The organism is Paenibacillus sp. Soil724D2 (assembly GCF_001427935.1).
Classification (GTDB): domain Bacteria; phylum Bacillota; class Bacilli; order Paenibacillales; family NBRC-103111; genus Paenibacillus_E.
The window spans coordinates 1-57671 of sequence record NZ_LMRY01000007.1 but is presented as its reverse complement, the minus strand read 5'-3'; the positions used below and the strand labels follow the sequence as shown (position 1 = coordinate 57671).

At 43.6% G+C, this 57671-nt stretch carries 44 protein-coding genes and 2 pseudogenes (1 of these 46 running past the window's edge); 42 read left to right on the top strand and 4 right to left on the bottom strand.

Features of this window, described 5'->3' with window-relative positions:
• The 12 genes from ASG85_RS09425 to ASG85_RS37725 form a co-directional block, all read left to right on the top strand.
• On the top strand, window positions 1-5349 hold the 3' portion of the coding sequence (locus ASG85_RS09425; protein ID WP_060646060.1) for a glycoside hydrolase family 2. The gene continues 2484 nt to the left of window position 1, outside the view; only the last 5349 of its 7833 coding nucleotides appear in the window; the start codon falls outside the window, past its left edge; the stop codon is at window positions 5347-5349.
• Window positions 5350-5529: 180 nt separating this feature from the next.
• Window positions 5530-7821: a helix-turn-helix domain-containing protein gene (locus tag ASG85_RS09420; RefSeq protein WP_060646059.1), complete on the top strand. Its 2292-nt coding sequence runs from the start codon at window positions 5530-5532 to the stop codon at window positions 7819-7821.
• 179 nt (window positions 7822-8000) lie between these two features.
• Window positions 8001-8558 (top strand): Hcp family type VI secretion system effector, encoded by a 558-nt coding sequence (locus ASG85_RS09415; RefSeq protein ID WP_060646058.1) that lies wholly within the window; start codon window positions 8001-8003, stop codon window positions 8556-8558.
• A gap of 91 nt (window positions 8559-8649) precedes the next feature.
• Complete coding sequence (locus ASG85_RS09410) at window positions 8650-9306, top strand: YheC/YheD family protein (RefSeq protein ID WP_060646057.1); 657 nt, start codon at window positions 8650-8652, stop codon at window positions 9304-9306.
• Between the two features lie 194 nt (window positions 9307-9500).
• Window positions 9501-12662 carry an alpha-mannosidase gene (locus ASG85_RS09405; protein ID WP_060646056.1) on the top strand — a complete coding sequence of 1054 codons (3162 nt, stop codon included), beginning with the start codon at window positions 9501-9503 and terminating at the stop codon, window positions 12660-12662.
• Window positions 12663-12903: 241 nt separating this feature from the next.
• Window positions 12904-14826 (top strand): alginate lyase family protein, encoded by a 1923-nt coding sequence (locus ASG85_RS09400; RefSeq protein ID WP_060646055.1) that lies wholly within the window; start codon window positions 12904-12906, stop codon window positions 14824-14826.
• Between the two features lie 304 nt (window positions 14827-15130).
• Complete coding sequence (locus ASG85_RS09395) at window positions 15131-16024, top strand: carbohydrate ABC transporter permease (RefSeq protein WP_060646145.1); 894 nt, start codon at window positions 15131-15133, stop codon at window positions 16022-16024.
• 22 nt (window positions 16025-16046) lie between these two features.
• A complete protein-coding gene (locus ASG85_RS09390) occupies window positions 16047-16913 on the top strand; it encodes a carbohydrate ABC transporter permease (protein ID WP_057305535.1) in 867 nt (288 codons plus the stop codon).
• A gap of 160 nt (window positions 16914-17073) precedes the next feature.
• Window positions 17074-18483 carry an ABC transporter substrate-binding protein gene (locus ASG85_RS09385; RefSeq protein WP_060646054.1) on the top strand — a complete coding sequence of 470 codons (1410 nt, stop codon included), beginning with the start codon at window positions 17074-17076 and terminating at the stop codon, window positions 18481-18483.
• A 96-nt stretch (window positions 18484-18579) separates the two neighbouring features.
• On the top strand, window positions 18580-20355 hold the full coding sequence (locus tag ASG85_RS09380; protein WP_057305533.1) for a sensor histidine kinase: 1776 nt from the start codon (window positions 18580-18582) through the stop codon (window positions 20353-20355).
• Window positions 20339-21964 carry a response regulator gene (locus ASG85_RS09375; RefSeq protein ID WP_060646053.1) on the top strand — a complete coding sequence of 542 codons (1626 nt, stop codon included), beginning with the start codon at window positions 20339-20341 and terminating at the stop codon, window positions 21962-21964. Before ASG85_RS09380 ends, ASG85_RS09375 begins: the two co-directional genes overlap by 17 nt.
• A gap of 183 nt (window positions 21965-22147) precedes the next feature.
• Window positions 22148-22321 carry a hypothetical protein gene (locus ASG85_RS37725; protein WP_162257246.1) on the top strand — a complete coding sequence of 58 codons (174 nt, stop codon included), beginning with the start codon at window positions 22148-22150 and terminating at the stop codon, window positions 22319-22321.
• Window positions 22322-22342: 21 nt separating this feature from the next.
• Here ASG85_RS37725 and ASG85_RS37720 read toward each other — a convergent pair whose 3' ends face one another.
• Window positions 22343-22546, bottom strand: a complete 204-nt coding sequence (locus ASG85_RS37720; RefSeq protein WP_156396501.1) for a hypothetical protein — start codon at window positions 22544-22546, stop codon at window positions 22343-22345.
• A 286-nt stretch (window positions 22547-22832) separates the two neighbouring features.
• On the opposite strand from ASG85_RS37720, the gene ASG85_RS09365 reads away from it, so the two are divergent.
• The 7 genes and pseudogenes from ASG85_RS09365 (at window position 22833) to ASG85_RS09335 (ending at window position 30260) form a co-directional block, all read left to right on the top strand.
• The gene (locus tag ASG85_RS09365) at window positions 22833-24425 is read left to right on the top strand and encodes a spore germination protein (protein ID WP_060646051.1); all 1593 of its coding nucleotides are present in this window, start codon (window positions 22833-22835) and stop codon (window positions 24423-24425) included.
• A 51-nt stretch (window positions 24426-24476) separates the two neighbouring features.
• Window positions 24477-25691 carry a Ger(x)C family spore germination protein gene (locus tag ASG85_RS09360; protein ID WP_060646050.1) on the top strand — a complete coding sequence of 405 codons (1215 nt, stop codon included), beginning with the start codon at window positions 24477-24479 and terminating at the stop codon, window positions 25689-25691.
• A 15-nt stretch (window positions 25692-25706) separates the two neighbouring features.
• The gene (locus ASG85_RS09355; RefSeq protein WP_060646049.1) at window positions 25707-26801 is read left to right on the top strand and encodes a GerAB/ArcD/ProY family transporter; all 1095 of its coding nucleotides are present in this window, start codon (window positions 25707-25709) and stop codon (window positions 26799-26801) included.
• A gap of 464 nt (window positions 26802-27265) precedes the next feature.
• A complete protein-coding gene (gene cobA, locus ASG85_RS09350; protein WP_060646048.1) occupies window positions 27266-28033 on the top strand; it encodes a uroporphyrinogen-III C-methyltransferase in 768 nt (255 codons plus the stop codon).
• A gap of 222 nt (window positions 28034-28255) precedes the next feature.
• Complete coding sequence (locus ASG85_RS09345) at window positions 28256-28915, top strand: type 1 glutamine amidotransferase domain-containing protein (protein ID WP_060646047.1); 660 nt, start codon at window positions 28256-28258, stop codon at window positions 28913-28915.
• Window positions 28916-29017: 102 nt separating this feature from the next.
• Window positions 29018-29179 (top strand): annotated as a pseudogene (locus ASG85_RS09340) (SDR family oxidoreductase); the annotation flags it as partial.
• A gap of 193 nt (window positions 29180-29372) precedes the next feature.
• On the top strand, window positions 29373-30260 hold the full coding sequence (locus ASG85_RS09335) for a LysR family transcriptional regulator (RefSeq protein ID WP_060646045.1): 888 nt from the start codon (window positions 29373-29375) through the stop codon (window positions 30258-30260).
• 29 nt (window positions 30261-30289) lie between these two features.
• Here the strand turns inward: ASG85_RS09335 and ASG85_RS09330 are convergent, their stop codons facing one another.
• The 3 genes from ASG85_RS09330 to ASG85_RS09320 all read right to left on the bottom strand — a co-directional run bounded on the left by ASG85_RS09330 (window position 30290) and on the right by ASG85_RS09320 (window position 33390).
• On the bottom strand, window positions 30290-31129 hold the full coding sequence (locus ASG85_RS09330) for an aldo/keto reductase (RefSeq protein ID WP_060646044.1): 840 nt from the start codon (window positions 31127-31129) through the stop codon (window positions 30290-30292).
• Between the two features lie 66 nt (window positions 31130-31195).
• Window positions 31196-32164, bottom strand: coding sequence for a TIGR03571 family LLM class oxidoreductase (locus ASG85_RS09325; protein WP_060646043.1), 969 nt, complete (start codon window positions 32162-32164; stop codon window positions 31196-31198).
• Between the two features lie 14 nt (window positions 32165-32178).
• The gene (locus ASG85_RS09320; protein WP_060646042.1) at window positions 32179-33390 is read right to left on the bottom strand and encodes an MFS transporter; all 1212 of its coding nucleotides are present in this window, start codon (window positions 33388-33390) and stop codon (window positions 32179-32181) included.
• A 466-nt stretch (window positions 33391-33856) separates the two neighbouring features.
• Between ASG85_RS09320 and ASG85_RS09315 the strand changes: the two genes are divergently transcribed.
• The 23 genes and pseudogenes from ASG85_RS09315 (at window position 33857) to ASG85_RS09210 (ending at window position 57275) form a co-directional block, all read left to right on the top strand.
• Window positions 33857-34336, top strand: a complete 480-nt coding sequence (locus ASG85_RS09315) for a helix-turn-helix domain-containing protein (RefSeq protein WP_060646041.1) — start codon at window positions 33857-33859, stop codon at window positions 34334-34336.
• 78 nt (window positions 34337-34414) lie between these two features.
• Window positions 34415-35584 carry an ABC transporter substrate-binding protein gene (locus tag ASG85_RS09310; protein ID WP_060646040.1) on the top strand — a complete coding sequence of 390 codons (1170 nt, stop codon included), beginning with the start codon at window positions 34415-34417 and terminating at the stop codon, window positions 35582-35584.
• A 29-nt stretch (window positions 35585-35613) separates the two neighbouring features.
• Window positions 35614-36498 carry a branched-chain amino acid ABC transporter permease gene (locus ASG85_RS09305; RefSeq protein WP_060646039.1) on the top strand — a complete coding sequence of 295 codons (885 nt, stop codon included), beginning with the start codon at window positions 35614-35616 and terminating at the stop codon, window positions 36496-36498.
• Between the two features lie 10 nt (window positions 36499-36508).
• A complete protein-coding gene (locus tag ASG85_RS09300; protein ID WP_060646038.1) occupies window positions 36509-37453 on the top strand; it encodes a branched-chain amino acid ABC transporter permease in 945 nt (314 codons plus the stop codon).
• Window positions 37446-37980 (top strand): annotated as a pseudogene (locus ASG85_RS09295) (ABC transporter ATP-binding protein); the annotation flags it as partial. The gene ASG85_RS09300 and the pseudogene ASG85_RS09295, both read left to right, overlap by 8 nt.
• Before the next feature lie 2 nt (window positions 37981-37982).
• On the top strand, window positions 37983-38249 hold the full coding sequence (locus ASG85_RS39835; RefSeq protein ID WP_414858701.1) for a hypothetical protein: 267 nt from the start codon (window positions 37983-37985) through the stop codon (window positions 38247-38249).
• A complete protein-coding gene (locus ASG85_RS09290; RefSeq protein WP_060646036.1) occupies window positions 38233-38937 on the top strand; it encodes an ABC transporter ATP-binding protein in 705 nt (234 codons plus the stop codon). The genes ASG85_RS39835 and ASG85_RS09290 overlap by 17 nt, the downstream gene beginning before the upstream one ends.
• 165 nt (window positions 38938-39102) lie before the next feature.
• Window positions 39103-39771 (top strand): discoidin domain-containing protein, encoded by a 669-nt coding sequence (locus ASG85_RS09285; protein WP_060646035.1) that lies wholly within the window; start codon window positions 39103-39105, stop codon window positions 39769-39771.
• 18 nt (window positions 39772-39789) lie between these two features.
• Complete coding sequence (locus tag ASG85_RS09280) at window positions 39790-41076, top strand: ABC transporter substrate-binding protein (RefSeq protein ID WP_060646034.1); 1287 nt, start codon at window positions 39790-39792, stop codon at window positions 41074-41076.
• Between the two features lie 13 nt (window positions 41077-41089).
• Complete coding sequence (locus ASG85_RS09275) at window positions 41090-42898, top strand: HAMP domain-containing histidine kinase (protein WP_060646033.1); 1809 nt, start codon at window positions 41090-41092, stop codon at window positions 42896-42898.
• Window positions 42895-43341 (top strand): response regulator, encoded by a 447-nt coding sequence (locus tag ASG85_RS09270; protein WP_200961667.1) that lies wholly within the window; start codon window positions 42895-42897, stop codon window positions 43339-43341. Before ASG85_RS09275 ends, ASG85_RS09270 begins: the two co-directional genes overlap by 4 nt.
• 5 nt (window positions 43342-43346) lie before the next feature.
• The gene (locus tag ASG85_RS09265) at window positions 43347-44243 is read left to right on the top strand and encodes a GGDEF domain-containing protein (protein WP_060646032.1); all 897 of its coding nucleotides are present in this window, start codon (window positions 43347-43349) and stop codon (window positions 44241-44243) included.
• Window positions 44244-45224: 981 nt separating this feature from the next.
• Window positions 45225-47189, top strand: a complete 1965-nt coding sequence (locus ASG85_RS09260; protein ID WP_235549356.1) for an ABC transporter substrate-binding protein — start codon at window positions 45225-45227, stop codon at window positions 47187-47189.
• An 88-nt stretch (window positions 47190-47277) separates the two neighbouring features.
• Window positions 47278-48276 carry an ABC transporter permease gene (locus ASG85_RS09255; RefSeq protein WP_060646031.1) on the top strand — a complete coding sequence of 333 codons (999 nt, stop codon included), beginning with the start codon at window positions 47278-47280 and terminating at the stop codon, window positions 48274-48276.
• A 3-nt stretch (window positions 48277-48279) separates the two neighbouring features.
• Complete coding sequence (locus ASG85_RS09250) at window positions 48280-49425, top strand: ABC transporter permease (protein ID WP_057305511.1); 1146 nt, start codon at window positions 48280-48282, stop codon at window positions 49423-49425.
• 28 nt (window positions 49426-49453) lie between these two features.
• Window positions 49454-50497, top strand: a complete 1044-nt coding sequence (locus ASG85_RS09245) for an ABC transporter ATP-binding protein (protein ID WP_057305510.1) — start codon at window positions 49454-49456, stop codon at window positions 50495-50497.
• 2 nt (window positions 50498-50499) lie between these two features.
• Complete coding sequence (locus tag ASG85_RS09240) at window positions 50500-51519, top strand: ABC transporter ATP-binding protein (RefSeq protein WP_060646030.1); 1020 nt, start codon at window positions 50500-50502, stop codon at window positions 51517-51519.
• Window positions 51509-52078, top strand: coding sequence for an HAD family hydrolase (locus ASG85_RS09235; protein WP_060646029.1), 570 nt, complete (start codon window positions 51509-51511; stop codon window positions 52076-52078). The genes ASG85_RS09240 and ASG85_RS09235 overlap by 11 nt, the downstream gene beginning before the upstream one ends.
• A 33-nt stretch (window positions 52079-52111) precedes the next feature.
• On the top strand, window positions 52112-53140 hold the full coding sequence (locus ASG85_RS09230) for a LacI family DNA-binding transcriptional regulator (protein WP_060646028.1): 1029 nt from the start codon (window positions 52112-52114) through the stop codon (window positions 53138-53140).
• A gap of 32 nt (window positions 53141-53172) precedes the next feature.
• Entirely contained in the window at window positions 53173-54231 is a 1059-nt protein-coding gene (locus ASG85_RS09225) for a Gfo/Idh/MocA family protein (RefSeq protein WP_060646027.1), read from the top strand.
• A 33-nt stretch (window positions 54232-54264) separates the two neighbouring features.
• Window positions 54265-54984: a ThuA domain-containing protein gene (locus ASG85_RS09220; RefSeq protein ID WP_060646026.1), complete on the top strand. Its 720-nt coding sequence runs from the start codon at window positions 54265-54267 to the stop codon at window positions 54982-54984.
• A gap of 149 nt (window positions 54985-55133) precedes the next feature.
• Window positions 55134-56339 carry an ATP-binding protein gene (locus tag ASG85_RS09215; protein WP_060646025.1) on the top strand — a complete coding sequence of 402 codons (1206 nt, stop codon included), beginning with the start codon at window positions 55134-55136 and terminating at the stop codon, window positions 56337-56339.
• A gap of 45 nt (window positions 56340-56384) precedes the next feature.
• Window positions 56385-57275 carry a glycoside hydrolase family 43 protein gene (locus tag ASG85_RS09210; protein WP_235550100.1) on the top strand — a complete coding sequence of 297 codons (891 nt, stop codon included), beginning with the start codon at window positions 56385-56387 and terminating at the stop codon, window positions 57273-57275.
• The last annotated feature ends 396 nt before the right edge of the window (window positions 57276-57671 follow it).

Sequence of the window (57671 nt, the reverse complement as noted above, 5' to 3'; positions counted from 1 at the left end):
ATAGCAGCGAATGCGGTGGATGGAAAGCTGGAAACGGCTTGGTCGGCAAAGGATACAGGCAAAGGGCACTGGCTGCAAGTGGATTTGGGCAAGGATTACGAATTGACGGGCACGGAGGTGACCTGGAAGGAAGCGGGGAAAAACTATAAATATAAAATTGAAGTTTCCTCGGATGCAATGAACTGGTATCCAGCAGTTGATAACAGCAATCAAATCGAACGAAAATCAGTGAATACGGATCGTTTTCTGGATGCGGCCAGAAGATATGTACGGGTAACTGTTACCGATTTTGAGCTGGGCAGCAAAGCAGGGATTGCGGAATTGAAAGTGCTCGGTTATGCGAGTAACCCGATGCCAATTGTGCCTGTAGGACCAGATACCAATGGCTGGCCAAGACCTGTCATTGCCCCGTTGCCCGATTCGGTCAAAGGTGTACAGAATCCGATCATCGACTTGAGCGGAACTTGGAAATTCATGCAAACCCCTGTCCAAGGATTCTGGAAAAATAGCGCAGAGCCATCAGGATGGTCTGAAGCCAAAGTTCCGGCTAACTTAGAAGTGCTAGGATTTGACATTCGCGGCAAGCAGGGAGGCGATTGGTTCCCGGATCGAAATATAGAGAATGTGTATAAAAAATCGATTTCGATTCCGCAGGATTATCAAGGGAAGAAAGTGCTGCTTCGCTTTGAAGCTGCCTTTGACGTCGCTAGAATTTGGGTAAACGGACACTTGGTCCGTACGCACCGAGGCGGCTTTACAACCTTTGATTGCGACATTACGGACTACGTGACGCCAGGTGAAGACGCGTGGGTTACGGTAGGGATTACCGCTGAGAAAAACTTCGTTGAATACCAGCATGTCAGAGGTCTGGTAGGCGAAGTAAAGCTTGTTGCTTTACCCGTTGATTATTTGTCAAGATTGCAGACCGAGACCACGTTTGATGCAACGTATACGGATGCAACCTTGAAGCTTACTGCGGGTATGATTTTAGGCAGCACAGCCACATCCAATGCCACCTTGGAGTTCAGCCTTAAAGATCCAGACGGCAAAACCGTCTTGATTGAACCAGGCAGTATGCCGCTATCTGCACAAAGTTTAGAGCAAACCCTTCATATCCCTGTTAAGAGTCCTCTGAAATGGGACGCGGAGCACCCCAACTTGTATAAGTTGACGGCAAGCGTCAAGGTGAATGGGGAAATCGTACAAACGGTTATTCGTAAAATCGGTTTCAGAGAGATTAAAATCTCGGGCAACAAAATGCTAGTCAACGGGAAAGAGATCAAACTCCATGGCGTGAATTGGCACCAATCCTCTCCCTTTGTCGGGGTCGCAGTAGATCGGCAGCACGATCTGGAATCATTGTCCAAATTGAAAGATGGCAACATCAATTACATTCGAACTTCCCATTGGCCGCAGTACGAATATGTACTGGATTATGCGGATGAAATAGGCTTATATGTGGAGCAGGAAAATTCGGTAATGTTCGTAAGCGACTGGCGCTTAAACGACGCTAATTATCTGAGCTATTTTATAGGTCAATTTTCGGAAACGATTGAAAAAGACCGTAGTCACCCAAGTATTGTCATTTGGTCGCTGGAAAATGAGAGCGGGTGGGGATCCAATATCGCCGCTATTCATGACTACGTAAAAAAAATCGATCCAACAAGGCCAGTGAAATCGAGCTTTGGTTATAATGCTCCTAGCAGCTATAATGATCTGTTCAGTGTGCATTATGTCGGCAACGGACAGAAGCTCGGAGGTCGTGACAAACCGGAAATTGACGACGAGTACGCGCATTTATATGTCTACTATGAAGATTGGTTTAATAATGACCCGGCCTTTGAGGACTTTTACGGGGAAGCTATTAAACGTTATTGGGATGAGATTTATGCTTCCGAAGGCGCCTTAGGCGGGGCGATCTGGCACTCGCGGGATTTGAACACGTATTGCAAGGACGAGATATGCGGATTCCGTGTAAAGTGGGGGATTTTGGATTCATGGAACAGGGAAAAACCGGAATATTGGAACGTCAAGAAGGCCTACTCACCGATACGAATTAATGCCAATTCTTTACCGAATCCGGGCGCGGGCAATCCCTTGGCGATTCCGATAGAGAATCGTTATAATCATACGAACCTGAATGAAATCAAGGTTGAATGGAGTCTTGGAGGGAAGACGGAAAGCTTGACGGGGCCTTCCATCGAGCCGATGCATGCAGGAGAACTGGCAATCCCAGCAAACAACTGGAAACTGGGGGATATCGTTCACCTCAAGTTTTATCAAAGTGACCGGTTTCAACCCTCTCGTTTGGTGGATGAGTACAGTCTGATGATCGGGGAGAAGACCGTACACTTTTCTGGATCGCAAGGCAAGGCCCCTTCGATAAAGAAAGATGATGCGCAAATCACCCTTTCAGGCCAAGATTTTAAAATCGTTTTCGACAAAGCAACAGGCTTGATTAAAGAAGGGATTTATAAAGGAGAAACGATTCTTACAGGAGGCCCTTACTTAAATTTGGGTTTCACTTCCAAGCTAGATCCGTGGAAATTTTCCAGTATTAACAGCTCGAGTACGGATAGCGAGGCGATTGTCAACATAGCTGGAAATTACGGGACAACAGGCGTCATTTTCACCGTCCATGTTGACGGTACAGGGCTTATTTCAACGACTTACACTGTAAAGGACCTTCCGACTGGCTATGATGCGATCGGTGTTGCCTTTGACGTCACTTCGAAAGCAGACAGAATGACATGGGACCGCAATGGTCTCTGGTCGTACTATCCTGGCGATCAAGTTGGAAGGAACACTGGAATTGCCTTCAAAAGCAGAAGTGAAGGAGATGAAGTATACGGGGTAAAACCAACTTGGGCATGGTCGCAAGACGAGAAGGATTTTCACAAGTATGGCAAAAATGATAAAGGACAACGAGGGACCTCCGATTTCGTGGCCTCCAAGAACAATTACAACTTCGCCTCTTTAATCGTCGGGGCATCTGGGAAAAGGCTTACCGCTGAAGGAGACGGAAATGGCTCCGTGAAAAGCTCAGTGAATGGAGATGGGTCGATACGCTTCCAAATCAACAATATTTGGTCGCATCCTGCGGCATTTCCAGGTTGGCTGGAAGCGAATTCGATTAGTAAACCTATAACGCTAGCATCTACATACACAAATACGGTGAATATGAGACTCGCTGACGGAGACCATTATCCCGTTAGTTATTCAGATGTTCCAACCTATTTGAGTGATCTGCCTTGGGTTTCCGCAACAACAGGGTGGGGCATGGTGAGAAAGGATTCCAGCGCTCAAGATAATGTATTGACCCTATTTGACGGTATGGGCAGCAAATCGTATAACAAAGGAATCGGCACACACGCCCACTCTGAGGTTATCTACGATATTGCTGATAAAGGATACGAAAAATTCGAAGCCTATGTCGGTGTAGATCAGGAAAGTACAGAAGGCAGAGTAACATTCCAAGCGTGGGCAGATGGTGTGAAGCTGTTTGACAGCGATAAAATGGGAATCCGAACAGCCGCTAAAAAGGTTAGCGTCAGCATTGCCGGCAAACGCCAATTAAAACTAATCGTCACTGATGGAGCAAATGGCAACAGCAGCGATCATGCGGATTGGGCGGATGCTAAGTTAATAAAGCTTGCAGATGTTGTGCTTCCAAGCTCAGATGCGACATTAAGTAAGATTGAAGTGAACGGTAAAGCCCTGCCTTCATTTGACAAGAATACATTGACCTATGATGTGGTCTTACCAGCTGACACGAGTGCAGCCCCGGTGGTAACAGCATCCGCCACGGATGCCAAATCTGTTATCAAACTGACTCAGGCAGCAGCTTTGCCGGGAACAGCTGTGATTCAAGTGACGGCGGAAGATGGTAAATCCGTGAGAATGTACAAGATTAATTTCACAGTTGATGTGGTGCCAAGCTCAGATGCGACATTAAGTAAGATTGCAGTGAACGGTAAAGACCTGCCTTCATTTGACAAGAGTAAATTGAACTATGATGTGGTCTTGCCAGCTGGCACGAGTGCAGCCCCGGTGGTTACGGCATCCGCCACAGATGTCAAATCTGTTATCAAACTGACCCAAGCAGCAGCTTTGCCGGGAACAGCTGTGATTCAAGTGACGGCGGAAGACGGTAAAACCGTGATCACGTACAAGATTAATTTCACAGTTGATGCGGGGCAATCGAATCTTAACTCTGGATCGCCCGTGTATAGCGTACCTGAAGAGCCATTAGCTAAGGAGAAACAAATAGTCAAAGAGTTAAATGTCACTAACGGGAATGCAGTTGTGGCCGTAAATCCAGGTGTCACGGAAGTACTTGTCCCTCTTCAAGATAAGGCGATTCATGATATTGGCAAACTTATCTTCCAGCGAGACGACCTAAGCCTAGAAATTCCAAGCGGTTTAATTGCTGAGTGGGCTGCATTACTCAACGACTCGAACGCAGCGTATTTATCTTTCAAATTTAAGAAAGTGGATAAACCGGAAGTCGAGAAGGTCTTAAACCATGCGGCGAACGAAGCTCATGCTAAGATTACATTAGCAGGAGAGGTATTTGAGCTATCTCTACAAGTAAGTAACAGTGATGGGACGAAGGTGAAGACGATAACCTCATTTTCGCAGCCATTAACCTTGAAGCTGAAAGTCGATCAAAGCGCAAGTAAGGAAATGACCGGCATCTATTTTTTCCAGGATCATGGAGGACTTGAGTTCGTGGGCGGGCATCAAATGAACGGGGTGATTGAAGCGCCGATCTATCATTTCAGCCAATACGGAGTGCTAACCTATGACAAGATGTTTAACGATGTTCCGGCATCTCACTGGGCATCTCAAGTCATTAAAAGGATGGCTGCGCAAGGAATCGTCTCAGGAGTAAGCGATGTAGAATTTGCGCCGCAAAACAAAGTGACTCGAGCGGAATTCGTCACCATGTTGGCTCGGGCTCTCGGGTTGAAATCCACTGGTACTACCACATTTAGCGATGTGAAAAATGACGATCCGTTCAATTGGGCAATCGTAGCGGCGTATCGTGCAGGGATCGTAACGGGAAGAAGCCAAACCCAGTTTGCTCCAGAGGATACGATCACACGTGAAGAAATGGCGGTCATGATGATTCGTGCCTATGAAGTTAAATCAGGCAAGAAGGTCGTCTCACAAGAGCAAGGGCATTACGCAGATGATATCCTGATTCATGATTGGGCCAAAAGTGTCGTGTACGCTTCCCTTGAATTAGGACTTCTTCACGGACGAGCGGAGAACGAGTTTGCGCCGCAGGGCGTCACAACTCGAGCTGAAAGTGCTCAGGTTATTGCCAATTTGTTAGAGAAATAACTAAATATGATGAAATCTAAAGCACCTGGCCTCATGAAACTTGCGAAGACCAGGTGCTGATAGATTTCAGTTGTTGACGTGATTCAACAAACAGCAGTATATTCTTCATAGGCAGTTTCTATAATTTTACTTTTATCATTTTGTGAAAACGTTCTCAATATGGGTAATGGGGATGATTCAATGTTGGGGCTTTTCAAGTCAAGAGGAAGTTTTCTTAGTCGAATAATTGTTGCCATCGTAACCGTTTTTGTATTTTCAATTATTTTGATATCGATCATAACCTATTACTATAATTCTAAAATCAACGATAAGCACACGTCGGATACCTATCAAAAATTACTTTCACAGACGAATTACAATATCGAAACGTTATATGAGAGAGTCTTTCAGATTGGGGAACAACTTCTTAATGATAGTGAGATCATCAGGGGGCTTTATTCGAATGAACTTAATCCCGTAGATTCAATGAAGGTTGAAAGTCGAATCGACGAAGTGGTGAGTGCGAACTCTTATATTAATTCCGTTTATCTGTACAACGGAGATACCGGAAGGTACATTCACACAATTAACAAAGACGTTGACATTCCTACCATCGATAAACAAGTTACGGAATTAATCGATGTCAGAAAAAATATGAAAAAAATGCTTTTCCTTCCTCATCTGCAAAGTTACGTCTACGATTCCAAATCCTACAATAATCATATTCTTTCACTCATTTTTACCTATTCAGGCACCAAGAATGCTATTTTCATTAATTTAGAATTGAGCGCCGTACTTGATCTATTCAACAAAATGGGGAACTCGGCTTATTCGAACTTTATGATTGTCGATAAAAAAGGTTTGAATATTATTAATAGTAAACAACCGGATTTATTTATGCATGATAGCAGCGATCAGGAGTTTATTAGCAAAGTGATACAGTCCGAAGGCAATTCCAATCATTTTATCGATACCATTGATGGTAAGAAGTATCTGATCACCTATGTATACAATGAGAAACTTGAATGGTATTTAATAAATACGACTAGTTACGAATATCTTTCAAAAGATAGTTTTATTTTTCTGAGAAATATCATTCTTATTTCCTTAATTGTTTTGCTGGTTAGCATTGCGGCGACTGTCCTGTTGATCAATAAGATCTATATGCCCTTCGGCAAAGTCGTTAAGATGATTAAATTTAGTCGACCTTTTGATACAGCTTCTGAACATTACGATGATGTCGAATATGTCAGTGATGTATTTAAAGGACTGATTCATAAAGTGACATCGCTGGAAGATTTGGCCGTGAAAGATCGCAATAAATTGAAGGAAGGCTTTCTCAAAGAGTTATTGAATCAGGAGGTCAGCAGCGGCGATTATGACATTGCAGCTAATTTCCATAAGCTAGAGATACAATTAAACACTTCTAATTTACGCGTATTCGTGCTTATTATGGAGGGGGAATATGTTAACGTATCCAACCAAATAGACATTCGAATGTCTCTAGTTAAGAATGCTGTATATGAGCTTGCCCTCCGTATATTTGCTGATAATGAAGGGATTGAAAAAATTGAAACGGGAAGTCATTCGATGGTTTTGATTATGAATAGCATGGAAGGAAGCGGCTTAGACGATAAATTAAACAGTTTCTTACATCAAGTTGAGAAAATCATGAGCATTCAATTGAAAATTGGTGTTGGCGAGCGAGCAGAAACGGCACAGGGACTATGGCATTCTTATGAGACTGCCAAAGAGGCGCTGCATTATGCGTTCTTGAACGACAATGAAAGTGTATATGATTATGACAAAATCCAAAGCAATGTAAGAAGTAAGTTTAGTTATCCAGTAAAGCTCGAAAGCACGCTGCTTAACCATCTTAAACTTAATGACTGCAGTGCAGCGCTTGAGGATATTAATGACTTGTTTGAGGAGATTAAAGACTGCTCCATCAAGGATATTCAGGCAACTCTAAAACAAATTGGCTCCGTCATCGATAAAGAATTTAATAGTATCGTAGACTTATCTCCTATGTATGAGGGTTATCAGCATGCTTCTTTAACAAATGTCATTTCTAGCTTTACTAAAGTCGATAGTCTAAAACAATATTATCATGAACTGGTTCATTTTATCATCCAGGAGTTAAAGGGAAATAGGTTTCGGGATAGTAAAGAAATCGTCAAGCAAGCGTGTGAATATATTCATCTGAATTACCGGAAAGGAGAGCTATCCGCTGATTCAGTTGCCACAACTCTGAATATATCGATTCCTTATTTCAGTAAATTATTCAATGAGAATATGAGGGTATCGTTCTCAACCTATGTAACGAATTTGCGGTTAGCCGAAGCTGAAGGATTATTGTTAAATACGACACTTCGAGTAAAGGAAATTGGCGAACAAATTGGCTTCTTTAATAGTACTTATTTTATTACTGTTTTTAAGAAAAAACATGGTCTTTCGCCAAATCAGTACAGACAATTGAAAAAAGCGAACTGAGGATTTAATTGGAGGAGTAGCTGGTAGCAGGGATTGAGGTACGACTCGATTTGTGCCTCATCCCATTGGTTTTAAGTCGCCCCAAGGTTGACTAAAGCCTCATTTACAAAAGAAAAATTATCGGATATATTTAGGTCAATTGATACATATTGTATCAAATGAGAAGAGGAGTGATATGTTTGAGAAAGTTCAGAAATTCGATAGTCTTCTTCACCATTTGCTTGTTTGTGCTAGCTTTCGGCGTTGTTCCCGCAGCTGCGGAAAGTAGTGATTTCGATGTTTATCTGAAATTAGACGGAATTTCGGGTGAATCGGTTACGAAAGGATATGAAAAGTGGATACAGCTTCAAGATGTTTCATTTGAATTCGAAAATAGTCCTACATTAAACAGCAGTTCAACCGCCGGACCTGGTGCAGGGAAAGCGGTACGGAAACCGATGGCGTTCAGTAAAAGTTTTGATCTTTCTTCCGTACCTTTGTTTATGGATATGGTCATGGGAAAAACCATTGAGAAAGGCCAACTTGTCTTCGTTAAGACTGGTGAACAAAGGATGCCGATCGTAACTATCGAATTAGAAAAGATTAGCGTTAGTAAATATAACTTAAATAATTTAGATGAATACATTGAGTTGAATTATGGAGCAATTAACTTTAAATACACAGCCGTAGGACCAGATGGGAAGACCACGAATACGAATACGGGCGGCTGGGATTTTATCAAGAATGTGAAAAAATAAGTTATTCACTTCATTGATTGTCCCAATCCCTTCTGACGGAAGTGGAATACTCTAGTTTAGAGGAAGCCTTGTACGGAAGGAGGAATCCCTTATGCGATTGGTTGCTAATAAATGGTCGAAGTTCTCCGTTTTGTTGGGGCATGCCGGTGTTGCCAAGCATATTCCTACCATGCGCCGTTTTAGCGCTTCGAACCTGCAGGCCATGCTGCAACAATATGTATTTGTTGTGGCAAAGCCGATCATTGGAACCGGAGGAAGCAGCGTAGTAAAAATCAAAAAAACGGGTAACGGTTATTTGCTGCACAACAGCGGAACGAAACGAACATTTCGTACTTGGAACGAGCTATTCTCCACGTTAAACCAGATTCGCAAAAACCGCCCTTTTATGCTGCAGCAGGGCATTGATTTAGCAACAATTGACAGTAGGCCGCTAGATTATCGCGTCAAACTGAAAAAAACAGGTCGGTCTTGGGTCATTCGAGCCGTTGTCGGCCGATTGGCGCGCCCAGGACTCTTCGTCACTAACATTTGCCAAGGTGGCACGTTACTTAAAGGTACTCATGCACTGCGGCGGACTTTCCCTCCAAGGCTAGTCAAATCCAAAATTGACACGATGTGCGGAGTGGCCCGAGCATGCACGATACTGCTTGAGTCTCGCTATCCTGGCATTGGAATGCTTGGATACGATTTTGGCATCGACAAGCGTGGAAACGTATGGATTTTTGAAGTGAATACGAAACCTCATTAAAGCTTAAAATCAAAGGGCTGCCTGATGGCAGTCTTTTGATTTTAAGCATTTTTCGCTTCTTTCGTCTAACTTGGATCCAATAAGAATATATTTAATGATTTTACCCCCTCAGTATCATCAGATTATCTATCACATAAGGAGTTTTGCATCCATTACAATAGACATACTAGTAAGAATAAGGAGGAGAAAATTGGATGTTTTGGACAGTGGAGAAATTACAAGCACGTATAAATGAGTTGGAGTCATACCGCTATCGCGATGAACGGCGCTTAGATAAGTTTCGAATCAAACTGGATGAGGCCGGCATCATTGGAGCGTATCCGTCGGAAGACGGCGAGTGGACGGACATACGTATAGGTGACCGTTGGAATGGCCGCGATGTATATTACTGGCTGGCTGCAGATGTGATGATTCCCGCTGAGTGGGAAGGAAGAAAGGTGCTTGGCCGGTTCTGCCTTGGACAAACTGGAGGTGGAACGAACAGCGGATTTGAATCGCTGCTATTTCTGAACGGAGAGCCGTATCAAGGAGTAGACTCGAACCATGAGGAAGTTTTTATGCCTGAAGCTGTGATCGGTCAAACCGTTCAGCTGCGCTTTCGCTTATGGTCAGGGCTAGGGGGATATCAGAGCAACCGCGAGATGGAAAGCCGGCTGGAGCTGGCTTCTGTATGTTGGTTAGATGAATACGCGGATGATTTATACTATACAGCCAAAGCGCTGCTGGAAACGGTCCGTATACTAGACGAAAATCGTCCGGAGCGGCACCAGTTGTTATCGATGCTGGATGAGGCTTTCCTGGGGCTCGACTGGTCGAGGCCTGGGAGTGAAGGCTTTTACAACTCAGTCGAAAAGGCGCGCGAACAGCTCCGGCAGGCTTTGTCGCTGATGCCTAAGCTTCACTCGGTTGTGGTACAGTGTATCGGACATACACACATAGATGTTGCTTGGTTATGGCAGCTGAAGCATACGAGGGAAAAGGCAGCGAGATCGTTTTCAACCGTACTGCGTTTGATGGAGCAGTATCCGGAGTATATCTTTTTACAAACACAGCCACAGCTGTATGAATATATCAAGTCCGATTATCCGCAAATTTACGAGCGTATGAAGGAACGCATCAAGGAAGGCCGCTGGGAAGCCGGTGGAGCGATGTGGCTGGAGGCGGATTGCAACTTAGCTTCTGGGGAGTCTCTGGTGCGGCAGCTGTTGTACGGGACCCGATTTTTCCGTGAGGAATTCGGTGTGGAATGCAAGTATTTATGGCTGCCTGACGTGTTTGGCTACAGCTGGGCGCTGCCGCAAATTTTACGCAAATCTGGCATCGAATCGTTTATGACGACCAAAATCAGCTGGAACCAATATAACCGGATGCCTCATGACACTTTTAAATGGCGGGGCATAGACGGGACAGAAGTACTGACCCATTTTATTACGACGCCGGATCCCGGTTCGAGCGAAGGGGCCTTTTATTATACGTATAACGGGCAAGTTACGCCCTCATCGGTACAAGGGATTTGGGAAAGCTACCGTGATAAGACGCTCAATACGAATTTGCTGCTTGCTTACGGGTTCGGTGACGGCGGCGGAGGCGTCAATCGTGAAATGCTAGAGATGCGGCGCAGGCTGGACGATATACCAGGTATTCCCCATGTGAAGACGGGGCGTGCTGACGAGTATTTTAACGAATTGCAGACGAGCATCAGCAACACCAATTCCTACGTGCACACGTGGGATGGCGAGTTGTATTTGGAGCTTCACCGCGGTACTTATACAAGTCAGGCTTACAACAAACGGATGAATCGCAAGCTGGAGCTACTGTATCGGGAAACGGAATGGATGCAGGTCATGAGCTGTATGTTGAATATACAAGGCCAAGCGACGGATGCCGAAACTTCTCTTGCCCTGTACGAAGGGTGGAAAATTATTTTGCGCAACCAATTCCACGATATTATCCCTGGATCGTCGATTCGCGAGGTGTATGAGGACAGCAGAGCTGAATACGAAGAGGCGTTAGCTATTGGTCAAAAGGTATGGGATCAGTCAGCATTGCTTTTGACAGCAGGCAGGGAAAAGAGAAGCGAAGTGACGGTGTTCAACAGTTCTCCTTGGGAGAGAACGGACCTCGTTTGCATTTCCGAAGAGCAAACGGAGGAAGCCGGAGTAGGTTGGCACGATGCTTCGGATCGACCACTGGAGGCTCAGCTTGTAGGTGGAAACTGGTGGGTAAACGTAGAACGAATCTCTCCGATGGGATTCGCTGTCATTCATCGTAAGGAATCGGTCGATCAACCCGTACAGGCTATTGCAGAGAATAAATTCAAAAAGTTGGATCATGGATTTATAACGCCTTATTATGAAATAGAATGGAATGACTATGGTCAGTTTATCCGTCTTTACGATCGAATTGAGCGCCGAGAAATACTCGCTGCAGGAGAAACCGGGAATCGTTTCGAAGTGTTCGAAGATAAGCCGAAAGGTCGGCACGAAGCGTGGGATATTGACATCTTTTACACGGAGAAAAAGCAGGAAGTTAATCTTCTGACCCGGGTCGAAGTGACGAATAACGGTCCTTTGGCTGCGGTTGTCCGCTTCGAGTGGGCATACATGGATTCAACCGTGGTGCAAGATATGGTGCTCTATGCTTACAACCGAAGAATCGATTTCCAGACTCACGTGAATTGGAACGAGCAGCGCAAACTGCTGAAAGTAGCCTTTCCGCTGCGAATAAGAGCAACGGAGGCGACTTACGATATTCAATTTGGCAACGTGAAGCGTCCGACCCATTGGAATACAAGCTGGGACTATGCCCGGTTTGAGACGGTGGGCCATCAGTGGGCCGATTTATCCGAACGCGGATACGGCGTCAGTCTCATGAACGATTGTAAATACGGCTATGATGTAAAGGACCATGTGATGCGTCTTACCCTGATCAAGTCCGCTATGGTTCCAGACCCTACAGCCGATCAAGGAGAACATGAATTTACGTATTCGCTCTTCCCTCATGCTAGCGACTGGTATGACGGTGGAACAGTGCAGTCCGCTTGGTCGCTGAATAATCCGCTATCATTTGCGCCTGGCAAGCCTGCGGAAGACTCATTCAGCTTGTTCCGTCTATCGAGCGAGCATGTTATGATTGACTCGGTAAAAAAAGCGGAGGATCATGACGCGATTATTTTACGCATTCACGAGTTTGCTGGTATTAGCGGCCAAACGAAAATTTCAAGTGATGCGCGGTTTAAGTCCTGGCAGGAATGTGACCTGCTCGAAAGGCCGCTTGGTGATTGTCAGTACGAATCATTGATTGATGTTCTGCTAAATCCGTACGAGATCAGAACGTTTATCATTCATATTCACTAGCTTACATTATCATTGTTAACTTACCCAAAGCGCGATTCGATCATTGAATGATTCACTGAATTAACAAGCTTCTTTTGAGGAAAAAAGTATCATACTCCCCTTAGGAAAGTTGAAACGCCTATCTCATGCGATTCGCATGCTCTATTATAATGTGCATATTCAGAGAAAGTGGAGGCGAAGAATCAGATGTGCCGAAGGAATTCGATGCACTATTCTTACTCCTAAGAGGAGGAAGACAGAAATGAATTATTATTTAACAAATCAGGAATTGATGGATGCTGGGAAGCATTATCTTCAAGAATATCCAGAGCTTGCAAAGGCAGCCATTGAGAATGCGGAGCAAGCCTGTAAGAATACGTTTCGAGTTCCGTATACAATGGACATGGATCATTGGGTTTATATGGGGGAACCAATAGATTGGCTGTATAATCCTTCTAAGGATCTCGAATTCACGTGGGTAATCAATCGGCATTGGTACATGTTGGATTTAGGCAGAGCTTATTTGATAACGCAAAAAGAGGAGTACGTCCATACTTTTATCAAGCACCTGCGAGGCTGGTGGCAGCAGAATCCTGTTCCGAAGTATCTTTCTTACGAGAAAGCAACTTTTTTTCAACAACCGGGGCCTTGGCGCTTATTGGAGGTGGGCCTTCGTGTTCAATCATGGATATCCGCCTTTAAATACATGGAAGAAAGTCCGGTTATTTCTGATATTTTCCGAGAAGAGTTTCTATTGGCATTAGTTGAACATGCGAATTATTTGACAAGTTATTTGGGGAGCACGGAAATAAATCATGCCATCATGCATATGCAGGGCTTATTTATGATAAGCGTTTTTTATCATGACCATCCTAGAGCCTCGTTTTGGCGTCAGTTTGCAATCGAGCGACTGGAGTTGTGCATGGTCCATCAGATTGGTCCTGACGGTGTACAATGCGAGTTAACGACGCATTATCATAATGGAAGTATTGAGATGTTTGGTGCTCCTTATTTACTAGGGAAGCTATCCGGCTATCCGATGTCGGAATGGTATGCGAATAACCTTCGCAGAATGGGAGCATTCACGCATGCGATGATTAGACCCGATCACGGGTCTACAGCTGCAGGTGATTCCGATCTATTAAGTTCCGGTACAGAGCGTCTTGCCTTACTGGGTGCGATCCTAGAAGACGAGCAATTTATCTCAATGGGCGAAATTAGCGCTGAAATTCTCTGGATGTTTGGCAGTGAAAGGTATGAAACGTTCAAAAAACAACAGCAGTCCTTTAATACGCAGCTTCCTACTACGGTATCTTTCCCTCAAACGGGGTTTTATATCATGAAGGATGAACAGCATTATGTATTTTTTGATGCCGCCTCCATGGGGGGGGCCCATGGGCATGCTGATGCGCTAAATTTGGAATGGATGTGGAAGCGTAACTTGCTCTTTCTCGATCCAGGAAGGTATACCTATGAAGAAGGGGAATGGCGCCGTTATTTCAAGAGCACACGGGCGCACAATACCGTTACAGTGGATGGACTGGATCAGACAGCTTATGTTTCTTCACAGGAATGGGGAACCCCACTTGCGGAATGTGTGACGAACCGGTGGATCACGGGGGAGGAGTATGATTTTATCGATGCCTCCCATAATGGTTACATGAGACTTGATACCCCGGTTCTGCATCGCCGATGGCTGCTGCTTTGGAAAAAGAGGAGTCTGATGATCATCGTGGATTGGCTGGAAGGCGAAGGGATGCATGACATTGAACAGAGGTTTCAACTTCCTCCCTCCACGAAGGTTCGAATCGTTGATGGAGGCAATGAAGATATGCTGAAGACAACTGTTGACTATGCCTCAGCCATTCAGCTGCAGATGCATTGGATGACGAGCAGCGATCATTCAGGTAATTTTACTGTTGTCAGCGAGACAGGGTGGGTATCTGAAATATATGGCGTCAAAAAGGAAACATCGACAATTGTCGGAAAAGGAACAATGACAGGTAAAATGGGCATAGTGACCGTCTGCACGCCGATTGACTTAAAGGAAGATACGGTACAGCCATTAATAACTCGACTGGACATTGATCATAGGCGGCAAGAAGTATCGATCTCATATACAGATAAGGCGGGTAATCTGGAAATTCATCTCGATGGTAATGAAATCAACTGGACTCGCAGGTAAACACAGCGTGGGAGAACGTGAGCGAAAGTGTTCAGCTGCCGTCTGGAGCTAGACATGCTGCTGCCCTGAAGCTTAAAGCAAACCTTATGCCTTCCCTTCTGTTGAAATAATTTGATATTCTTGGAAACAAGCCGCAGAGATATCTTTGTGGCTTGTTTCCGTTTGCTGAAGATGAAAGGTATCCGATTTCATCTTTTATAAAACAGTTGATTTGTCCTACGGACACAGTTGAATTGCCGCTCCCGTACGATTACGAGGTTGTACTATGCTTGTAGTACAAAAACCTAAAAGGAGCAGATGTATGATGCGAAAAAGGATTACTCTTTTCAATTCCTATGTATTCATTTTTCCCAGTCTATTTTTAACTTTGGCGCTAGGAATCTATCCGATTGCTTGGGCGCTTCGCTATATGTTCTACGATTATCAGGGGTATGGGCAGGAGAAATTTATTGGACTTGACAATTTTTCGAGATTGCTGCGCGATCAGGAGTTTTGGCACTCTGTGTATAACACCTTCATCTACGCAAGCGGTAAAATTATCATCGTTTTGCCGATTTCACTTTTACTCGCCGTCATACTTAATCGGGGGCTGAAAGCCAAGGGCCTGTTACGTGCCATTTATTTTATGCCGACCATTATCAGTACATCGGTCATGTCGATCGTTTTCTTTACCATTTTCAATTCGTATAACGGTTTGCTCAATCAATTTTTAATCAAATATGGATTGATTTCTAAAGCGATTGAGTGGCTAGGACCGAATTATGCCATGCTGACCATAATTATTACGGCTATCTGGGGGGCGATCGGTAACTATATGTTGCTTTTCATTGCTGGTCTGCAAGGTATTCCCGAAGATTTGTATGAGAGCGCATCGATTGATGGAGCGAATTCAGCACACAAATTTTGGTACATTACGATTCCGATGCTGGGTCCTGTTCTACAAATGATCATTATGCTAGCCATCATCACTGCCTTAAAGGGCTATGAAAGCATTATGGTTCTGACCGAGGGCGGACCGTTCGGCAAAACCGATGTCATGTACCTCTACGTTTATAAACTGTTTTTCCCGGTTTCCGCATCGGCTTCAACCGTACAGCAGATCGGCTACGGCAGCGCAGTCGGGTTTGTAACAGCACTGATTGTCGGTTTGATCACAGTCCTTTATTTCTATATGTCCAAACGATTGAATCGGGAATAATGAAAGCGGGGAGCTACCAACAATGACGAATACACAAACGAAATCGAGCGTCCTTAGAAGCGGACATGTCGCGGGACATATTTTGAAATGGATATTTTTGTTGGCCATAGCCTTATTCACGTTATTTCCCATGGCTATGGCGATTCTGGGATCATTCAAAACAAATGCAGAATTGACAACGGGAGCGACTCTGTTGCCTTCAATCTGGAAGTTTTCCAACTACGCGACTGCATGGAAACAAGCGAATTTCTCACGCTTTACTTGGAACAGCTTATTTGTCAGCACGGCAGTTACGATAGGCACATTACTCGTTGCTTCAATGTCCGCCTATGCTGTGGACCGTACGCGGTTCCCAGGCAAACGCCTATATGTGATTTTGCAAGCGAGCACGATGTTCATCTCAATAGGAGCCGTTGTTCTTAGGCCGCAATTCGATCTAATGGTAAAGCTTGGGCTAAATAAGTCGCTGTGGGGTGTCGTTCTTATCTTAATTAGCGCGCATGCCACAGTCTATTTTATGCTGATCGGTTTTTTCAAAGCGATACCCAAAGATCTGGATGAAGCCGCTTATCTTGATGGCTGCAATTTCTACACGGTTTATTGGCGGATCATTCTTCCACTGCTGCGTCCTGCGCTCGGCGTCACCGCTTTGTTCACCTTCCGAGGCGCATGGAACGAGTACATCTTGCCGCTTGTTTTCACGATGACGAATCCGAAGCTGCAAACGCTAACGGTGGGGCTGGCCAATTTGCGTTACGGAATCGGCGCAGCCGCAGAGATACATCTTATGATGGCAGGAGCATGCCTATCCTTCCTTCCGATTCTGGTCGTGTACATCATTGCGAACAAATCATTCGTTCAGGTGACAGCGGGCAGCTTGAAAGGTTAAATGTGGGTCGCCTAACTAAAAAAGTGTTTTATCCCCTCTTCGAAAGTTGATTTGCCCTTCACGGTTCAGCTTGATGAGCGATTATATTATGAAAGCAGTTACATTTTGTGACGAAGCATTTTGTTTTGAGGTAAAATAAAAATTAGGAGGGTTTCATAACATGAAGAAGAAACAACTTGTCATGAACACGCTGCTCGGTGTTACTTTGGTCGCTTCACTCGCGGCTTGCAGCTCGCAACCTGAACAGCCTAAAGCTACTGGCACTTCCATTACTACGGGCACCCCTGCACCTGCAGGAGTTAAAACAAAGCTGTCTTACTGGACTGTTGACCGTCACGATGCCGATTACATGAAAGATGCCATCAAAAAGTTCAACGAAACAAACAAGGATAACATTGAAGTTGAAATGACGGTGCTTGCCGATAATTATAATCAGTCGGTTGATATCGCCTTTGCCAGCAATCAAGCGCCGGATGTGTTCCGGACAAACGATTTCCCCAACTATGTGAAAAAAGGATATTTGCTGCCGATCAACGATTTGATGACCGACGATATGAAGAAGCGCTTCGGCAACCTGCAAGTTGAAGAAATGAATACGATCGACGGTAAAATTTATTCGCTGCCGAATACGGGGCAATACTGGAGATTGATTTATAACGTCGATCTATTCCAAAAGGCCGGTATTAAAGAACCACCGAAAACGGTTAAGGAAATGGTCGAGGATGCCAAGAAGATTACGGAAGCCGGCAAAGATATCGGTGCATACGGCTTTGCGGAAAATTTCAAAAACGCCAATTCCGCCTTCAGCAGAATCGTCAATCCAATCGGAACGCTGAGTGGAACCGGCGAGGTGGACGGCTACAATTACAAGACGGGACAGTACGATTTCTCAGTGTACAAGCCCGTAGTAGAAGCACTGCGCCAGATGAAGCAGGACGGCAGCATGCTGCCGGGCGTCGAATCGCTTGATATCGATCCACTGCGCGCGCAGTTCGCGGCAGGAAAGATCGGCATGTACTTGAACCATTCCGGCGAGCCGGCCGTATATCAATCGCAATTCCCGACCAAAGTAAACTGGGCCGCTGCTTTGCCTCCTACGATCGACGGCAACCAGAAAGGGACTGTCTCGGTAATTGCAGGTAACTACATTGGAATTAACAAAAACACGCAGCACAAAGACGCGGCATGGAAGTTTATGCAGTATTTGTATACGCTGGACTTCCAGAAGGAATACCATGAGAAAGGCTTTGGAATCTCCATCGTTACGGATGTCAACGCAGCTGCGAAAAAACCGACCATGCCGGGGATCGACGGCTTCCTGCCAAGTAAATTCGACGGTCTGTATGCTCCGGCACCGACCGGTGTTACAGAGGCTAAGGTGGAAGGAATGAAGACAGGCGACTCCGTCGTTAAATATATGCTGAGTGGCGGAGATGTGGACAAACTTTTGAGCGATTTGACAACCCGTTATAATGCGGCATTGGAGAAAGCGCGGGCGGCTGGTGACACGAAGATGAAAGCGAATCCGGACTTTGATCCGAATAAGCTGCAGGGCAGCCTCGCCAAGTAGGCGGGCAGTCGAACTTGAGGATGTTTCGCATACGGGAAGGGGCGCGCTGCTGAATGCGGCGCGTCTCTTCTCTTCTTTAGAAAGGAGGGAGCACCCTTGAAAAAATGGTATTACCGGCTATCTTTGCGCCGCCGATTATGGATCTCGTTCCTGATGTTGACCGTCCTTTCCATCGCGCTAACGGGCTTAATGTCCTATTGGATTGCCTTTCGATCGACAGAACAGGAGGCTTTCATTTCCAGCCAGAATACGCTCAATAAATCCGCGCGCGTGCTGGATGAGAAGCTGCGTCACATCATTGTGACGGCCTCAACTATGATGCTTAGCGATGCGTTCAAATCGGCTATGGAGGACGTGTACTCTCATTCTTCGGGATCCTACTACACAAGGTTGTCTTCGATGCAAATCCCTCTTGGGCAAATGAAACTGATCGAGCCTTCGATCCAATCCGTTTTGATTTATACGCCTGCAGGAGAGTTTTATGCGACAACCGATCATCGTAACAGTCAAACTAGCTTCAAGGATACGTTGTTTTCACGTTATTTGGATAGCACCGATCGCGTCATCTGGGTGGAAGACCATGAGGATCCCCTGTTTTTGGGGAATCAGCGGGTCATCTCCCTGATCATGAAGCCGATCACGGATTTGAATGTCCATGACGCTTATGTCGTAGTCAATGTAAAGGAAGATGCGATTCTGAGTGCCATCACCGACGATCTGCTCGTTCCTGCAGACCATTATTTTCTTGTAACCGGCAGTGGTGAAGCTGTGCTTCCGCTTGGATCACGTTTCTCTTCATTCCAGCGGGACCCGGAGTTCATGAAGCTCTTGCAGAGGCAGCAGCGAGGCTTTTTCAAATATAACATGGGCGGAAGTCCGTATTTGGTCAATTATTCGCGGCTAACGCTGGCGGGCAACTGGACGCTTGTCAGTGTGCAAATACAATCGGATTTACTCCGTCAGGTGAACCGTATCAAAACGGCCACATTATGGATCATGTTGTGCTGCGCCACATTGGCTTTCGTTCTGTCCAATGTCATTTCGAGCTTATTGCTGAAGCCTTTGCACAAACTGCAGGGGCTTATGAAGAAGGTTGAGCAAAACAATCTCGATGTACGGTTTACCAGCAAATACGAAGACGAGGTTACGCAGGTCGGATTGAAGTTTAACCGTATGCTGGAGGAAATTTCTTCTCTCATTGAGGACGTTAAGGAAGCCGAGTATGAGAAACGTAAAATGGAGGTCAAAGCACTGCAGGCTCAAATTGATCCGCATTTTTTGTATAATACATTAAACACAATCATTTGGAAGTCGGAATCGTCTCAAAACCGAGATGTCACGGAGATGATCACCTCACTTTCGTTACTGTTCCAGCTAGGTCTTAACGGCGGAAACGAGATGACGACACTGGCCAAGGAAATTGATCATGTTAGCCAGTATTTAAATCTACAGCAAAAATGCTATGAAGGTCTGTTCGATTACACGATTGAGCTTGAAGATGATTCGTTGCTGGAGAAGCCGATATTGAAAATTATCTTGCAGCCCTTGGTGGAAAACTCCATTCTGCACGGATTTCAAGAAATGGAGGGAATGGGGATAATTCGGATTTCGATTACATGTCTGAGCGATAGTCTGCGGCTGCGTGTGGAGGATAACGGTGCTGGGATGGACGTCCAAACCGTCAAGGCTGACATGCGGCTAGAACAAACTTTCAAAAAAAGCTATGCCCTCCGTAACGTTTATGGACGATTGCGGCTGCATTACGGAAGTGAAGCTGATATCGACCTGAGCAGCGAACCGCATATATCTACCTCGGTCACACTAACAATACCACTAGCAGGTGAGGGATATAACGATGACGACAGAACTTAGGATGTGCGTAATTGATGATATCAAGACCGTGGTGCAAGGGATCTCGAACCAAATTAATTGGGAGACTCATGGCATTCGCATTGTAGGAACAGCGAGCAACGGTGAGAAAGGGATTGAACTCATCTACGAAACTGAGCCCCACATTGTACTGACCGATATTCGGATGCCGAAAATAAACGGTTTGGAGATGACCAAGCAGGTATTGAAAAAGTTTCCACGTACGAGAATTGTTTTTTTAAGCGGTTATACCGATTTTGAATATGCGCAGCAGGCCGTTCAGCTCGGTGCATTCGATTATATTGTCAAACCATATACGCCGCAAAAAATTATTGAAGTGGTCTTAAAAGCAAGAAAGTCGATTGAAGATGAAATGGGGGAAAATCAGCGCTATCATGAGATGGAAAGAAAGCTGCGGGAAAGCTTGCCGTATTTAAGGCAGGAGTATTTTCAACTTCTGCTGCAATTTCGAACGACCCCCGAACAAGCGGCCAGACGTTGGAACTTCTTGAACATCGGATTGGAGCGGGAGCGCTTTGTAGTCATGCTTACGGAAATCGATCAATTCGCTGAACAAACCGAGACTTTGCCTGTGCAAGAGGTAGAGTTGATCAGATTTACCGTGCAAAACATTTTAGAAGAAAGTTTAAGGCGGTTCACCAAAGGATTTGTTTTCCGTGATAACACGAACCGGTTTGTAGTCATATTCAATCCGCCGGATTCCCTAAGCGTGGAAGCCATTTCGGAGCAGTGCCGTGAAAATGTTGAAAAGTATTCCCGATATACCATATCCCTTGGTATTGGGGAAGAAGTAAAGGCGATACATCAAATATCGTACTCCTATTCGCAGGCGCTTGCTGCCCTTTCTTATAGTTTTTATACGGGCGGCAACACCGTGTACAGCTATCGAAATATGAGCCCGGTCCACCAAACTGCGCCGCGATACTCTCCAGAAAAGGAAAAGGAGCTGTTTTATTGCCTGCGGTCTGGAAACTTGCATAAAGCAAGTGCCATTGTGGACGAGCTATTCGAGGAAACAGTTACTGCATCCGTGCCTCCAGCTCCCGAGGTGGTTAAGGGGTTCTGTGATGAGCTGGCTTTTCTGATCAATCGTGTTTTCTCGGAGAAACTAACTCATGAAGAAATGAAACAGGTCGAACGTCATTTTTTGTACATTAAAAATCTTTCATCCTATAAGCTGAAGGAGCTCCAAGGAAACATCAAGGAACTGTGCAGAATGGGTTGTGAGTTGATTCAGAAACGTCATGTGGAAGATGCGAACCAAGTCGTGGAACAAGTTATTGAGCACATACGTCGAAATGTTGCCTCAAATATGACTGTTAATGATTATGCCAAGCTTGTATATTTGAGCGGCAGTTATTTTGCCAATTTGTTTAAGAAGGTAACGGGTATGACCGTTGTACAGTTTGTGACAACTGAGCGGATGGAGCAGGCCAAGATTATGCTGGTTGAAGGAAAACAAGTTCAAGAAATCGCCCAAGCACTCGGATACGAAGACAGGCCGCATTTCAGTGAACTGTTTAAAAAACATACAGGCATGACACCATCTGAGTTCAAACAACTGTATAGCGCTAAAGGAGCGGGAACATGATGGTTTGTGAGAATAAGATTTGGGAGAACAATTATTGTGCATAAACAAAAAGGAATAGCATATGTAGAGGGAGATTGCTAAGGCACCTGGGCATATTCGCTCGTAAACCTAATTAGTTCAGCAGCAGCTGAAATGATTAGGTTTGTTTACGTTTCACCCCTCATAAGGATGTTTTTCATCCTTATGGTGGGGTTGCTCGAACGTGGGCGCGAGATAGCGATGTTTTTCATCGCTATGGCTCATGATTCGCGGCCACGCGAGGTTTTCACCCTGCATAAGGATGTTTTTCATCCTTATGGCGGGGTTACTCGGCTTTGGGCGCGAGATAGCGATGTTTTTCATCGCTATGGATCATGATTCGCGCCCCGCGCGTGGTTTTCACCCCKCATAAGGATGTTTTTCATCCTTATGGCGGGGTTGCTCGGCCGTGGGCGCGAGATAGCGATGTTTTTCATCGCTATGGCTCAAGATTCGCGCCCCACGCGTGTTTTTTACCCCACCATAAGGATGTTTTTCATCCTTATGGTGGGGTTGCTCGGCCGTGGGCGCGAGATAGCGATGTTTTTCATCGCTATGGCTCATGATTCGCGCGCCRCGYGTKGYTTTCMCCCCGCATAAGGATGTTTTTCMTCCTTATGGTGGGGTTGCTCGGCCGTGGGCGCGAGATAGCGATGTTTTTCATCGCTATGCTCATCAATCGCGCGCCAATGATTAGCTAACCCTTTTTTCCCTACGTCACCGCCTATTTATTAACAAGAGTAATGAATTACACGATATAACTTAGCCTAAAAGCATTCAGGAGTATAACTCTTGAAAGGCAGGGCGAAAATGAAAGTTAATACATGGAAGAACTAGGTGGATGCTATCGATGAACAAATTTCTGAAGCGTTTTGCCCGGAAATATAATGAGGGCGCGCAACAAGACTCTCAAGCAAACATCAAACAAACCGATACACTTTCAAATAGCCTACAGCAAAATATCAAGAAAATTTCTGAGTTAACTGGTAACAGTTCGGATATTTCCATTCGTACGTTTCAAGGGGCCAATAGTTTACCTATGGCTATTGTTTATATTAACGGTTTAACAGATACCACGGTCATTAACGATAACATCATGAATCCGATCATGTCCGATGCAGAAGTTAATACAGTTGGGCAAAGGACGGTATCCGATTTTTTGACGGTGATTAAAGATCAGATTCTTACTGTTAGTTCCACAAATACAGTGAGTAACATTGAGGACTTCATGTCGGCTTTATACAGCGGAGATACCATTATTCTCGCAGAGGGCTGGGATCAAGGCATTACTGCAAGTTCTGCCAAATGGATGCAAAGAGGCGTAGAGGAGCCCTCATCTCAATCTGTTATTCGCGGACCCAAAGATGGATTCACCGAAAATATAAGCACAAATATAGCGTTGCTCCGGCGTAGAATCAAAAGTCCGAATCTATGGAAAATCGACCGGAAAATCGGACGGGTGACACAAACGGACGTAAGTGTTATGTATCTTAAAGGGACGGCCGATGATTTAGTTGTGGACGAAGTGCTTCAAAGGCTTGATCGCATTGATATAGACAGCATATTGGAAAGTGGCTATTTGGAAGAATTTATTCAGGACCAAACCTTTACTCCATTTCCCACCCTCATAAACACGGAACGTCCTGACACAGTTGCGGCCTCCATCTTGGAAGGACAGGTTGCCGTTTTGATGGATGGAACACCATTTGCTCTTGTGCTGCCTATCACTTTTCTCAAGTTCTTCATTGCCAGCGAGGACTATTACCAGAGATTCGATATCTCTTCGTTCTTACGTCTTTTGCGATTCTTTGCGTTTACCATTTCTATGATTCTGCCTTCCTTATATATTGCAATTACGACTTTTCATCAAGAAATGATACCCACGACCCTTTTGATCAGTCTTGCTGCACAAAGGGAAGGAATTCCTTTTCCTGCATTCTTCGAAGCATTATTGATGGAAATCACATTTGAGGTGTTAAGGGAAGCGGGGGTTCGAATGCCTAGAGCCATCGGTTCCGCAATTTCCATCGTTGGAGCTCTTGTTCTGGGACAGGCAGCAGTTGAAGCAGGTCTTGTATCGGCAGCTATGGTGATCGTGGTAGCCTTTACGGCGATCTCCAGCTTCGTCGTTCCGGCGTTTAACATCTCGATTGCTGCCCGATTGATTCGGTTTATACTCATGATTCTTGCCGCGGCACTAGGTTTGTTCGGAATTATGTCGGGGCTCTTTTTTCTTCTGATCCACATGTTGTCTCTACGCTCTTTCGGAGTTCCTTACATGACACCAATAGCACCTTTTGTGCCAAGTAACCTAAAAGATACTGTTGTAAGGGTGCCTTGGTGGATGATGGTCACCAGACCGCGTCTTTTCGCTAAGAATAATTATGTGCGCCAAAACGTAAACGCACATCCAAAACCTTCCGACAAAGAAAAGGAAAAGTAATCTTCTGTCATTCATTCAACAAGAAAATGGACATCAAAAGGGGATTAGGACATGAAGCGAGGGATAAACCTGCTGTTGATCATCAATATGTTATTAGTTAATAGTGGTTGTTCGAACCATATCGAACTAAATAAATTGGGGATCATCAGCGCAATTGCCTTTGATTTAGATGAAAGTAATCAATGGGTATTGACCTTTCAAATCATCATCCCGAAGTCAATCCAGAGTAAATCCGGTGGTGGCGGTTCCCAAGCTCCGGTTATCGTCTTTTCATCGAAAGGAAAGACCTTACGGGAGGCGATTCAAAAGAGTGATTTGGAGACACCTCGCCAGCTCTTTTTTTCTCATACTCGTGTTATTATTATTAGTCAACGTGTTGCTAAATATGGGGTCAACCAAATATTGGACGCTTACTTGAGAAGTTACGAATCAAGAGAAACTACGGATGTTCTCATTACAAATGGAGACGCGAAGAAAGTGTTAGAAATCCTTACGCCATTAGAGAACATTCCTGGAAACGCGATTTCCAATTTGATCAGTGGAGAGGGAAACAAACAAACCAACTTAGTTCAGTCCAAGTTAATTGATTTAATTTCCACAATGACCAATCCTTCCGCTAGCTCTACATTGCCGGAAATCAAAATCACGGGTGAGCAAGAGGCACAAAGCTCTTTAGAAGCACTGAAAGAAACTCGTGAATCCGCCGTATTAAAATTGGATAGAGTCGGGGTATTTAAACAGGATAAATTAGTAGGTTGGTTAAGTCGGAAAGAAAGCCTCGGAATTCCCTGGATAACGAATCAATTACAAAGAACAACTATCGTATTTTCTTGTGAAGGGGAGAGCCGAAGCGAACAGCTATCCTCCTTTTTAGTAGAAAAATCTCACGCAAAATTAAAACCAAACATATCGAATGGTAATTTGTTTATATCTGTAGAAATTGAAGCCAAGGGAAACTTGATTGAAACGGCATGTAATCTGGATCTGAAACAGTCGAGTACCTTGAAAAAACTGGAAAAACATATCCAGGAGCAAATAATCATTGATACAGAAAATTCCTTTCAAGCTCTGAAAAAATTGAAAACAGACACACTGGGCTTCGGGGACGCATTCCACAAATCTTACCCACAGGACTGGAAAAAGCTAAGCAAGAACTGGGAGAATGAGTTCGCAGAAATAAGAATGGACGTTAAAGCTCATGTAACGATTCGACGAACTGGAATGATTGATGATTCTTTTTCCAAGATATCCAGTAAAAAAGAATGAGAAAAGGGGCTTCGTATGGAGCGGATCAGCAAATATCAATTGGGTGCGATGATTATCCTTTTTCAAATAGGAAGCACACCTTTATTTGAATTAGGAATCAAAGCTGGTCAAGACGCCTGGTTGGTGGTCATTACTAGCATGCTGCTAGGATTCATGCTGCTTTTTCTTTTTTTGATGATCCAACGAAGGGAACCTGAAAAAAATTTGAGTCAGCTTTTGATTCAATATTTCGGTTCATTTGTGGGGAAGTTTGTCTTATTACTTTATCTCCTGATGTTTTCTTACGAAGCCATGCGAAATGTACGAGACTTTGGGGATCTTACCCTCTTGACCATTCTTCCTCGAGGTCCCATATCCCTTATAATGCTGATTATGTTAACTTTGTCGATTTATGCAATATACAAGGGAATAGAGGTCTTCTTTCGGTTGGCTGAATTTATCGTAGTTGGAGTGTTGGCTTTTTATTTAATTTTGCTTATCATGCACTTTATATCGGGTGTTGTTCATTTTGATTATCTTCTTCCGATTTTGGAAAATGGCATTCAACCAGTTTTAAAAGAAAGTATATCTAGCACTGCCTGGTTTCCATTTGGCCAAATGATGATTTTTCTCATGTTCTGGCGTTATTTAAACGAGAAGAAAGAGTTGGCTAAAACGTCGGTTCGATCTTTTTTTGTATCAGGGCTAGTTATCCTTTTCTCGAACATAATGAATCTGATCGTTCTGGGTCCGCAACTACTTAACATTAGTACTGTACCTTTATTACAAGCTGTTCAGTTGATTCAGATCGCCGAAGTATTCGAGCGTTTTGACGCATTTGTGATCTTACTTTTTTATGCCGGGATTTTTATCAAAGCAACATTATGGTTTTTGGCTGCCGTACTTGGGTTATCTCAGCTGTTTCAAACAGACTATCGAAGGTTTGCGCTTCCTGTTGGAGTCATTATTTTTATAACTTCCCTTCTCCCGTCAAGCTGGCAGTCGCATCTGGAGATTGGGAGAATCGTCGCGGAACAATTTATGGTAAACAAGATATTCATTGGAGTAATACCAGCCATTCTTTTTCTTGTTATGTTGATTAAAGGACAGGGGAAACAAATTAAAGGATAGAATTGAATTTGGCCTAATAATGCAATAAAGAGGTTGTTCCCTGAGGGGACAGCCTCTTTATTTTGGGAGATATATCGTTAAATGCATGTGATTAAATATAACGTGATTATTCGGATAATCATATGAAACGTCTGTGAAAACGGAATGTAAACCGAACGATCGAATGAAAAAGCAAATAAATAGTTCGATTAATAAAGGCATTATTGTAATTAACACGGAAGCAATTGCAAATTATTGTTGATAAATACGAAGTCTTGATGTACATTAGTAATTAATATTCGTATGTTAGATAATATGACGTATTTCATTCAATGAGAACGAATAATTGATTATCCTTACAATTACATAACATTAAATGTAATGTTCAGAGTGAATCACGATGAAGAAAAAATTGTTTTAATAGGAAATGGAATGGCTGGATTCAGCTGCATTGGAATAACTTTTGTTATTGAGGTGATGAATACATGGAGAATAATAAAGGCAAAGTATTTTTTGTTGGAGCTGGGCCGGGAGATCCCGAGTTAATTACTGTCAAAGGAATAAAATGTATTCAATCTTCTGATGTGATCGTGTATGACCGCCTTGCCAATCCGGAATTATTAAATCATGCCCGTAAAGATGCAGAATTCATTTATTGTGGAAAGCAGCCGAACCATCACCCGATTCAGCAAGAGCAAATCAATGAAATCATTGCCTTAAAAGCTCTAGAAGGAAAGATAGTTACTCGTCTAAAAGGTGGAGATCCTTGTGTTTTCGGACGTGTCGGAGAAGAAGCGGAGAAATTAGTTGAGCATGGAATAGCATTTGAAATCGTACCCGGGATTACTGCGGGAATCGCTGCGCCCGCTTATGCAGGCATACCTGTTACACATCGTAAAGTGGCTTCAACGTTTGCTATGGTAACCGGTCATTTGTGTCAAGACGACACCCTATCACCTGACAAGTGGAAGGCGCTTGCTACCGGCATTGATACGATTGCATTTTATATGGGAATGGGAAATGTCACTTATTTATGTAACCAGCTTATTCACTATGGAAGGAACCCTGAGACGCCGGTTGCAGTTGTATCTTGGGGGACAACTGAGGATCAAAGGACAATCATAAGTTCGTTAAATAATTTAGAGAAAACGTTACAGGAACATGATATGCCCAACCCGGCTATCATACTGGTCGGTGACGTCGTTCATTTAAGAGAAAGGCTGTCTTGGTTCGCCGAAAATAGCAGAGATTGAACAAGTATAAAGGCATGCATAATCGTATTATCCCTTACAGTATACAGTGAGAAAAGAGTTCATGATTTCATGGACAAAACACTGTTTACCTGAGGGTTTTTTTATGTTTTTTATATAAATATTTTTATAGATGAACATCAAATATCTAATTGGATTTATAGATTATCTAAAGATACAATAGGGCTTGTAACAACAAAACAGATACAGAGGAGAGGAAACAAAATGAAAAAAAATATATTAATCGTGGTGACTTCTGCCAATCAAATAAACAGTGAGAAGTCTACAGGGCTTTGGCTTTCGGAATTTGCTGAGACCTATATTGAGTTTTCAAAGCAAGGATTTGATATCACAGTAGCTAGTCCTTTAGGCGGGAAAACCCCTATTGATAAAAATAGTTTGAGTGCTGATTTGCCTCAAGCAATATTGGATACGGAACAATTTCTTACGGATACTATCAAACTAGACGAGGTTAAAGCTGCGGACTATGATGTGATTTTCTTGCCAGGCGGCCATGGAACGATGTTTGATCTGCCTGATAACGAAAAGCTTCAATTTTTACTTAGAGAATTTTATGAGGCCGGAAAAATCGTAGCTGCTGTATGTCATGGACCAGCCGGTTTGGTCAATGCAAAGTTATCTGACGGAACATATCTAGTTGAAGGCAAACGCATTACAGCCTTTACAGATACGGAAGAAAAAGCGGCTGGTTTAGATCTATATATGCCTTTCCTATTAGAATCTAAGCTTCGTCAGGCGGGCCCGATCTTTGTTGCAGCACCCGATTGGAGCGACCATTATGAAGTTGATGGAAATTTAATTACAGGTCAAAATCCGCAATCAACACTTAGCGTAGCCAAAGAAGTTATCGCCAAACTAAACTAATAGCCCGTCCTATCGAAGGGATCTATAATAATATTGAGGGTCTACAACTGGAATTGGTTAGACCTTGCGAAAGAGAACGGGAAAGAATTAGGTGTATTTGTGGAAGAATACTTTAAAAATGACAAACCAACTTCTCTGATCCAACGTTTCGCTACAGTTGAGGAAGTAGCTGATACAGTTGTATTCATTGCATCCGATAAAGCATCAGCTATCAATGGTGCAGCTCAAAGAGTAGAGGGCGGGATTATTCAAAGTATCTTGTGATTCGCTGAGAAGTGAACAAACCAATGTTCCACAATAAAATAAGCGGGCTTATCTTTAAAAATAAGGTTAGCTGCTCCTCTTGTCGGTACTTGATCCCTAAGATCAAGTGCTTTTTTTCTATCGTGGTAGATTGCATAGTTGTGGATATATAATATAGGGGAAAGAGACAGTATTGTATGAGAGGATCTTATTTATGGCAAATTTTGAATGGTATCGAAGTTTTATCACTATTTATAAACATAATTCTGTATCAGAAGCAGCCAAGTCAAGAATTATGACACAACCTGCCATGAGTCAACATCTAGCTGCATTAGAAGCTGAGGTCGGCGAACCCTTATTTACAAGAACATCAAGGAAAATGGTTCCGACTGAAAGAGGAAAAGAACTTTATTCACAATTAGCGCCTCTTGTTGAGTCACTTGAGGAGACAACGTTAAGTTTCAAAGCCGTCTCATCGCCCACGCTTCCGGTTGTAAAAATCGGCACAGCGCAAGAGTTTTTTAGAGAAAGAATGGCTCCATACCTCCGTAACCTTCATATGCGTGTAATTGCTTATTACGGGCTTGCATCGTATATTTTAGACCTATTAACAGAAGACAAGGTCGACATCATCGTGACCTCACAAAAGTTTTCATCACCTGGTATAGAATATCTGCATTATGTAGAAGAAGAGTTTGTTGTAGTCGCACCATATGATTATGAGGAACCTGATTTCACGGACTCTAAGCAGCTAGAAGCTTGGCTGTGTTTACAAACATGGCTTAGTTATGGTCTAGAATTGCCCATTATCCGAAGATTTTGGAGAGAGAACTTTCAAAAACGTCCGCAAATAAAGCCTGAACATATATTGCCTGATTTGCACATAATTTTGTCAGCTATCGAGAATGGGGCTGGAATCAGTTTATTGCCTACGTATATGCTGGCAAACTCGTTACAAACAAAAAAAGTAAAAATAATTTGTGAACCTTATAAAGTAACGAATGATTTATATTTTGCCTATAAAATCAAAAATTCAACAATGCCAAAATTAAGAAAGATGATAGGGACACTTAAAGGTAATGAAAAACCCCCGGAATATTAAATCCGAGGGTTTGCTTATTTAATTTTAACTTAAAAATCAAAATTATCAGGGTCTGGACCCACCCGGCGATGCTGATCAAGTGCCGAAATAGCTGCCATATCTATATCATTTAATGAGAAATCAAAGATTTCTGCGTTGGACTGAATGCGTTTAGCTTGAATGGATTTCGGAATCGTTGCCCAGCCGCTTTGCAGCTGCCAACGTAGAACGATTTGGGCAACTGATTTTCCCGCGCGGTCTGCGATAGCTTGGATGACGGGTTCATGCAGGATCTCTCCCTGCATCAGAGGTGCCCAAGCGACGGCTTGAATCCCGTTGTTATCTAAAAAAGATTTAAGTTCATTCTGAACGAGTCTCGGATGGCGCTCTACTTGATTAATAGCTGGTTTCACAGTTGCTTGTTTAAATAGATTTTCAAGGTGGTGGATGTGAAAATTACTAACGCCAATAGCCCCGACACGACCTTCGTGATACAAAAACTCGAGTGCTTTCCAGCTTTCTAGATATTTATTTTCAACAGGCCAATGTATCAGGTATAAATCAAGCTTTTCTAATCCCAGATTCTTTAAGCTTTTCTCATAAGCTGCTATAGTGCTATCGTAGCCTTGGTCCGCATTCCATAATTTCGAGGTGATAAACAAGTCTTCACGTTGAAGACCGGCGCGTTTCAAGCCACGCCTGATACCTTCACCAACGCCTTCTTCGTTCTGATAAATAGCTGCAGTATCAATATGACGATAGCCAACGACAATGGCTTCTTCAACGGCTGCAATGACGGTATCGCCATCCTCGACTTGGAAGACGCCTAGACCAAGCCAAGGAAAATCTTTACCATGGTTTAATTGAATTGTATCTTGTAAGTTTTTCAATTGATTATCCTCCTAATATTGGGGTGGAAAACAATGTCCACCCGGTTTCTGTTTATTTGATTTGACCTATGATTTCAAAGGTTGATTGGATGCGGGGGGGAAGTTCGGCAGCACATATTCTCCAAGCTCATGTATGACGTCGCCAGCTGGTCGATCGCTGTCAAAGAGAGCGAAGAAGAGATGATTAACACCAATAGTTCTGTAAACTTCAATTAATTCGATGAGTTTATTCCTTCCTATTCGAAAACCAAGCCGAATGGGTATTGCTTGTTCATCTGGATCTTCCGCTAAATCGAGATGCATAGGCATAGAGAATGGGCGAAACTCCGATTGGTTATGGCGGGCTGCAGACTCTCGCCATGCAGTTATGGCTTCTAGCTGCCGCATAGGTCCTTGTGGATAGTACATCCATCCATCTCCATTCTGTCCAAGCCAATCGAGGTCTTGCTGTGCAAAACCGGTGACCATTGTAGGAATTCTATTCTTCAGTTTTGGCACGAGTGTCGCTTGCTCGATTTGGCCATAACTGGAGTCAATTCTAGGATAGTGTTCATAAAGTGCTTTTTCTAGATAGGCAAAGGCTTCTCGGAATTGGCTGCCGCGGCTAGAATGATCTACGCCAAGTCCCTTGAAGTCAGCTCGCCGATCTCCAGATGAAATTCCCATGATGAACCTTTCGGGAAAGAGGGCTTCGATGGTAGCAACTTCTTTTGCCATCCTCAATGGATGGCGAAGCGGAAGTACCAGCGCTGATGTTCCAATCGCAATTTGTTTGGTCTGACTAAGCAAGTGTGTACCGAAGATTAGACTGTCATAAATTTGACCGACAGCCGGATCCCCAAACTGGGGATCTTCCAAAATAACGTCTCGGAGCCATAGAGTTGTAAATCCGTATCCTTCAGCAGCTTTAGCAAGCTCAACCTGATTAGCCATCGTAGGTGTTTTCGACTGAAAGTTTTCTAATGGAATGTGGAGGCCAAGCGTTAACTCGCCTTCTTTGTACATCCTTTGATAAGTTTGATGATGCTCAAACATTTAAATGCCTCCTATTATGATTTCCGTTCCAGCTTTGCAGAAATACCAGTGAGCAGGATGGCAACGAGAACCATTAAAGCTCCAACCCATGGGGTATGAACAAGTCCCATGGAGTCGATAACAACTCCACCGACAATTGAGCCAATAGCAATACCGACGTTAAACGCTGCAATATTGATCGCTGATGCAACATCAACCGCTGAAGGTACATACTTTTCAGCTAGCCCCACGACATATAATTGAAGACCAGGCACATTCATGAATGCAAGCAACCCCATTAAGACAACACCAATTACACCAGCCACTTTAAATGGAGCAAGGAATGTTAAAAGGACTAGAACGGCAGCTTGAATAATAAACATCCAAAATAATGCGCGTAGAGGGTTCTTATTGGCCAATTTACCGCCAATAGAGTTACCGAATGCAACAGCCACACCATAAATGATTAAGATAATGTTAATCATGCCTGAACTTATGCCAGTCACATCGTGCAGGAGCGGAGTTAGATAAGTGAAAGCAACAAACGTCCCGCCATAACCGAATGCCGTGATAAGAAAGCCCAGGACCAAACGGCCATTGGTGAGCAAACGGAACATATCTGAAAATTTAGCAGGTGGAGATTGCTTGAGATTTTTAGGGATGAGTGCGGCACTGGAAATGATCGCAATGACACCCAGTAAGGCAACGCCCCAGAAAGTCGCTCTCCAACCGAAGGCTTGCCCGATAAATGTCCCCAATGGAACGCCGGTAACAATGGCAATGGTAAGACCAGTGAACATGAGAGCAATGGCACTACCCTTTTTCTCTGGAGATACTAGCTGAACAGCAATGGTGGCTCCAATGGAGAAAAAGACACCATGTGAAAATGCGGTGATGAAACGTGCAATAACCAGTATTTCAAATGACGGTGATAGTGCAGCGACAGCGTTACCGATGATGAAAACAACCATCAGTGACATGAGCAAGGATTTCCGGCTCATCCGGTTGGTGAGCGCGGTAAGGATCGGAGCTCCGACCGCGACGCCAATCGCATAACCAGAAATAAGAAGGCCAGCTAGCGTAATGCCAATGTTTAAATCATTCGCGATGGACGCGAGCAGGCCTACTGGAACAAACTCTGTTGTTCCGATTCCAAATGCGCTTATGGCAAGGGCAAGAAGCGCCCATGATCCTGTTTTTTGCCTCACTTTATGTTGTGCTGCAGAATGTGATAATGACTGGTTCATGTTTTGCCTCCTAAGTAGATATATTTTGAACAACTGCAAGTTTTACTTTCGCTTCACAAGTGCTATTATAAAACCATTAAGTTGTTTTTGATAAGTACGTACTTTTAAGTACTATAGGTACCTGAAAGTACCCTTTAAAGCGAGTTTATGATTAGGTACATCCCAAGTTTCAGCCTATTTTGCCAGGCCACAAAGATACTACTCTTATAAGAAGTCATAGGCATGTTAGGCAATGAATGGTGGTATGAAATGACAACTCAAAAGGACTGTCCTTCTGTCATTAAAGATGACCGATGGGCAGCCCTTTGTTCGTGTGCTGATTTATAGAGTGTGTTGATTCCAAATTAACTTGATTCCCAGACACTGTCGACCTTCAGCCGCCGCCCATACAGGTATTTAATTCCCATTGTGAAATCAATGAAAGCGGTTATATAATAGTATGGCTTCTGTTAGGAGGGATCTTTTAGTGAAATTAAACGCATCGCAAGCTGCATTTTCGCAGATGCTGATTTCCGGGACGTTAGTGCACGAGGCTAACTTCGACGAAATTCAAAATCGTCTAGGCATTGAAGTATCTCCGCATGTGGTAATTGTCTTCTCTATTGACCGTTATGCGCGGGAGGCATCCCCCGTCATTCGTTCGGCTATCGAATATATGAAAGAGCATTTGCAAGAGAAAATTACTTTGGGGGAAATAGCACGTTATTGTTATCTAAGTACTTATCACTTCGCGCATTTGTTTAAGAGGGAAGTAGGCTTAAGCTTCGTCGATTTCTTGAATAAGCTTAGAATTGAAAAGGCTGTGCACTTTCTAGAAACGACGGATTTACCTGTTCAACAGATTGCGGCTCTGGTTGGATTCCCTGATCCCAATTACTTTACACGAAAATTTAAACTCTATATGAGCTGCAGTCCGTCAGAGTACCGCGCAGCAAAATTGTGCTAGTGTTCCGCAAATTTGACTAGATTCATGAAAGCGCTTTTAAAGTAAGATAAACTCATAAATCAATTAGGGGGTTATAAATTGAAAAAGTTCTCAATGATTGCAGCAGGTGTGATTACTGTATCTCTAATGATTTCGGGTTGCGCAGCAAAGTCTAGTGACTCCGCGAAAAATGATAGTGCGATGAATAAGGCCGGAGATACGATTAAACTGGGTTGGATCGGTCCGTTAACGGGGCCGACAGCGACGGACGGGACACACAGTAGAGATGCTGCGATAATGGCGATTGAGCAGTACAATAAAGCCGGTGGTATCCAAGGCAAGAAGGTTGAGTTGGTTGCGGAAGATGATCAAGGAAAGCCTGAAGAAGCGTTAAAAGGTGTTCAGAAGCTAATCAATAATGATAAAGTTGTCGCCATTGTTGGAGGCGCTTACAGTGGACCGACGAAAACGATTTCTACAAAAATTCAGGAGCTCAAAGTTCCAATGGTTATTGCCTATGCCGTACATCCAGATGCGACCAAAGGCGGCGATTATGTGAATCGCGTCATCTATACGGGTCCGTTGCAAGGAAAAGCGATGGCCGATTATGCTGCGAACGATCTGAAGAAGAAGAACATCGCCGTACTCTACGTCGATATCGACTACGGAAAATCGATTTATACCGCATTTAAGGACGAGGCTGGCAAGCTGGGTGCGAATATTGCGATTGAACGTCCGTTTAAGATGGGGGACAAAGATTTCAGCTCGATCTTGACCGCAGTCAAAGCCGCCAATCCGGATGGCTTGTACGTAGTTGGTTATTACAATGAAGCAGCGGCTATCGTTAAGCAAGCGAAAGAAGCGGGAATTAGCGCTCAACTGCTAGGCGTCGATGGTTTCGATTCACCGAAATATTTGGAGCTGGGGAAAACCAATACAGAAGGGTCGACTTTCACGACTTCCTTTTATGCTTCTGATGACCGGTCTGTCGTGAAAATATTCGTCAATCAATGGCAGGATAAATTTAAGGATATTCCGGACATGCTTTCCTCGCAGAGCTATGATGCTGCAATGGTTATTTTAGAGGGAATGCAAAAAGTCGGGACCGATAAGGAAAAGCTAAAGCAAGCTATCAATGATACGAAAGACTTGGAGGGTACGTCGGGGAAAATTACGTTCGGCAAAGATCACGAAGTCATTAAACCTGTGATTTTCATGACTGTCAAGGACGGGAAGTTCCAGTTCGTCAAATCTAAAACCTACAACTAACAATCAGCTAGTGGAAAGGATGGATCCCATTGGTATTTATACAGCAGTTGATTAACGGCATCTCCATCGGATTCATTTATATCTTGATTGCGGTTGGGCTCACGATGGTATATGGGGTGCTGAAGCTGCTTCATTTTGCCCACGGCACGATTTATATGGTCGGAGCTTTCTCAGCCATGGTCGGTATGACATATCTGCACATGCATTTTCTCGTCGCGTTTCTGTTCGCATTGGTCGTATCAGGTGTGGTAGGCATACTTATCGAAAGATATGCTTATCGCCCTTTGCGGGGGGCACATCCGATTACTACCTTAATCAGCGGCATCGGCATAGCCATCGTGCTCGAGAATGTATTTCAAGTGATGTTCTCATCGGACACAAGAGCATTCCCAGAGACGGGAATCGAAATCTCCATCATTCAACTGACAGAGTCGATTACGATTACGAATATGAAACTTATCATTATTGCTGCCGGTATTGTCGGGCTAGGTTCTCTGTACGCGTTTCTTAAATTTACGAAAATGGGTCTTGCGATTCAAGCAACATCCCAGGATTTGCGCGCAGCCTCTTTGATGGGAGTCAATGTCAACCGTGTTGTAGCTGTTACCTTTTTACTCGGATCAGCACTCGCTGCCGCTGCAGGGATACTGGTCGCATTGAACTTTAATTCGATGTATCCGACGATGGGCTCGATTCCCGGCCTGAAAGCATTCTGCGTCGTCGTACTGGGCGGTCTCGGTTCCATACCGGGAACCATTATCGGCGGTCTGATCTTGGGACTTGTAGAATCGCTAAGCGACGGCTTTATGACAGGGATGGTTGTAGATAAAGATGCGATTGCGTTTATCATTTTAATACTTATCCTTCTGGTAAAACCATCTGGACTCTTTGGCAAAAACATCGAGAAGGTATAGGTGATCTTTTATGGACAGTATACTGAATCCTTATTACGTTGATATCATCGTTTTTCTAGTCATCTATATATTATTGGGATTGGGACTAAATTTAATAACGGGTTACGCTGGTCAAGTATCGCTTGGGCACGCCGCATTCTTCGGGATCGGAGCTTACGCCTCCGCCATCTTATCGGTGAAAGGTGGGCTGGATACATGGGTTTCTATGATTTTGGCGGTTTTGATCACTTTCGTATTCAGTGCTGTTTTGGGGCTGCCTAGTCTACGGGTAAGGGAAGATTTTCTGGCAATTACGACGCTGGGGCTCGGATTGATTATTCAATCGTTCTTCAAAAACTCGGAAATTACCGGGGGGGCATACGGAATTGATTCCATTCCCACGCCTTCCTTGTTCGGCTGGAAGCTGGATAACTCGGGTTATCTGTTGCTTGTACTTGTTGTCATGGTCGTCGGCATCTATGCACTCAAAAAAATGACCAGTTCCCGTATCGGCAGAGCATGGATGGTTATTCGGGAAGATGAAACCGTTGCTAAGGCGATGGGAATTAATACGACTTACTATAAAGTGCTTGTGTTTGCAATCGGCGGGGCTTACGCCGGTGCTGCAGGAGCGTTGTTCGCTCATAAAGTGTCCTTTATCGGAGCGGATTCCTTCGGATTCTCCGTCTCGGCAACTGTGCTCAGCATGGTGGTAATCGGCGGTTTGGGGAGTATTCGCGGCACATTATTCGGTGTCAGCCTCCTGTATTTGCTCCCTGAAATGTTCCGTTTGTTCAAGCTTGATTTTATCGATATGAAGTATTTGGATATGTACAAAATGATTATTTACGGGCTGTTGATGGTTTTGGTGGTGCGTTATCGTCCGAAAGGGATTTTCGGCAAGACAGGAGCCAAACTTAAGTCCTTGCAGCCGCACAAAGCGGGAACGTCAAAGGACGGTGACAACGATGCTTAAAGTGAAAGGGATCACGAAACGTTTCGGAGGACTCACGGCCGTCCAAGCAGTTGATTTCGAAGTAAAGCAAGGAGAGATTGTCGGTCTGATCGGTCCGAATGGAGCCGGGAAGACGACGTTCTTCAATATATTAACCGGTATTTATAAGGCGGACGAAGGTACGATTGAATTCGAAAACAAACCGATTCAAGGGCTTGCGCCGTTTCGCATCGCGAAGAGCGGAATGTCCAGAACTTTTCAAAATATACGGCTGCTGAAGGATGAAACCGTGTTAGAAAATGTGAAAGTCGGCATGTTCGGCCGAACAAAATCCGGTCTATGGTCAGCAATTCTAGGCATGCGCGCTTCGAGGGTTGAAGAAGAGCAGGTTGCTGAATTGAGCCTGAAGGCGATTGAACTTGTCGGTTTGAATGGATTCGAGCAAGAGCTGGCTGGAAGCTTGTCATACGGCAATCAGCGGCGGGTGGAAATTGCCCGAGCCCTTGTTGCGGATCCTAAGCTGCTGCTGCTCGATGAACCTACGGCTGGGATGAACGCACAGGAAACCAAGGAAGTGGATGATCTAGTACGGAAAATCAGAAAGAATGGGACGACGGTCATTCTTATCGAACATAACGTCGGAATGGTGGTTGGACTGTGCGATCGGCTTGTCGTTTTGGATCATGGCGAGAAAATTGCAGACGGCAAACCGGAGCAGGTCATCGCTCATTCGAAAGTCATCGAAGCGTATATCGGAAAGACCGACGAGACCGACGAGACTGACGAGGAGGTGAATCCCATTGCTGCAAATTCGTGATCTTAACGTGTCTTACGGAAGCATTCATGCGGTTCGCGGACTTTCTCTTCAGGTTGGCGCCGGTGAAGTTGTTACTTTAATCGGGTCGAACGGAGCGGGAAAATCGACAACGGTGAACGCGATTTGCGGAACCATTTCTTCCAAGGGGTCTATTCAATACAACGGCAAAGAATTGAATGGCATGTCAACTCATGACATTGTGAAGGATGGGATTGTTATGGTCCCCGAAGGGAGAAAGGTATTTCCCAAGCTTTCCGTAGTCGACAACCTGCTGATGGGAGCTTATTCGCGAAAAGCATCGAAGGCGGAACTTACGCAAGACATCGATTTCGTATTTGGATTATTTCCGCGATTAGCCGAACGAAAAAGTCAATTTGCAGGTACGATGAGCGGGGGCGAGCAGCAAATGCTTGCCATCGGTCGTGCGCTCATGGCGAAGCCAAAGCTGCTTATTTTAGACGAGCCGTCCATGGGTTTGGCACCGATTGTGGTCAAAGATATTTTCGAGACGATCCGCATCATCAAGAAGCAAGGATTAACGACATTATTGATCGAGCAAAATGCCTCCATGGCTTTATCCGTGGCTGATCGCGGGTATGTGATGGAGCATGGGGAAATCAGGTTTCACGATACCGCACACAATTTGCGTACGCAGGATAACGTTAAGAAAGCGTATCTTGGCCATTAATCATCTGAATAGAAATAAGTGTGAACCCGGACGATGCGATCGCGAGTTGACATTTAATAGAGTAACACTGGGACCTGGAATTTACAGGTCTTTTTTTTCTGCGACGGATCAATTAACGCGTACAATTAATGAAACCAACCGGAAATAGACGTTTAACGGACCCGGATGCGTTGGGTCGTTAAACATGCGGGAGCGGGCGGAGAATCAGCGATTTATAATACACGTGATTTTAAGCTGAAGGTAAGTAGTGACGGAACAAATTTCACAGATATCGACACGGTGACAGGGAATTCGACAAATTTAACGGATCGCACCATCAATACGAACGCCAGATATGTTAGACTGTATATAACGCAAGGAACACAAATCGGTTATGACGGATATGCAAGAATTGATGAATTTGAAGTATATGGTAGCGCAAGCGGAAATGCAGCACTAAACAAGACAGCCACGGCAAATGCCTATAATTTGTCGAGTGAAGCACCGCAATATGCGGTTGACGGCTCGACAGGTACGAAATGGGCATCTATTGCGGCATCCCCGAATTGGTTAAAGATTGATCTGGGCTATGTGACTAACATTAGCCGTTGGGTCGTGAAGCACGCCGCTGTCAATGGAGAATCAACCAATTTCAATACGAAGGATTACAAATTGCAGGTGAGTAATGACGGCACTACCTTCACAGATGCGGATACCGTGACAGGGAATACAGCAAGCTCTACGGATCGCAATGTGAATGCAACAGGAAGATACGTCAGATTGTACATTACACAGGGGACGCAGTCAGGATTTGACGGGTACGCCAGAATCTATGAGATCGAAGTTTATAACTAAATTAGGAGGAATGAACGGATGCGTAAATGGATCATTGGTCTGACGGCATTGTCCTTTATAATTACTACGGCAGGGTGCAGTAATGCAGCGAAGCAGCCAGTTCCTTCGAATGGACAAGCTCAAAAGCAGGAAGATCGAACCGATGAGGCGTTTACGCTGCGCGTAACCTATTGGGCTCAGGATAAAAACGGATATTTTGATTCGGTAGAAAAGAAGTTTAAAGAAAAATATCCGAAAGCTACTATCCAATGGGATAAATTGGATGAGGCGAATTTTGCCGAGGTTACAGAAAACCAGTTAAAATCAGGCCAAGCCGCCGATATCCTGTTTAATCAGAAGATCAAAGAATACGCAAAAGCAGGTTATCTGCTGGATTTATCGGATCAGCCTTGGACCCAGCGAATGATTGAATCCGCGAAACAAACAGTTGCCTATAAAGGGAAAACCTATGGAGCGGCTCTAGATGTTAGCACCTTTGGCGTGTATTACAATAAAACTATTTTTGATCGTATGCAGCTGCAGACGCCCAAAACGTGGGATGAATTTATTACGTTGAGCGCGAAGATCAAACAGGCTGGGATATCGCCGATTATAGGCGGATTTAAAGATATTTGGACGATTCAGGGCGTTTACTTGCCCATTGCCGCAACGTCAGAGTTTCTCCAAAACCCTAACTTTGAATTGGATTTATATACGGGCAAAGTGAAAATTGACGGTCCCGAAGTCAACAACGCCATGCAGAAATTTGCCGATCTCGCGCATAATGGCTTTTTTAATCCAGATGCTTCTCAAATAGGCTATGAGGAATCGACTCAGCAATTTATTGACGGAAAAGGCGCTATGCAGTTGATGGGCAGTTGGACGCCTGGGGTTGTAGATAGCAAGACGGCTGATTTTAAAATGGGCTTTTTCGCCCTTCCTGATCAAAATGGCAAAACGGTAATGGCAGCAGCGCCAGATAAGCAAGTGTCGATTAATGCGAAGACATTAAACCCAGTAAAAGCTAAATATTTATTGTCACTTTTGCTCGATAAAGATATGTTGGCGCTATATAGCAAGAACGTTGCCTTATCTGCTTTTAAAGATGTGATTGCTGAGTACTCCAATCCGGCGATGAAGGATGTGCAGAAAGCACTGCAGCTTTATCCAACATCGATCAATCCGGGACATTTGTTTACCAATTCAGCGAATGACGCCATAAATGCGGCGTTAAATCACATTTTGTCAGGGAAATTGCTTCAAAATGAGTTAAAAGAAGCCGATGTGAATTATATAAAGGATAAGGCGACCCTTATTCTAGATTGAGGGTGAAGGACCAATGAACCTCATATTGCGATTGCTTCGGCTTCACAGTTTAAAAGCAAGATTGCGATTTTTTGGAATATCCTTAGTGCTTATGGTTGGACTGCTTACCATTTCATCTTATTCCTTTTTAGAGTATCGTCAAACGGAAAACAATCAGATGAATTCGATGCGCAAAGACAGTGCGATTCAGCAAACGGCCATAGATAGTTGGGTAGCTGCAAGAGCTTCTGAAATCCGCAATCTAGCAAATTTACAATCGACCGTAGAGCTGGATTCGGATGGTATTCAAAATAACCTTACCTTCTTTGCGTCACATCAACATGAGTTTGAAGCGGTCTCTTTTGCTAATAAAGAGGGAATTGTGGAATTTAGTACCATGAACCAAATTGGCGCTTATTTTACCGAACGAACCTATTTGGAAGAAGCCTCTAAAGGCCGTGAATATATATCTGATGTGATGCTCGGTAAGGTCACCAATCAACCGATGATTTTATTTTCTGCTCCTGTTATGAATAAAAAGAAGCAACTTGAGGGTGTTATTTATGGAACGGTTACGTTAAAGACAATTGATAAGCTCATGGAGCAATTTCGTTATGGAGACAGCGGTGAATCGTATTTGATTGATCGAAACGGTTATCTAGTCACTGAATCGCGGTTCAAGGGGAATTGGAAACGGCTGGAATTTCAATTGAACAGCGATATTCTCGAACGATCGAAGCAAGGGATACAAGCAACCTCGACCTATGAGAGTTACCGCGGCAAGCAAGTTTTCGGGACTTACCAGTTAGTGAATAACGGAAAATGGATCGCTGTTAACGAAATTGAGCGAGATGAAGTGTATCGAACCTTTAATAGGCAATTAATTGTTATGATAATCATCATTTGTATCGTGCTTACATTTGGTTTTATCTTGATGCTGCGAATATCGTACCATATTGAACATCCCGTTCAGCATTTATTGAAAGGGGTTCAACGACTGAAGCAAGGCGATTATCATTATAAAATCGATTACAGCAGTTTGAAGGCAGCTCCCGTTGAGCTGCTGCAGCTATGTGAAGCATTTAACCAAATGTCGCAAAATATTCAAGACAATGAGCTTGAGCTTAAACGGCAAAAGGAAGATTTGGCTGGTTCTAATGCGGAATTAGAGCAATTTGCCTATGTTGCTTCGCACGATTTACAGGAGCCTTTACGGATGGTAGCCAGCTATGTGCAGCTACTAGCAAAGCGATACCAAGGTCAATTAGATCAGGACGCGGATGATTTCATTCATTATGCGGTTGATGGTGCGCAGCGCATGCAGAATTTGATCAACGATTTATTGGCTTTTTCCAGGGTGGGTACGAAGGGGAAGGAGCTTAAGTCTGTTGATTTTGAAGTGGTGCTGCAGCATGTATCTACGAATCTACAGCATGCAATTCAAGAGTGTGATGCGTTGGTCACGCATGATCCTTTGCCTATATTGCTGGCTGATCCTACGCAAATGGTGCAATTATTGCAAAATTTAGTTGGTAATGCCATTAAGTTTCGCGATGCCAACCGCGCACCCATCATTCACATCGGAATTAAACAGCAAGGGAATGAGTGGTTATTTTCTGTTCGTGATAATGGAATTGGTTTTGATCCGAAGTATAGGGACCGAATCTTCCTCATTTTTCAAAGACTCCATAATAAAACAAAATACCAGGGGACTGGCATAGGGTTGTCCATTTGCAAAAAAATTGTAGAACGACATGGCGGGAAAATATGGGTTGATTCAGAAGCGGGTCAATCGACAACCTTTTACTTCACGCTGCCAGACAGAGGAGACCAACTTACATGATCGATTATAAGCTTAGTCAGAATGTAGAAATTCTTTTAGTAGAAGATAATCCCGGAGATATTCGGTTAATTGTCGAAGTGCTGAAGGAAGGGAAAATTAATAATAATTTGAGCGTGGTTGAAGATGGTGAGGAAGCTTTGGCTTACCTCAGGCGAGAAGGCAGCTACCAGGAAGCGATTGTGCCGGACATTATCTTATTAGATCTAAATCTTCCCAAAATTAATGGCACCGAAGTTCTAGCAGAAATCAAAAAAGATCCGCAGCTGAAGTATATTCCAGTCATTATTTTAACGACTTCCGAAGCAGAGCAAGACATTTTAAGAGCTTATGATCTGCATGCGAATTGTTATATCACCAAGCCTGTCAACTTAGAGCAGTTTTTAACAGTCGTAAGATCGATTGAAAATTTTTGGCTTACACTTGTTAAGCTGCCTAGGAGGTAGAACTATTGATCAAGGTTTTATTAATTGAAGATAATCCGGGAGATGCTCGATTGATTCGAGAAGTTTTATCGGATACAGATAATCAGAGTATTGCGTTGAAATGGGTCGATCAGTTGGAAACGGGCATTGAACTGATTACCAAGGATGAATTTAACGTTGTTTTACTTGATCTTTCACTTCCGGATAGTCATGGCATGGAAACAATCATCAGCTTTCGGGAGCAAGCGCCTGCAATCCCAATCGTTGTACTGACCGGGCTTGATGATGAGGAGGTTGCCATAAATGCCGTTCAGCATGGGGCTCAGGATTATTTGATCAAAGGACAAGTCAACAGTTCGGTGATTATGCGTTCGATGCGTTATGCCATTGAACGTCATCGTCTTCAGGACGAGCTTTATAACTTATCGATTATTGATGAGTTGACAGGTCTTTACAATCGTAGAGGTTTTTTTAACCAGGCACAGCAAATTATGAATGCGAATGCTCAGGAAGGCAATGGCTTTTATTTGATTGTTGCCGATCTGGACGGTATGAAACAAATCAACGATTCTTATGGTCATCATATGGGGGACTTGGCCTTATTGGATACAGCGAATACATTGAAAGAAGTTTTCTGCGATTCTGATATTATTGCCCGAATGGGTGGAGATGAGTTCACCGTTATTTTACCGGATACGCATGGACATTCAGCCAGCTTAGATACATTTGAACAGGAAATGATCTTGAAAATCCAGCAAAGGTTACATAGCTTTAATTTGAACGCTGGCCGAATCTTTCATCTTTCGATTAGTCTCGGATTATTTCATTATAATCCCGCTATGCCCGTGACCTTAGGCGAATTAATTATCCAAGCGGATCATCGCATGTATACCCATAAAAAAGGAAAAGTCAAAGTCCAATGAAATAAGAAGGATTGATTAGAAAGGCTCTGTGGGCAGGTGTGCCCTCAGGGCCTTTTTTGAATTTATATGTTTTGGGTTTGGGGTGCTCCTGAATAAGCGCGTTTTTCGCGCTTATTCAGTGCGGACGAGCAGGATGGACTTCTGAGAAGTCGATTTTCATCTTCTCAGACCCTGTCGGCTCGTAAAGCTCTCGCTGTAAGCGCGTTTTTCGCGCTCATTTTCTCGGGTGCTCCTGAATAAGCGCGTTTTCAGCGCTTATCCAGTGCGGACGAGCGGGATGGAATTCTGAGAAGTCGATTTTCATCTTCTCAGACTCTGTCGGCTCGTAAAGCTCTCGCTGTAAGCGCGTTTTTCACGCTTATTTTCTCGGGCGCTCCTGAATAAGCGCGTTTTCAGCGCTTATTCAGTGCGGGCGAGCAGGATGGACTTCTGAGAAGTCCATTTCAGCTTCTCAGACTCTGTCGGCTCGTAAAGCTCTCGCTGTAAGCGCGGTTTTCGCGCTTACTTACTCGAGCGTTCCTGAATAAGCGCGTTTTTCGAGCTTATTCAGCACGGACGCGTGGGAGAGCATGTCGAGAAGCGCGCTTACTTGTTTTAGCTTTGGAAAGTGGCATTCCTGCTTTTTACTACCCCTAATTTCTTCCAAAAAAAGTGTTGCAATAGACTTAAATCCGATGTACGATATTACAAAAGATAAAGCGCTTACACATATGCTGTTCCTGTATTAAACCGGTTTAAGAGAGGGTGGATTATATCCCCTCTAACTCATAGATTATTAAGCGCCTACAATTATTATTTTTGTAAATTCAATTAAACCGGTTTAACACCATATATACTTAACTTGATTTACGACCTACATACTGCTCATTCATTTGTATTAAACCGGTTTAATGCGTGATCGACCTAGGAGGTGAAGGGAAACAATTTTCAGAACTTGATAAAGAAGATTGAAGTACCAGTATAACCATGGAGGGGATAGGTTTGAACAAGAACAAGTTGTTTTTTGTAGGGATGATGTTGATTTTTGCTGTTGTTTTTGCAGCATGTGAGAGTGAAAGTGATCCAAAGCCAAGTTCAGCTGTTCAGGCAACGAAGGCGCCTGTAGCATCAGCTCCCGTGAAGGCAGACGGCTACAAAGAAGCCCCAATGTTAACGAAGCTAGTCGGTGCAGGTTCACTGAAGCCTGTGACTGAGCGTATGCCGGTTAAGGAAGATATCATGGTGGAAAAAGTAACCGAAGAGATCGGTAAATACGGCGGCGACTGGAAAATGCCTTGGACCGGGCCTAATGATCGTTGGGCAGTCGGTCAACCGTCAGAGGAGGCGCTTTTCCGTTTTAACAAGGATGGAAGTGCTGTTGAACCTAATGTGGCCAAAGGTTTTGATGTGAATAAAGATTCAACCGAATTCACCATTTATTTAAGGAAGGGCATGAAGTGGTCAGACGGCATGCCATTCACAGCCGATGATGTCCTGTTCTACTGGGAGCACATGCTAACGAAAGAAACTTTCGGCAAAAAAATATATGACGCTTATTACTCCGTCGATCCTGTGACAGGGGAAAAAGCTTTAGCTAAAATTACGAAAATTGATGATTACAGCTTTAAGGTTGTACATAAGTATCCAAGCGTGCTGTTCCTGGAGCGCGTTGCCATTGACAACAAGTGGTTCTTTGCACCGGCACATTTCCAGAAAACGATTCTACCTGAATTTGTAGGCCAAGATAAAGCACTTGAAATCGCAAAAAAATGGGGCTTTGAAGATGTCAAATCGTTCTTGGTAGCAACAGGCTATTACTATTGGGTAAACCCACAAATTCCGACTTTAAGAGCTTGGGTCGCTAAAAACGATCCGAATAGTGATCAATTTATTATGGAACGCAATCCCTATTATTGGAAAGTGGATAGCGAAGGCAACCAACTACCCTATATGGACCGCATTGTCGCTACCAAAGTACAAGACCCTGCTCAAAGAGTTCTTGGTACACTAGCGGGAGATTATAATCTTCTTACCTTTGATTTTAAAGATTTCACCGTATTGAAAGAAAATGAGAAGAAAGCAGGGTTCCGGGTGATGCCTTGGACAACGCCAACATGGTCAAGTGCCGGCATTCAACTCAATCAGACCACTCCGGACCCTAACCTGCGCAAGCTGTTTCAGGATATTCGGTTTAGAGAAGCGCTGTCCGTTGCAGTTGATCGTAAAGAAATTTCCGAGATCGTTACGAATGGTTTAGGTGCTCCTGTTCAAGCATCAGTTCCGGAGGGCTTAGTTGGTTTCCAGAAAGGCTGGTCGGACCAGTGGAGCAAATTCGATGTGAATCGTGCCAATCAATTATTGGATGAGTTAGGTTTGACGAAACGGGATAAAAATAATTTCCGTTTGAATGCAGACGGCTCGGATTTAACGATAACGGTTATTGAGGGCAGCACCAACACGGCAACTTTTCTAGAATTAGTTAAAAAGTATTATCAAGCAGTAGGGATTAAGATGGACGTTAAGGTTGTGGATGCAGGAACTCAGCAGGAGCTCAAGTACTCGAATAAAATCCCAGCCACTACTGAGAATATTTCGTTAGTCAATGTAGCCTTCCGGCCTGATACGCTTGTTCCTCTGAGAGTGCTGACCCCTTGGTTCGGACATTACGGATTGTTTACTTCTTCCAATGGCAAAGAAGGCGTCAAGCCAGAAGGTGATGTAGCGTTAATTCTGGACTACTGGAACAAAGTAAAATCATCTACAAGTAAAGAGGAAATCAATAAATGGGGAAATGAGATCATTAAGCTTCATCAAAAGAATCAATGGATTATTGGTTATGCCGGTCCAACGCCAACGCTGGTCGTCGCCTCTAATAAAATGGGCAACGTACCGAAAGATTTGGTTTTCTCAGATGAATTCCGCAGCTTAGGGCATGGTCATCCATCGCAATTTTTTATCAAACCATAAGTTAAACCTGTAACCAATAGGGGGAACTTAACTTCCCCCTTATTGGTCTTCAGCAGCATCTTCGAATGAAGCGGAGGTTTGGATAGAGATGCTCAAATATATTTTAAGAAGAATCATATTGGTAATACCCGTCGTTATTTTTATTTCAATGATCGTCTTCTACATCATTCAACTGCCGCCCGGTGACTATGTATCGACTTATGCGGCTAAGATGTCTGTGGCAGGCGATGTGATGACGCAACAAGATATGGATGAAATGAGAGCAAGCTTAAGATTGGATCAACCATGGTTTATGCAATACCTAGCGTGGATGAAAAATATTGTTTTTAATTTCGACTTCGGGTATTCGTTCAGCTATAACAGGCCGGTTATGGACGTCATAGCGCAGTATATGGGGTTAACGATCATCGTCTCTTTGGTAACGATGGCCTTTACCTATGCGGTGGCGATCCCAATCGGTATTTACTGTGCGGTAAGACAATATTCGATAGGTGATTATATTTTTTCAGCAATTGGCTTTCTTGGCATGGCTACCCCGCATTTCTTGATGGCTATTATTTTAATGTATCTCTCTTATGTATATTTTGGCGATCCCTTGCTAGGGCTATTTTCGAGTGAGTTCGTCAATTCAGTGTGGTCGATGGACAAGGTTCTTGATTTGCTGAAGCATATGATTATCCCCGTTCTTGTCATTGGCTTGGCGAATACGGCAGAGCTAATTCGAGTCATGAGAGGTCAAATGCTGGACGAATTGAATAAGCCGAATGTGGTGACAGCTAGATCAAAAGGCTTATCGGAAACGAAAATATTGCTTAAATATCCAACGCGCGCAGCTATGAATCCAATCGTTAGTACCATTGGATGGTCACTAACCTCCATTTTCACAGGTTCAACGATTACGGCGATCGTATTGAATTTACCCATTCAAGGCCCGGTTATGTATAACGCATTATTAGCTCAGGATATGTATTTGGCAGGCACTTGGCTATTGTTTATGGCTGTGTTAACGGTTATAGGGACATTGATTTCGGATATTTTATTGGCATGGCTCGATCCAAAAATTCGCACAGAGTTCAGAGGTACGTAACCTATGAAAACAATTCCGATAGCAGGGAATCAGAAAGTAAACGTGATCAAGCCTCAAAAGAATAGCGATGTCTATTACAGTTCACAATGGCGTCTTATGTATCACAGGTTAAAGAAGCATAAATTAGCCCGTATTAGCTTAGTGATTCTAGCCTTGTTCTACATAGCTGCCATCTTTGCTCAGTTTATAGCGCCTTACGGGCTGGAGAGCTACGACAGTAAATATGTAAATGCGCCTCCAGCTAAAGTAAGCTTCAAAGATAGCGAGGGTAAGTTTCAATTTAGACCGTTTGTATATGATCTAAAGTCTGCCAGAGACCCGGTTACACTTCGGAAAGTCTTTGTTCCAGATGAAAAGGTTCGCCATTCGATCCGCTTTTTTGTCAAAGGTGAAAGCTATAAATTTCTTGGATTGATTCCAACGGATAGACATCTATTTGGCGTAGATCAACCTGGTCGTGTATTTATTTTCGGTACGGACGGGATGGGCAGAGACTTATTATCGCGAATTGTGATGGGAAGTCAGATTTCATTAAGTATCCCTCTCATTGGCGTAACGATCAGCTTTGTCTTAGGTTTGTTTATCGGCGGTGTATCAGGATATTTCGGAGGATGGATCGATTCAGTCATTCAGCGGTTCATTGAAATTATTCGTTCATTTCCGACGCTGCCGCTATGGATGGCACTATCGGCTGCCATACCACCGCGTGTGCCCGTAGTAACGATGTATATCTATATCGTCATTATCTTCGCCTTTATTGGTTGGACTGAGCTAGCTAGGGTAGCAAGAGGAAAGTTTATTTCGTTGAAAAATGAAGAATATGTGCTAGCAGCCAAAATAGCCGGCGTTAGCGATGCTAAAATTATTATTAAACATCTTTTGCCTGGTTTTATCAGCTACTTGGTAGTAGCAACAACATTAGCCATACCCGGTATGATTCTCGGCGAGACGGCCATGAGTTTTCTCGGACTCGGTATTCGCTCTCCTGCTACCAGCTGGGGGGTCCTGCTTCAGGAGGCTCAACAGATCGAGAATGTCGCTTTGTATCCTTGGAAACTAATCCCCTTAGGATTCGTCATTGTTACCGTATTAACCTTTAACTTTCTAGGCGACGGATTACGCGATGCTGCTGATCCATACAAGAAATAATCATATTAGCGTAAGGCGAGGAGATATTATGACATCTCAAGCTTCTGTTTCACAATCCGAACAACCCCTGCTTTCCGTTCAAGACCTCAAAATTCGAATTCAAATGGATAATGGGGAAATGAAAGCGGTAGATGGTGTTGATTTTGAGATAAAAAAAGGAAAAACATTAGGCCTAGTTGGCGAATCCGGCTGCGGGAAAAGTCTGACCAGCAGGGCGATTATCAGCATTAACCCGAAAGAATGTGAAACCTCAGGGAAGATTGTTTATCACTCCACCTCTGAGAAGGCGCTAAACGATTTGGATTTGTTATCTCTAGATTCGCGAGGCAAACAAATTCGATCGATTCGCGGTCGCAAAATTGCCATGATATTTCAAGAACCCATGACGGCATTTTCACCGATGTATACGATCGGGAATCAGATCATGGAATCCATTTTAATCCACCGCACCAAAAATAAAAAAGAAGCCAAGAAGATAGCGCTAGAAATGCTTAGTAAAGTTGGTATTTCCGATCAAGAGAAGCGGTTCGACCAATTTCCGCATGAGTTTTCCGGCGGCATGCGCCAGCGCGCGATGATCTCAATGGCCTTGTCCTGCAATCCGGAATTGTTAATTGCCGATGAGCCTACGACTGCGCTGGATGTAACCATTCAAGCCCAAGTGTTAGAGCTTATGAAGGGACTCCAACAGGAATTTGGCATGGCCATTCTGCTGGTGACGCATGATCTTGGGATCATAGCAGAAATGTGCGACGAAGTGGCCGTCATGTATCTGGGGAAAATTGTTGAGCAATCGACAGTAGAAGAAATTTTCAATAATCCTAAACACCCTTATACGAAGGGTCTGCTCAAATCGATGCCAAGATTAGGCGGAAATAGACATACACGTTTAGAATCGATCGAAGGAACAGTTCCGATGGCATTCAATATGCCTCCAATGTGCGGATTTTACGAACGGTGTAAGGATCGGATTGATGGTGTATGCAATAAACAAGCCGTGCCGAAAACTCGAATATCCGATAGCCATATGGTTAGATGTTTTCTTTATAAGGATGAGGGCGAAGGAGAATAAGGATGTCTAAACCTATACTGAAAGTAAATAATCTAAATAAGGATTTTCAAGTAAAATCCAAGAATAGACTGTTTAGCAAGCCTTCATCTATTCGTGTTTTGAACAACGTCTCTTTTGAGCTGTTGGAGGGGGAGACGCTAAGCATTGTCGGCGAATCAGGCTGTGGCAAAACGACATTAGGCCGCTGTATTGTCAGAGGGATGGATGCTACATCAGGGCAAGTCATTTATCAACCAGAAGGCGAAGAACAAGTTGATTTCTTAGGGCTGCGAGGCAAGGAATTCAAGAAGTATAGAAAAGATATTCAGATGATTTTTCAGGATCCCTATTCATCTCTAAGTCCAAGAATGAGCGTGTACGACATTATAGCTGAACCGCTGCTTGCCAACTTTAAGCTGACGAAATCACAATTGGATGATAAAGTTACCCAAATCGCAGAGAAGACCGGATTAAATGTTAGCTATCTCAAACGATATCCTCATGCCTTTTCCGGAGGGCAAAGACAGCGTATCGCCATTGCAAGGTCACTTATTTCTCAACCGAGGCTAATCGTATGTGATGAAGCTGTATCGGCGCTGGATGTTTCTATTAAAGCCCAAATTATTAACTTGCTGAAGGACCTGCAAGAGCAGCTTCAGATCACTTATATTTTCATCTCACATGATTTATCCATCGTTCAAAACATATCCGACAGAGTAGCGGTTATGCACCTAGGGAAAATTGTAGAACTGGCACCGGTGGATTCGTTATTTGATCATCCCAAGCATCCTTATACAGAAGCGCTATTGTCGGCTGTACCTGAGCCGGACCCGAATTATAAGAAAGATCGAATTATTCTCGAAGGAGAAGTGCCTAATCCAGCTAATCCTCCAAGCGGATGTCACTTTCATCCAAGGTGTACGTATAAGACCGATAAATGTATACAGGAAGAACCAGAGCTGCAGGCCGTCGGCGAAAATCATTATGCTGCATGCCACTATGCGAATCAATTAAACTTAAGAGGTGTAATCCATGAGTCATAAGTCAACGAATGATACGACAACGATTGATCCTAATGCTAAGAAGCTTATTGTTTTTCTAGACTGCGGGGATACCATTATTGATGAAGGAACCGAAATCAGAGATGATAACGATATTGTTATTCAAGCGAATGTGATTCCAGGGGCCGATATTATGGTGAAGACGCTTGCCGAACGTGGATATATACTGGCCATCGTAGCCGACGGTAGGGCGCAATCATTCAAAAATATTTTAACGCAAAATGGAATGTATGATTATTTTACCACGATGATTTATTCAGAGACGATTAAAGCTTCTAAACCAAGTTCCCGTATGTTTAAAGCCGCGATTGGAGCATTGGATCTCAGCGAGCAGGATTGCTCTCGTATTGTCATGGTTGGCAACAACCTGAGCCGCGATGTTAAAGGAGCCAATGCTATGGGAATTACGAGTATCTTCCTTAGCTGGACGCCTAGGTATCCGAAATTGCACGCAGACGAAAGTGAAATACCCGACTATACGATCAATCATCCGCTGGAATTAATCGATTTAGTAGAAAAACTCAATGAAGAATTAGGATAAGTGGATGGTTTCTGAAGGGATGTTTGATCATATATGGCTAAAATTGATGAAGTTGCAAAATTAGCGAAAGTCTCTAAAGGGACAGTGTCGAATGTTTTTAGCCAAAAAAGACCCACAAGCGACGAAGTGAAAGAAAGAGTAATGACGGTCTCCAGACAATTAAATTATGTGCCTAATCATATTGCTCGAAGCTTAGCTACAAAGAAAACAATGGCGATCGGGTTGACCATCCCGCATGGCAGCTTCTTTTTTAGCGCATTTCATACGCAGTTCATCAATGGCGTTATTTTGGAAGCTTCCTTTTATGGATACAGAGTTCTGCTGGATATGATTCCTGTGCAAAAGGTGAAAACACCATTCCTGTCGAGTTATCCGATTGATGGTGCTGTTGTGATGAGCCCGACGACCGATGACGACCGTATCAACCTCATGCATGGTGAACAAATTCCCTTTGTTACTGTCGGTAGAGTCATGAATACCAATATTCATAAAGCTTTCAGCGTGGATAACGACAATCACAAGATTATTGACAGTATATGCAAGTATTTGATAGACAAAGGTCATAAAGACATTATGTTCTTAAATGCAAATGAGTTTATGACTGTGTCCATCGATAGAAAAGCAGGCTTTATCAAGGCGATGAAAGATCATCAGCTCGAAGTAGAAGAGCACATGATTCATCATAAGCCTGCCCTACATACAAGCGAATACATGGACTATGGGTATGCAGAGACGATTAATGTCCTTGGTGAACAGAAGAAAAAGGTAACAGCGATAATAGCAGATGACGACCGCACGGCATTCAGTGTCCTTAATGCACTCAAGGATTTGAATCTCAGGGTACCAGAAGATGTATCTCTATTTGTCATATGCGGAGATCTCTCTATGATGGTTCAATCTAACCCATCTTTGACTAGCATGGATTTGCAGCCTTCGGAATTAGGGGCTCAATCTGTCCGATTGTTAATGCACCAACTAGGCGTTCTGCAAGGGGATTTCTCGGAAAATATGAATATAGAAAGCAAAATTATTGAAAGAAATTCTTGTCTGACGATTGGATAAGTAGTTGAAGAAAATATCGGGAGGGCAGCAGGATGAACAAAGAAATGTGGAACGTAGGCATTATTGGCCTTGGAGGAATTGGCGATTATCATATGAACCATCTTTCGAGAATCGCGAATACGAGAGTTGCAGCCATTTGTGATGTGAATACGAAGGCCGTTCAAGAGGTCGGTGATCGATTAAACTTATCAGCTGAGAAGCGCTATAGCGATTATAAAGCGATTATTGCGGATACCGATGTTGATTTTATCATCTCCGGTGTCTCGAATAAATTCCATTATGACATCCTAAAATATGCGATCGAATGCGGTAAACCGATATTTTCCGAAAAGCCTTTCACACGAACGATGGAAGAGGCGGATGAATTATTAGGCTTATATGAAAATAATCCGATACCCTGCATGATTGGGTTTTCCTACCGCTACAGGCCTTGTTTTCAATACGTGAAACAACTTGTAGTACAAGGGAGCTTAGGGCGTATTCGGCATATTGCCGCTCACTACTTACAAGAGGAAAACGCGCCTATGTTTGACAAGGAGTACACCTGGCGATTTAACAAAGAGATGGCAGGATCAGGTATTTTAGCGGACATAGGCTCTCATATGGTGGATGCGGCACGCTTTTTTGTAGGAGAATTTACGCAAGTTACCGGCATGATGAGCACGTTTATCGATCACCGAACGGATCCGCGAACGCAGCAGCTCGTTGAAGTAGACGTGGATGACTTTACCGGATTCCAGTGTGTGCTTGAAGGCGGGGTCATGGGCACGTTTTATACCCATAAAAATGCAATTGGAACGAAAAATCAATTTCATGTTACGTTGTTCGGTGATCTGGGCTCCGTCAGGATTTCAGTCGAATCACCGAACGAAGTTCATTTGACGGTTAGAGAAGGTGAAAAGCTAGAGCTAATAGAAAAAGTCATTCACTTGGACGAGGCATCGATGAAGCCCATGCTGCAGGATTTTGTGGATTATTTGGAACAGGCTAACTCGCCATTACTCCCTACAATCATAGATGGATATCGAAATCAACAAGTGCTGCAAGCGATCATAGATTCAGCTAAAGACGGAGTAACGAGAACCATATAACTGCATTCATTTATCCAAAAAGGAGCGAGTTGTATGATTAAAGTAACGATATGGAATGAGTTTCTGCAAGAGCAAAGAAAAGAAGAGGTAGCCCGGATCTATCCCAAAGGGATGCATGGAGCCATTGCTGATGGTATCAGGCAGGATGGTTTTGAGATTAGCTTTGCAACCTTTAATGAGCCTGAGCATGGACTAACCCAAGATAGGCTGGATGCTACCGATGTTCTCATTTATTGGGGCCACGTCGATCACAAGGGCTTTCAGGATGATGTCGTCGATCGTATTTGTAACCGTGTACATAAGGGGATGGGACTGGTTGTCCTGCATTCAGGCCATCATTCCAAGATGTTCCGCAAGCTAATGGGGACATCCTGCGACTTGCTTTGGAGAGAAGCGGATGAGAAGGAGCGGCTTTGGGTTGTTGATCCATCGCATCCAATCGTTGAGGGCATTGGGCCCTTTATCGATTTGGCGGAAGAGGAGATGTACGGAGAGCATTTTGATATTCCTGTACCTGATGAATTAATCTTCGTCAGTTGGTTTGAGGGGGGCGAGGTGTTCCGCAGCGGCTGCACGTACCGTCGCGGTCAAGGCCGAATTTTCTATTTCCGTCCAGGGCACGAAACTTATCCAACCTATCACAACAAGGATGTTCAGCGCGTAATCGCCAATGCGGTGAAATGGACAGCCCCGGTTATAAGAGAAAAAACGTTCTACGGACATCATTCTCCACTGGAGGAAATTAAGAAGTAATTGAAAACGACACCTTTGAGGTGTCGTTTTTTTGTCGAAAAAGATATGCATCAGGCAAGCATGAATCGACATACGGAATGATAGATTTGGAATATGATAGATTTATAGATATTGGTGTGATTCATTAATCATTGAAGGGGCTGATCGTTTTGGGCAAAAGCAAAATAGAAATATCCTCAAAAGGTATCGAAAAAACTCTTCGTAAGTTTGATTATTTGCAAGCAATCTCTGAATATATTTGGAATGGATTCGATGCGCAAGCTACCGTTGTGGATGTTAAGATGCATAAGAATGTTCTAGGCGGCATAGATCAAATTGTCATTGCTGATAATGGTTATGGCATAGATAGAAGAGATTTAGATCGGAAGTTTACGCCATTTTTTGAATCAGAGAAGCAAGTTGATCCTGAAAAGCGAGTCAGAACGACATCAGCCATGCATGGAAAGAATGGCATCGGTCGATTAACCTTTCATCACTTTGCTTCCGATGCAACATGGAAAACGACATATTTGGACGGCCTTCTAAAAAATACGTATACCATTCGTATTCATTCGAAAAATTTGGATACCTATGAAGTTACGAATAACATCCTAACAGATGAAGATTCAGGGACGATGGTAACTTTTCATAATATCATGAAAGACTTTGTATATGAGGATTTGTTAGCTTTTTTATGTAAGGAGTTTGGGTGGTTCCTGGAACTTCATGCTGAAAAACATTTCGATGTTAGAATAGATGGCGTATCCTTAGACTACTCGTGTGTGATAGCCGAAAGAGAATGTTTTAGAATCGTTCATGAGCCTACTCAAATGGAGTTTGCAATCAAATATGTGCGTTGGAAAGATCGAATCAATCATGAATATTCCAAGCTTTACTTTATCGATTCGAATTTAGCAGAGAAGCATAAGCAACCGACAACTTTTAATAATAAAGGCGATTCCTTCTATCATAGTGTTTATATTCAAAGTAACGGATTCGATCATTTTGATTTTGATAGTGAAGACAACGGTGGACAACTGGAATTATCTTTTGGAGCAAGTAGAAGAAGCGAGGCCTTTCAATTTTTACTTGAAGAAATCAACACGTTTATTAAGCAAAAAAGGAAGCCCTACTTGGGATTATTAGCAGATCATGTTATTGAAGACTTTGCGGAATCCAAGGCATTTCCTACTTTTAAAGACGAACCTGAGGACAATATCAGAAAAGAAGAGCTGGAATCTGTGATCAGGGAAATGTGTCTACTAGAACCAAGAGTGTTTGCACGGTTAAATCCAGAACAGAAAAAATTGGTGGCTCACCTTATTCATTTAGCGATGGGTTCAAATGAGCGACAACGTTTGTTGGAGGCTTTATGAGGTACATGACCTAGTTCGATCATGTTATGATAGATGGTGTTAAGAATGTCGAAGACAGCGACCATCTACCCGAAACAAGGAGACTTAGCCAACGTGCACTTATTCAGCTATTTTACAGAAATCGAAGAGAAGTTGTTTCTTGCTGCTAGTGAGGACGGTTACCATTGGAAGGAATTGAACGATGGGCGCCCTATTTGGGAATCACCGATTGGAACGAAGCAGCTGCGCGATCCGTTTGTTATTGAAGACGCAGCTGGGAAGTTTCACCTCGTATGGACGGACGGTTGGCAGAGCAGGAGCATAGGCTACGCATGGTCCATGGATCTTATCTATTGGCAGGGTGCCAAACTCATCCCCGTGATGGAGCACCTTCCGGAAACCCAGAATACTTGGGCGCCGGAAATTTTCTATGACACAAGCAAGCAGGCATACCGGATTGTATGGTCTTCTACGGTAGGAGCGGGTCCGAGAAATCACCGAATTTGGTCTACGACCACAACTGACTTTAAGGATTTCTCGGAAGCGCAGATCTTCTTTGATCCGGGTTATAACGTTATTGATGCCACCATTACGGATCTAGATGATCGTTATTTGATGCTGTTTAAAGACGAACGCGGTCTTAATGAGAAGGGAACTGCTAATAAAGCCATTCGCTTCTGTATCGTAGCGAAGGAGGATAGTGATCGCCCATCGGTCAACCACATCTCCGAACTGATAACCCCAGCGCTCACGGAGGGACCGACGCTTTATAATGTGGAGAGAAACGGAAGCAAGGAATGGATTCTGTTAGTTGACGGATTCCAAGAGCATTATTATGGAGCTTACCGTTCTACTGATCTGATGACATGGAACAATATTACGGACCAAGTACATGTGCCCAAGGGTGCAAGACATGGTTCGGTCATACAGCTGAACAAGGATCTGTCCCTAAAGTAATTAATTCAATTTTCACGTAGGGGCAAAGCCACAGCTAGCTTGAATGCTGGTTGATAGAGGCTGTTTATTCATTCATTGTGTGCCTAAAAACTGGTAGGCTACTCCAAAAATTCGATTTTATTGTCGTTCAGCAACTTCGTTTGGCTACCGTGATTACCAATGTTGTAGTTTCTACAACAATTCACACGCTTAAAGGCTGATTTGCAAGCAAATGTTGTAGTTTGTACAGCATTTCGAACCCATTTGTCGCGAAATGGCGTATATGGGGAAAAATTTTTGTACATTCGGCTAGGCCCCCGAATTCTGGAGTCTTCCCGTTAAAAAAGCCAATTTTCGTAAGATTGCTTCTTTGTGCTAACAGTTACATTGCTTTATAGAATATCGATCGGTCTTCCA

Excerpts from the sequence above, each read along its gene's own strand:
- ASG85_RS09420 (WP_060646059.1), top strand. The coding sequence starts at position 5,530 with ATGTTGGGGCTTTTCAAGTCAAGAGGAAGTTTTCTTAGTCGAATAATT.
- ASG85_RS09410 (WP_060646057.1), top strand. The coding sequence starts at position 8,650 with ATGCGATTGGTTGCTAATAAATGGTCGAAGTTCTCCGTTTTGTTGGGG.
- ASG85_RS09405 (WP_060646056.1), top strand. The coding sequence starts at position 9,501 with ATGTTTTGGACAGTGGAGAAATTACAAGCACGTATAAATGAGTTGGAG.
- ASG85_RS09400 (WP_060646055.1), top strand. The coding sequence starts at position 12,904 with ATGAATTATTATTTAACAAATCAGGAATTGATGGATGCTGGGAAGCAT.
- ASG85_RS09395 (WP_060646145.1), top strand. The coding sequence starts at position 15,131 with ATGCGAAAAAGGATTACTCTTTTCAATTCCTATGTATTCATTTTTCCC.
- ASG85_RS09390 (WP_057305535.1), top strand. The coding sequence starts at position 16,047 with ATGACGAATACACAAACGAAATCGAGCGTCCTTAGAAGCGGACATGTC.
- ASG85_RS09385 (WP_060646054.1), top strand. The coding sequence starts at position 17,074 with ATGAAGAAGAAACAACTTGTCATGAACACGCTGCTCGGTGTTACTTTG.
- ASG85_RS09375 (WP_060646053.1), top strand. The coding sequence starts at position 20,339 with ATGACGACAGAACTTAGGATGTGCGTAATTGATGATATCAAGACCGTG.
- ASG85_RS37725 (WP_162257246.1), top strand. The coding sequence starts at position 22,148 with ATGGTGGGGTTGCTCGAACGTGGGCGCGAGATAGCGATGTTTTTCATC.
- ASG85_RS09365 (WP_060646051.1), top strand. The coding sequence starts at position 22,833 with ATGAACAAATTTCTGAAGCGTTTTGCCCGGAAATATAATGAGGGCGCG.
- ASG85_RS09360 (WP_060646050.1), top strand. The coding sequence starts at position 24,477 with ATGAAGCGAGGGATAAACCTGCTGTTGATCATCAATATGTTATTAGTT.
- ASG85_RS09355 (WP_060646049.1), top strand. The coding sequence starts at position 25,707 with ATGGAGCGGATCAGCAAATATCAATTGGGTGCGATGATTATCCTTTTT.
- cobA (WP_060646048.1), top strand. The coding sequence starts at position 27,266 with ATGGAGAATAATAAAGGCAAAGTATTTTTTGTTGGAGCTGGGCCGGGA.
- ASG85_RS09345 (WP_060646047.1), top strand. The coding sequence starts at position 28,256 with ATGAAAAAAAATATATTAATCGTGGTGACTTCTGCCAATCAAATAAAC.
- ASG85_RS09335 (WP_060646045.1), top strand. The coding sequence starts at position 29,373 with ATGGCAAATTTTGAATGGTATCGAAGTTTTATCACTATTTATAAACAT.
- ASG85_RS09325 (WP_060646043.1), bottom strand. The coding sequence starts at position 32,164 with ATGTTTGAGCATCATCAAACTTATCAAAGGATGTACAAAGAAGGCGAG.
- ASG85_RS09320 (WP_060646042.1), bottom strand. The coding sequence starts at position 33,390 with ATGAACCAGTCATTATCACATTCTGCAGCACAACATAAAGTGAGGCAA.
- ASG85_RS09300 (WP_060646038.1), top strand. The coding sequence starts at position 36,509 with ATGGACAGTATACTGAATCCTTATTACGTTGATATCATCGTTTTTCTA.
- ASG85_RS39835 (WP_414858701.1), top strand. The coding sequence starts at position 37,983 with ATGAACGCACAGGAAACCAAGGAAGTGGATGATCTAGTACGGAAAATC.
- ASG85_RS09285 (WP_060646035.1), top strand. The coding sequence starts at position 39,103 with ATGCGTTGGGTCGTTAAACATGCGGGAGCGGGCGGAGAATCAGCGATT.
- ASG85_RS09280 (WP_060646034.1), top strand. The coding sequence starts at position 39,790 with ATGCGTAAATGGATCATTGGTCTGACGGCATTGTCCTTTATAATTACT.
- ASG85_RS09275 (WP_060646033.1), top strand. The coding sequence starts at position 41,090 with ATGAACCTCATATTGCGATTGCTTCGGCTTCACAGTTTAAAAGCAAGA.
- ASG85_RS09270 (WP_200961667.1), top strand. The coding sequence starts at position 42,895 with ATGATCGATTATAAGCTTAGTCAGAATGTAGAAATTCTTTTAGTAGAA.
- ASG85_RS09255 (WP_060646031.1), top strand. The coding sequence starts at position 47,278 with ATGCTCAAATATATTTTAAGAAGAATCATATTGGTAATACCCGTCGTT.
- ASG85_RS09250 (WP_057305511.1), top strand. The coding sequence starts at position 48,280 with ATGAAAACAATTCCGATAGCAGGGAATCAGAAAGTAAACGTGATCAAG.
- ASG85_RS09245 (WP_057305510.1), top strand. The coding sequence starts at position 49,454 with ATGACATCTCAAGCTTCTGTTTCACAATCCGAACAACCCCTGCTTTCC.
- ASG85_RS09240 (WP_060646030.1), top strand. The coding sequence starts at position 50,500 with ATGTCTAAACCTATACTGAAAGTAAATAATCTAAATAAGGATTTTCAA.
- ASG85_RS09235 (WP_060646029.1), top strand. The coding sequence starts at position 51,509 with ATGAGTCATAAGTCAACGAATGATACGACAACGATTGATCCTAATGCT.
- ASG85_RS09230 (WP_060646028.1), top strand. The coding sequence starts at position 52,112 with ATGGCTAAAATTGATGAAGTTGCAAAATTAGCGAAAGTCTCTAAAGGG.
- ASG85_RS09225 (WP_060646027.1), top strand. The coding sequence starts at position 53,173 with ATGAACAAAGAAATGTGGAACGTAGGCATTATTGGCCTTGGAGGAATT.
- ASG85_RS09220 (WP_060646026.1), top strand. The coding sequence starts at position 54,265 with ATGATTAAAGTAACGATATGGAATGAGTTTCTGCAAGAGCAAAGAAAA.
- ASG85_RS09210 (WP_235550100.1), top strand. The coding sequence starts at position 56,385 with ATGTCGAAGACAGCGACCATCTACCCGAAACAAGGAGACTTAGCCAAC.